38 protein-coding genes (2 of these 38 only partly in view) are annotated in these 57,671 nt (G+C 75.1%); 16 read left to right on the forward strand and 22 right to left on the reverse strand.

The features are described from left to right. From katG to GA0070564_RS09980, 4 genes are all read right to left on the reverse strand, one after another. On the reverse strand, window positions 1–1,303 hold the 5' portion of the coding sequence (gene katG, locus GA0070564_RS09960; RefSeq protein ID WP_091607097.1) for a catalase/peroxidase HPI. Its footprint begins 974 nt before the window's first position; 1,303 of the gene's 2,277 nt are visible here — the first part of the coding sequence; the start codon lies at window positions 1,301–1,303; the stop codon falls past the left edge of the window. Window positions 1,304–1,326: 23 nt separating this feature from the next. Then, window positions 1,327–1,755: a Fur family transcriptional regulator gene (locus GA0070564_RS09965; RefSeq protein WP_091606205.1), complete on the reverse strand. Its 429-nt coding sequence runs from the start codon at window positions 1,753–1,755 to the stop codon at window positions 1,327–1,329. A 462-nt stretch (window positions 1,756–2,217) separates the two neighbouring features. Then, on the reverse strand, window positions 2,218–2,667 hold the full coding sequence (locus GA0070564_RS09975; RefSeq protein WP_091606208.1) for an iron chaperone: 450 nt from the start codon (window positions 2,665–2,667) through the stop codon (window positions 2,218–2,220). Between the two features lie 122 nt (window positions 2,668–2,789). After that, window positions 2,790–3,845 carry a saccharopine dehydrogenase NADP-binding domain-containing protein gene (locus tag GA0070564_RS09980; RefSeq protein ID WP_091606210.1) on the reverse strand — a complete coding sequence of 352 codons (1,056 nt, stop codon included), beginning with the start codon at window positions 3,843–3,845 and terminating at the stop codon, window positions 2,790–2,792. A gap of 105 nt (window positions 3,846–3,950) precedes the next feature. Here GA0070564_RS09980 and GA0070564_RS09985 point away from each other — a divergent pair, with 105 nt between their 5' ends. Further along, the gene (locus GA0070564_RS09985) at window positions 3,951–4,886 is read left to right on the forward strand and encodes a helix-turn-helix domain-containing protein (RefSeq protein WP_091606213.1); all 936 of its coding nucleotides are present in this window, start codon (window positions 3,951–3,953) and stop codon (window positions 4,884–4,886) included. Between the two features lie 17 nt (window positions 4,887–4,903). Here the strand turns inward: GA0070564_RS09985 and GA0070564_RS09990 are convergent, their stop codons facing one another. Further along, window positions 4,904–5,518, reverse strand: a complete 615-nt coding sequence (locus GA0070564_RS09990; protein WP_091607100.1) for a dihydrofolate reductase family protein — start codon at window positions 5,516–5,518, stop codon at window positions 4,904–4,906. Window positions 5,519–5,629: 111 nt separating this feature from the next. After that, window positions 5,630–7,267, reverse strand: coding sequence for an ABC-F family ATP-binding cassette domain-containing protein (locus GA0070564_RS09995; protein ID WP_091606215.1), 1,638 nt, complete (start codon window positions 7,265–7,267; stop codon window positions 5,630–5,632). Window positions 7,268–7,575: 308 nt separating this feature from the next. Here GA0070564_RS09995 and GA0070564_RS10000 point away from each other — a divergent pair, with 308 nt between their 5' ends. The 4 genes from GA0070564_RS10000 (at window position 7,576) to GA0070564_RS10015 (ending at window position 12,529) form a co-directional block, all read left to right on the forward strand. Continuing rightward, window positions 7,576–8,166 carry a dihydrofolate reductase family protein gene (locus GA0070564_RS10000; RefSeq protein ID WP_091606218.1) on the forward strand — a complete coding sequence of 197 codons (591 nt, stop codon included), beginning with the start codon at window positions 7,576–7,578 and terminating at the stop codon, window positions 8,164–8,166. Window positions 8,167–8,508: 342 nt separating this feature from the next. Continuing rightward, complete coding sequence (locus GA0070564_RS10005) at window positions 8,509–9,900, forward strand: glycoside hydrolase family 10 protein (RefSeq protein ID WP_091606220.1); 1,392 nt, start codon at window positions 8,509–8,511, stop codon at window positions 9,898–9,900. 282 nt (window positions 9,901–10,182) lie between these two features. Continuing rightward, window positions 10,183–11,307 (forward strand): GNAT family protein, encoded by a 1,125-nt coding sequence (locus GA0070564_RS10010; RefSeq protein ID WP_091606223.1) that lies wholly within the window; start codon window positions 10,183–10,185, stop codon window positions 11,305–11,307. Then, window positions 11,300–12,529, forward strand: a complete 1,230-nt coding sequence (locus GA0070564_RS10015) for an ATP-grasp domain-containing protein (RefSeq protein WP_091606225.1) — start codon at window positions 11,300–11,302, stop codon at window positions 12,527–12,529. The genes GA0070564_RS10010 and GA0070564_RS10015 overlap by 8 nt, the downstream gene beginning before the upstream one ends. 2 nt (window positions 12,530–12,531) lie before the next feature. Here the strand turns inward: GA0070564_RS10015 and GA0070564_RS10020 are convergent, their stop codons facing one another. Genes GA0070564_RS10020 through GA0070564_RS10030 form a run of 3 tightly spaced genes read right to left on the reverse strand, consistent with a single transcriptional unit; the run spans window position 12,532 to window position 15,612 of the window. Then, complete coding sequence (locus tag GA0070564_RS10020) at window positions 12,532–13,755, reverse strand: MFS transporter (RefSeq protein ID WP_218104903.1); 1,224 nt, start codon at window positions 13,753–13,755, stop codon at window positions 12,532–12,534. Between the two features lie 10 nt (window positions 13,756–13,765). Then, window positions 13,766–14,473 (reverse strand): HAD family hydrolase, encoded by a 708-nt coding sequence (locus GA0070564_RS10025; RefSeq protein ID WP_176730619.1) that lies wholly within the window; start codon window positions 14,471–14,473, stop codon window positions 13,766–13,768. Window positions 14,474–14,475: 2 nt separating this feature from the next. Continuing rightward, window positions 14,476–15,612, reverse strand: a complete 1,137-nt coding sequence (locus tag GA0070564_RS10030) for a GNAT family N-acetyltransferase (protein ID WP_091606234.1) — start codon at window positions 15,610–15,612, stop codon at window positions 14,476–14,478. Between the two features lie 169 nt (window positions 15,613–15,781). Between GA0070564_RS10030 and GA0070564_RS10035 the strand changes: the two genes are divergently transcribed. Next, complete coding sequence (locus tag GA0070564_RS10035) at window positions 15,782–16,699, forward strand: phosphotransferase family protein (RefSeq protein ID WP_176730620.1); 918 nt, start codon at window positions 15,782–15,784, stop codon at window positions 16,697–16,699. Here the strand turns inward: GA0070564_RS10035 and GA0070564_RS10040 are convergent. The 3 genes from GA0070564_RS10040 to GA0070564_RS10050 form a co-directional block, all read right to left on the reverse strand. Continuing rightward, window positions 16,671–17,618, reverse strand: a complete 948-nt coding sequence (locus GA0070564_RS10040; protein ID WP_091606239.1) for a TerC family protein — start codon at window positions 17,616–17,618, stop codon at window positions 16,671–16,673. The two genes, GA0070564_RS10035 and GA0070564_RS10040, sit on opposite strands and share 29 nt — an antisense overlap. A 210-nt stretch (window positions 17,619–17,828) precedes the next feature. Continuing rightward, window positions 17,829–18,536, reverse strand: a complete 708-nt coding sequence (locus tag GA0070564_RS10045) for a VOC family protein (RefSeq protein WP_176730621.1) — start codon at window positions 18,534–18,536, stop codon at window positions 17,829–17,831. Between the two features lie 25 nt (window positions 18,537–18,561). After that, on the reverse strand, window positions 18,562–20,571 hold the full coding sequence (locus GA0070564_RS10050) for a putative bifunctional diguanylate cyclase/phosphodiesterase (protein ID WP_141714737.1): 2,010 nt from the start codon (window positions 20,569–20,571) through the stop codon (window positions 18,562–18,564). A gap of 179 nt (window positions 20,572–20,750) precedes the next feature. Here GA0070564_RS10050 and GA0070564_RS10055 point away from each other — a divergent pair, with 179 nt between their 5' ends. Then, window positions 20,751–21,434, forward strand: coding sequence for a flavin reductase family protein (locus tag GA0070564_RS10055; RefSeq protein WP_091606249.1), 684 nt, complete (start codon window positions 20,751–20,753; stop codon window positions 21,432–21,434). Here GA0070564_RS10055 and GA0070564_RS10060 read toward each other — a convergent pair. Together GA0070564_RS10060 and GA0070564_RS10065 are read right to left on the reverse strand one after the other, a co-directional pair. Further along, window positions 21,392–21,793 (reverse strand): nuclear transport factor 2 family protein, encoded by a 402-nt coding sequence (locus GA0070564_RS10060; protein ID WP_176730622.1) that lies wholly within the window; start codon window positions 21,791–21,793, stop codon window positions 21,392–21,394. The genes GA0070564_RS10055 and GA0070564_RS10060 overlap by 43 nt on opposite strands. Window positions 21,794–21,836: 43 nt before the next feature. Then, entirely contained in the window at window positions 21,837–23,231 is a 1,395-nt protein-coding gene (locus tag GA0070564_RS10065) for a dihydrolipoyl dehydrogenase family protein (protein ID WP_091606257.1), read from the reverse strand. A 534-nt stretch (window positions 23,232–23,765) separates the two neighbouring features. Between GA0070564_RS10065 and GA0070564_RS10070 the strand changes: the two genes are divergently transcribed. From GA0070564_RS10070 to mhpA, 7 genes are all read left to right on the forward strand, one after another. Beyond that, window positions 23,766–35,696 carry a non-ribosomal peptide synthetase/type I polyketide synthase gene (locus GA0070564_RS10070; RefSeq protein ID WP_141714738.1) on the forward strand — a complete coding sequence of 3,977 codons (11,931 nt, stop codon included), beginning with the start codon at window positions 23,766–23,768 and terminating at the stop codon, window positions 35,694–35,696. After that, entirely contained in the window at window positions 35,693–38,911 is a 3,219-nt protein-coding gene (locus tag GA0070564_RS10075; protein WP_091606263.1) for a non-ribosomal peptide synthetase, read from the forward strand. The genes GA0070564_RS10070 and GA0070564_RS10075 overlap by 4 nt, the downstream gene beginning before the upstream one ends. Then, window positions 38,904–39,962 carry a TauD/TfdA family dioxygenase gene (locus tag GA0070564_RS10080; protein WP_091606267.1) on the forward strand — a complete coding sequence of 353 codons (1,059 nt, stop codon included), beginning with the start codon at window positions 38,904–38,906 and terminating at the stop codon, window positions 39,960–39,962. The genes GA0070564_RS10075 and GA0070564_RS10080 overlap by 8 nt, the downstream gene beginning before the upstream one ends. Then, a complete protein-coding gene (locus tag GA0070564_RS10085; protein ID WP_091606270.1) occupies window positions 39,959–40,975 on the forward strand; it encodes a TauD/TfdA family dioxygenase in 1,017 nt (338 codons plus the stop codon). The genes GA0070564_RS10080 and GA0070564_RS10085 overlap by 4 nt, the downstream gene beginning before the upstream one ends. Continuing rightward, window positions 40,972–46,260 carry a non-ribosomal peptide synthetase gene (locus GA0070564_RS30560; RefSeq protein WP_091606273.1) on the forward strand — a complete coding sequence of 1,763 codons (5,289 nt, stop codon included), beginning with the start codon at window positions 40,972–40,974 and terminating at the stop codon, window positions 46,258–46,260. Before GA0070564_RS10085 ends, GA0070564_RS30560 begins: the two co-directional genes overlap by 4 nt. Continuing rightward, on the forward strand, window positions 46,257–47,435 hold the full coding sequence (locus GA0070564_RS10095) for a trans-sulfuration enzyme family protein (protein ID WP_091606277.1): 1,179 nt from the start codon (window positions 46,257–46,259) through the stop codon (window positions 47,433–47,435). Before GA0070564_RS30560 ends, GA0070564_RS10095 begins: the two co-directional genes overlap by 4 nt. A 117-nt stretch (window positions 47,436–47,552) precedes the next feature. Then, window positions 47,553–49,127 (forward strand): bifunctional 3-(3-hydroxy-phenyl)propionate/3-hydroxycinnamic acid hydroxylase MhpA, encoded by a 1,575-nt coding sequence (gene mhpA, locus GA0070564_RS10100; RefSeq protein ID WP_091607105.1) that lies wholly within the window; start codon window positions 47,553–47,555, stop codon window positions 49,125–49,127. 59 nt (window positions 49,128–49,186) lie between these two features. Here the strand turns inward: mhpA and GA0070564_RS10105 are convergent, their stop codons facing one another. The 3 genes from GA0070564_RS10105 to GA0070564_RS10115 form a co-directional block, all read right to left on the reverse strand. After that, window positions 49,187–50,482: an MFS transporter gene (locus tag GA0070564_RS10105; RefSeq protein ID WP_091606282.1), complete on the reverse strand. Its 1,296-nt coding sequence runs from the start codon at window positions 50,480–50,482 to the stop codon at window positions 49,187–49,189. 133 nt (window positions 50,483–50,615) lie between these two features. Beyond that, window positions 50,616–51,335: an alpha/beta fold hydrolase gene (locus GA0070564_RS10110; RefSeq protein WP_091606285.1), complete on the reverse strand. Its 720-nt coding sequence runs from the start codon at window positions 51,333–51,335 to the stop codon at window positions 50,616–50,618. A gap of 61 nt (window positions 51,336–51,396) precedes the next feature. Then, window positions 51,397–52,227 carry a helix-turn-helix domain-containing protein gene (locus tag GA0070564_RS10115; RefSeq protein WP_245669892.1) on the reverse strand — a complete coding sequence of 277 codons (831 nt, stop codon included), beginning with the start codon at window positions 52,225–52,227 and terminating at the stop codon, window positions 51,397–51,399. A gap of 126 nt (window positions 52,228–52,353) precedes the next feature. Here GA0070564_RS10115 and GA0070564_RS30325 point away from each other — a divergent pair, with 126 nt between their 5' ends. Together GA0070564_RS30325 and GA0070564_RS30330 are read left to right on the forward strand one after the other, a co-directional pair. After that, the gene (locus tag GA0070564_RS30325) at window positions 52,354–52,785 is read left to right on the forward strand and encodes an SDR family NAD(P)-dependent oxidoreductase (RefSeq protein ID WP_342672538.1); all 432 of its coding nucleotides are present in this window, start codon (window positions 52,354–52,356) and stop codon (window positions 52,783–52,785) included. A gap of 44 nt (window positions 52,786–52,829) precedes the next feature. After that, window positions 52,830–53,060 (forward strand): SDR family NAD(P)-dependent oxidoreductase, encoded by a 231-nt coding sequence (locus tag GA0070564_RS30330; RefSeq protein WP_342672539.1) that lies wholly within the window; start codon window positions 52,830–52,832, stop codon window positions 53,058–53,060. A 35-nt stretch (window positions 53,061–53,095) separates the two neighbouring features. On the opposite strand, the gene GA0070564_RS10125 is transcribed toward GA0070564_RS30330, so the two are convergent. The 5 genes from GA0070564_RS10125 to GA0070564_RS10145 form a co-directional block, all read right to left on the reverse strand. Then, a complete protein-coding gene (locus GA0070564_RS10125; protein ID WP_245669893.1) occupies window positions 53,096–53,419 on the reverse strand; it encodes a DUF1330 domain-containing protein in 324 nt (107 codons plus the stop codon). A gap of 84 nt (window positions 53,420–53,503) precedes the next feature. After that, window positions 53,504–55,147 carry a class I adenylate-forming enzyme family protein gene (locus GA0070564_RS10130; RefSeq protein WP_091606295.1) on the reverse strand — a complete coding sequence of 548 codons (1,644 nt, stop codon included), beginning with the start codon at window positions 55,145–55,147 and terminating at the stop codon, window positions 53,504–53,506. An 83-nt stretch (window positions 55,148–55,230) separates the two neighbouring features. Further along, window positions 55,231–55,995 carry an ABC transporter permease gene (locus tag GA0070564_RS10135; RefSeq protein ID WP_091606298.1) on the reverse strand — a complete coding sequence of 255 codons (765 nt, stop codon included), beginning with the start codon at window positions 55,993–55,995 and terminating at the stop codon, window positions 55,231–55,233. A gap of 24 nt (window positions 55,996–56,019) precedes the next feature. After that, window positions 56,020–57,000, reverse strand: a complete 981-nt coding sequence (locus GA0070564_RS10140; protein ID WP_091606301.1) for an ABC transporter ATP-binding protein — start codon at window positions 56,998–57,000, stop codon at window positions 56,020–56,022. A 68-nt stretch (window positions 57,001–57,068) separates the two neighbouring features. After that, window positions 57,069–57,671 carry the 3' portion of a glycosyltransferase gene (locus tag GA0070564_RS10145; RefSeq protein WP_091606304.1) on the reverse strand. 609 nt of this gene lie beyond the right edge of the window, so the window shows 603 of its 1,212 coding nt (coding positions 610–1,212); its start codon lies off the right edge, out of view — the gene reads right to left on this strand; the stop codon is at window positions 57,069–57,071.

Genomic DNA, 57,671 nt, shown 5'->3' on the forward strand with positions numbered 1-57,671 from the left:
TGTACCAGGCCTTGGCGAAGGCCAGGGCGAACTCCTCCGGGTGCTCCAGGAAGCGGCGGGAGATCTTCTCGTACGCCGGGTCGACGCGCAGCGACAGGTCGGTCGTCAGCATCGTCGGGCGGTGCTTCTTCGCGGGGTCGTGGGCGTCCGGGATGATCTCCTCGGCGTCCTTGGCGACCCACTGCTTCGCGCCACCGGGGCTGGTGGTGAGCTCCCACTCGTAGCCGAAGAGGATCTCGAAGTACCGGTTGCTCCACTGCGTCGGCACGTCGGTCCAGGTGACCTCGAGACCGCTGGTGATGGTGTCGGCGCCCTTGCCGGTGCCGTACGTGCTCAGCCAGCCCAGGCCCTGGTTCTCCAGCGGGGCGCCCTCGGGCTCGGGGCCGACGTGGTCGTCGGCGGGGCCGGCGCCGTGGGTCTTGCCGAAGGTGTGGCCACCGGCGATGAGGGCGACGGTCTCCTCGTCGTTCATCGCCATCCGGCGGAAGGTCTCGCGGATGAAGTGCGCCGCCGCGGCCGGGTCGGCGTTGCCGCGCGGTCCCTCCGGGTTGACGTAGATCAGACCCATCTCGGTGGCGCCGACGCCGGCGGCCATCTCCTTCTCGGAGGCGTAGCGCTCGTCGCCGAGCCAGGTGTCCTCGGGGCCCCAGAAGATCTCCTCGGGCTCCCAGACGTCCTCCCGGCCGAAGCCGAAGCCGAAGGTCTTGAAGCCCATCGACTCCAGGGACACGTTTCCGGCGAGGACCAGCAGGTCGGCCCAGGAGATCTTCTGGCCGTACTTCTGCTTGACCGGCCAGAGCAGCCGGCGGGCCTTGTCCAGGTTGGCGTTGTCCGGCCAGCTGTTCAGCGGCGCGAACCGCTGCCCGCCGTCGCCGGCGCCGCCGCGGCCGTCCTCGATCCGGTAGGTGCCGGCGGCGTGCCAGCTCATCCGGATCATCAGGCCGCCGTAGTGGCCGAAGTCGGCGGGCCACCAGTCCTGCGAGGTGGTGAGGACCTCGGTGATGTCCCGCTTGATCGCCTCGACGTCGAGCTTGGCGAACTCCCGGGCGTAGCTGAAGTCCGGCCCCAGCGGGTTGCCCTTGGCCGAGTGGGCGTGCAGCACCGACAGGTCGAGCTGGTTGGGCCACCAGTCCCGGTTGGTACGCGGACGGCCGCCGGTCTTCGGCGTCGGCGAGTCGATCGCCGGGTTCTCGCTCTCGCTGCCGGTCGCGGTCACCGAGTCGTGCGCGACCGGGCAGCCTTCCGCCGCCTTCTTGTCCACGCCCTGCGCGCTGGCGGGACCGTTGCCCTGGGTGTCGCTCATCTGCTTCCCTTCGAACTGGCGGATCACTGGGAAATGCGTGCGGTCGTGCAGTCGGGGCAGGTGCCCCAGTAGACGACCTCCGCCTCGTCGACCACGAACCCGTGGTCGTCGGCGGCGGTGAGACAGGGTGCCTCGCCGACGACGCAGTCGACGTCGGCGATCGCGCCGCAGACGCGGCACACGACGTGGTGGTGGTTGTCCCCCACCCGCGCCTCGTAGCGCGCGGTGGCCCGGGCCGGCTGGATCCGACGCACCAGGCCGGCGTCGGTGAGCGCCCGCAGCACGTCGTACACCGCCTGCTGGGAGACCGTCGGGTGGCCAGCGCGGACCAGCGCGATCACCGTGTCGGTGTCGACGTGCGGATGGTCGCGCAGCGCCGCGAGCACGGCCAACCTGGGTTTGGTGACGCGCAGGGAGACCGCCCGCAGTTGCGCCTCGAAGTCGGACGCCATGCCCCGACCCTAGCCGCTCTTCTGGAACAAATCCAGTTTAAGCCGGATGCGGCGCGCCGGGATCGGGGCGAGCCCGCCCGATCAGGTGAAACACCCGGCTGAGCTGCCGGTAGGGATCCCGCAGGCCCGCCTCGAACCCGACGGCCGCCACGGCCGGCACGCCCGTTTCGGCGGGCGGCAGGTCCAGCCGGTCCGAGAAGAGCCACACCCCCTACCGGGCCTCGGGCGCGAGGCCGCCACGACGCGACAGGTCGGACAGGCCCTCGACGGTGTCACCGGGGTGTCGGCGCCGAGCACCCCCACCTCGCCGACGTCCAGGACCGTCGGCGGCGGCGGGAGGTGCCGCAGCAGCCGCGCGTGCAGGACGCACGTCCGCACCCGACCCTTCACCGAGGCGTAGGCGCCGTCGACGAAGGGCTCCGCCAGCGCGGCCCAGGGATCCTCACCCGGTGGTGGCACCGGTCAGGAGACCGCGGCCCGCACCAGCTCGGCGACCCGGCTCTGCACCGCGGGGGTCCACTTCCGCAGCGCGTACGCCACCGGCCACAGGTCACCGTCGTCGAGGTTGGCCGCGTCCTGGAAGCCCAGGGTCGAGTACCGGTAGTTGAACTTGCCGGAGTCCTGGAAGAAGACGACGATCTTGCCGTCGGCGTTGGCGTAGGCGGGCATCCCGTACCAGGTCTTCGGCGACAGCTGGGGAGCGACGTTCGTGATCGTCACGTGCACGCGCTCGGCCAGCTCCCGGTCGTCCGGTGCCATCTGCGCGATCCGGTCGAGCAGCGCCTGGAGCTCGTCGGCCCGCTTGGCGCCCTTGCGTCCCTCGGCGCGCAACTCGGCGGCGCGCTCCTTCATCGCCGCCCGTTCCTCGGCGCTGAAGCCGTCCGACACGTCGGGGGAGGTCGTCGTGGGCATGATCGGGCTCCTTCTCGCTGGTCGAGGCTCCGTGGTCCGGCTCCTGGAAAGAGGCTAGGACCGCCGGCGCGCGTGGTGCTTCTCGATTCCTGATCGAAGCCGGGAGCTCGGTCCCGGCGGGCTCAGGTGAGCGGCGCCGCCGGCGACTCCGGGTGACGCTCGAGGCTCAGGTGCGCGGAGAGCGCGCGGAGGAGGTCCGGCGCGTCGAAGATCGCTCCGGCCGAGGCGACCCCGGTCGTCCGCGTCCGGCCGTCGAGGACCCGCGCGACGGCCTCGACCGCCAGCGGTGCGCTGACCGCGTAGATGTCCCGCCCGTGCGCGGTGACGCGTCGCCGCAGGTCGCCTTGGCGTACGACGACGTCCACGGTGAAGGTCTGCGCGGAGCGCCCACGCTCGTCGACCGCCGTCGGCGCGGTCGCGTCCGGGGCGGCCAGGTCGCTCGCCGCCTCCGTGGTCATGTAGGTGCGCACCTCGGCGACGGCCAGATGGCTGGGGACGGTGACGACGTCGGCCATCGTGAACTCACCGAGCACGCTCCGGCGGCCCAGCGGCGCCGGGAACTCCCACTCCAGGCGCGGCAGGCCACCCTCGTCCGGGGCGTACTCCAGTCGACCGCCGGTAAAGCGGACCCGCCGGCCGTCCCGCCGGTCGCGGGACACGGCCCCGGAGGCCAGGGTCCCGGCCGTGGGGTGCCAGCTGCTCAGCCCGTACGCGACGTGCACCTCGTCGGCCGCGACCCACTCCGCCATCGCCGTGGTGACCAGCAGGTCGCCGAGCCCGCCGAAGAAGGCCATCGCCGGCACCACCGCCAGGCCCGCGGCCTCGGCGGGCGCGCCGAAGTGCGCGAAGGTGTCCCGGTTGGCCTCGATCTCGGCCGCCACGTCGACGTACGGGATCCCGGCGCGCAGGGCGGCCTCGATCACCGGGGCGGCGGTGGTGGCGAACGGGCCGGCGCAGTTGACCACCGCGGCCGCGCCGGTCAACGCCCGGTCGAGCGAGGCCGCCTCCACGATCGTGGCCACCCGGTGCCCGACGCCCGGATGCGCCGCCGCCACCGCCGCGAGCCGGCCCGCGTCCCGACCGAGCAGCAGCGGGACGAACCCGCGCTCGCGCAGCTCCGTCACCATGAACCGCCCGGTGTGTCCGTACGCGCCGTACACCGCCACCGTCTGTCCCATCCTGGGTTCCTCCCGCGCTCGCTCGAAGATCGCTCAGGAAGATCCTCCGGCCGGCGGCCGACCCGGAACAGTGTCTGGAACGCCGCGCCCCGTACAGTTTCGGACATGGCTGTCGTCGCGCTCGCCGTCACCGACGGGATGTTGCACTTCGAGCTGGCGATGGCCTTCGAGGTCTTCGCCCGCGACCCCTCGGGCCTGGCCGACCCCTGGTACGACCTGGTGGTCTGCGGCTCCGGCCCGATCCGGGTCGGCAGGTTCCGGATGGATCCGGACGACGGCCTCGACGCACTCGCCCGCGCCGACACCGTGGTCGTCCCCGCCGTGGCGGACGTCGACGCCGAGGTGCCCGCCGACCTGGTCGCCGCCATCCGCGCGGCCCACGACGCGGGCGCCCGGATCGTCTCGCTCTGCACCGGCGCGTTCGCGCTGGCCGCCGCCGGGGTGCTGGACGGCCTGCGCGCCACGACGCACTGGGCGCACACCGAGGCGCTGGCCGCCCGCCACCCCCGGGTCCGGGTCGAGCCGGACGTGCTCTACGTCGACAACGGCTCCGTGCTCACCTCGGCCGGCAAGGCCGCCGCCGTGGACCTGTGCCTGCACCTGATCCGCCGGGACCACGGCTCCACGGTCGCCAATGCCGTCGCCCGCCGGCTGGTCGTGCCGCCGCACCGCGCCGGCGGCCAGGCCCAGTTCGTCACCACCCCGGTGCCGGCCCGCGAGGACCATCCCCTCGCCGACCTGCTCCCGTGGGTGCTGGAACGGCTGGACCGTCCGCTGACCGTGCAGGACCTGGCCCGCCGCGCCAACATGAGCTCGCGCAACCTGGCCCGACACTTCCAGGCGGTGACCGGCACCACCCCGCTGCAGTGGCTGTCGACCCAGCGCATCCGCCGGGCCCAGGAGCTGCTGGAGAACACCGGGGACAGCATCGACGTGGTCGCCCGGGCGACCGGCATGGGGACCGCCACCACGCTGCGCCGGCACTTCCACCGCACCGTCGGCGTGCCCCCGGACACCTACCGCCGCACGTTCCGCCGGTAGGTGTCCGCGGAGCTCCCCTACCTCTCGCCGGGTCCCTGCTCCTTGACCTCGTCGTAGCCGACGGCGGCCGGCGCCGCGGCCGGCGAGTAGATCACCCGGAGCACGCCGGTGGGGAACGCCTCCGTCGCCGTCACCCGCAGGTGGTACGGCGTGTCGCCGTCGTCGAACAGCCGGCGGCCCTTGCGGGCTGCGACCGGGTGCACCAGCAGCCGCAGCTCGTCGACCAGCCCGGCGGCGAGCAGCTGCTGCACCACGGAGATCGACCCGGGGATGAGCACCCCCTTGCTGGCGGGATCGGCCCGCAGCGCGGTGACCGCCTCGACCAGGTCACCGTCGATCAGCTCCGAGTTGCGCCAGGAGAACTCCAGCGGCTGGCGGGAGACGACCACCTTGCGCACGTCGCCGAGCTGCTTGGCGAAGGGCGCGTCCTCCCCGCCGGCGGCCTCCCGGTCGGGCCAGGCGCCGGCGAAGCTGTCATAGGTCTCACGACCGATGAGCAGCACGTCGGCGCTGTCGTAGTCCTCGCCGACGGCGCGCCCCATGTTCTCGTCGAAGTAGGGAAAGTGCCAGTCGGGGTCGATCTCGGCCACGCCGTCGGCGGAGACGAACAGCGTGGAGATGACCTTCGCCATCGTGGTGATCCCTTCGGTCGGTCGCACTCGTGTCGACACGGAGACCGGCCCAGCATTCCAAACTCATCGGCGCGACGGGGTCCGGCCCGACGGCGGGTCGGGCCGCCCGGCTCAGCCCGCCTCCGGCGCGGCGGTCTCGGTGAGCCGCCCGTCGGCCAACCGCAACCACCGGTCCACCCCGATCGCCGCCAGGAACCGCTCGTCGTGGCTGACCACCAGCAGCGCACCCCGGTACGCCCCCAGCGCCCCCTCCAGCTGCCCGATGCTGTCCAGGTCGAGGTTGTTGGTCGGCTCGTCGAGCAGCAGCAGTTGCGGCGCGGGGTCGGTGAAGAGCACGCAGGCGAGGGTGGCCCGCAGCAGCTCGCCCCCGGACAGGGCGGCGACCGGCAGGTGCGCCCGGCTGCCCCGGAACAGGAACCGGGCCAGCAGGTTCATCCGCTCCGCGTCGGCGAGCCCGGGAGCGGAGACGGCCAGGTTCTCCGCGACCGTACGCCCCGGGTCGAGCAGGTCGAGCCGCTGCGACAGGTACGCCACCCGACCGTCGGCCCGGGTCGCGCTCCCGGACGCCGGTTCCTGCCCCCCGCCGACCAGCCGCAGCAGGGTCGACTTGCCGGCGCCGTTGGGCCCGGTGAGGGCGATCCGCTCCGGGCCCCGGATGATCAGGTCGACGCCGGCTCCGGCGAAGACCGGCCGCCCGTGGTACTCGGCCTGGAGATGCTCGCCGGAGAAGATGGTCCGGCCGGCCGGAACGGTGGTGTCGGGCAACTCGACGACGATCCGGTCGTCCTGGCGGGCGGCCCGGCCGGCCTGGTCGAGGCGGGCCCGGGCGTCGTCGACCCGGGCGGTGTGGGTCTCGTTGGCCCGGCCGGCCGAGACCTGGGCGTCGCGTTTCAGGCCCCCGGCGACGATCCGCGCCAGGCCGGCGTCGGGCAGGTTCCGGGCGGCGGTGGAGGCCCGCCGGGCGGCGCGCTCCCGGGCCTGTTGCAGCTCGCGCTTCTGCCGCCTCAGGTCCTGCTCGGCGGTGCGGACCTGCCGCTCGGCGACCTCCCGCTCGGCGTTCACGGCCTGCTCGTAGTCGGTGTAGGTGCCGCCGTACCAGCGGATGCCGTCGGCGTCGAGCGCGGCGATGCGGTCCATCTCGTCCAGCAGCGCCCGGTCGTGGCTGACCACCAGCAGGCAGCCCGTCCAGCCGCGCAGCACCTCGGTCAGCCGCTGCCGCGCGTCGCGGTCCAGGTTGTTGGTCGGCTCGTCCAGCAACAGCACGTCGGGGCGCCTGAGCAGCTGCGCCGCCAGGCCGAGGGAGACGACCTGGCCACCGCTGAGGGTGCCCAACCGCCGGTCCAGGGTCACCTCGCCCAGGCCCAGCCGGTCCAGCTCGGCGCGGCTGCGTTCCTCGACGTCCCAGTCGTCGCCGACGGCGGTGAAGTGTTCCTCACCGGCGTCACCGGACTCGATGGCGTGCAGCGCGGCGACGGCCCGGTCGACGCCGAGGACCTGCGCCACGGTCTGGTCGACGGCGAACGGCAGGTGCTGCGGCAGGTAGCCGACCACCCCGTGCACCGTCACGCTGCCGGCGGTCGGGCGCAGCTCCCCGGCGATCAGCCGCAGCAGGGTCGACTTGCCGCGGCCGTTGGGCGCCACCAGGCCGGTGCGGCCGGCCGGGACGGAGAAGGACAGGTCGTGGAAGACCGGAGTCTCGTCCGGCCAGGAGAAGGAGAGAGCGGAGCTGACGATGCGGACATCGGACATGATCGACCTCGGAGAAGGAGGACCGGGCGCGCACCTGGGCGCCCGGGCGCAGGCAGGGGAACGACGAAGGAGGCCGCGACGCCGGCGCGGTCATCCGCGCGGCTGCGGCCGGTCCGGGCTCTCACCCGGAGATGTCGTCGTCACCTGCCACGATCACTCCGATCCTCGGATACCCGGCCACGATAGCGCAGACCACAACCGATATCCGCCCCATGTCGAGGACGGCCACCCGGCTCCGTCCCCGGTGCTGACAGTGCTGATCCGCCCCGCGAGCACGCGGCGGCGGGCGACGAACGGCAGGAGGCGGGATGCGGAAGGTCATCGCGAACGAGTGGATGACGCTGGACGGGGTGGTGCAGTCACCCAGCTACCCGGACGAGGACGCGAGCGGTGGCTTCGCGCACGGCGGCTGGCACGCCCGGTACTTCGACGAGCTGTCGATGCGGTGGGTGGTCGAGAACGTGCGCGGCGCGGGGGGCTACCTGCTGGGGCGGGGGACGTACGAGATCTTCGCGGCGCACTGGCCGACCGCACCGCAGGAGCAGCAGGTGCTCGCCGAACCGCTGAACGCGTTGCCGAAGTACGTCGCCTCGATGACCCTCGCCGCGCCACTGCTCTGGCAGAACTCGACGCTGCTCGGCGGCGACGTCGCTTCGGCCGTACGCGCCCTCAAGGCCGAGCAGGGCGGGGACCTGCACGTGATCGGCAGCCCCGGCCTCGTCCAGAGCCTGCTGGCGTTCGACCTGCTGGACGAGGTGCGGGTGATGATCGATCCGGTGCTGGTGGGCGGCGGGAAGCGCCTGTTCGGCCGGGACGGCGCGCACCGGACCCTGCGGCTGCTCGACAGCCAGGTGACCAGCACCGGCGCGATCATCGCCCGGTACGCCACGGGCGGTTGACCGGTTGGCCCGGGCGGGCGGTGGGTGGCCCGGGCTTCGACCGCACCGCTGGGCATGTTATCGATAACATGCTATCTTCGGCGCGCAGGAGCCGAAGCTTGCCTCCCCTGTGGTCACCGTCCGCTCGAAGGGCACCGGTCCCGTACCGGTTCGACGCGCGGTGACGGGTGAGGACCCGGCCGGCCGAGTCCGTCGACGCCACGCGATCGACCGCCGCCACACCTGCCGACCCGCCCACCGCCGCGGACCGCGGTCCCGCCGCACCCGTCCGCCCGGTGGCAGTCGGCTGCCGTTGCGCCGCCCGGGCCGGCGCATCCCCACCACGACAGAGAAGGCAGCGCCATGGACCACTCCCCCGACCACCGCCCACCCTCGGCCCGGTCCCGACGCCGGCTGCTGACGCCGGTCGCGGTGACCGCCGCCGCCGTCGCCGCCACCATCGCCGCGGCCAGCACCGCGCACGCCGGCACCACCCTCGGCGGGGCCGCCGCCGAGACGGGCCGCTACTACGGCGCGGCCATCGCCGCGTACAAGCTCTCCGACAGCCAGTACGTCGGCATCCTGGACCGCGAGTTCAACGCGGTCACCCCGGAGAACGAGATGAAGTGGGACGCCACCGAGCCCACCCAGGGGCAGTTCCGCTACACCGGCGCCGACCAGATCGTCTCCCACGCCCAGGCGCACGGCATGCGGGTGCGCGGGCACACCCTGCTCTGGCACGCCCAACAGCCCGGCTGGGCCCAGAACCTCTCCGGCACGGCCCTGCGCAGCGCCGCCATCAACCACGTCACCCAGGTCGCCACCCACTTCAAGGGCAAGATCTACGCCTGGGACGTGGTCAACGAGGCGTTCGCCGACGGCAGCAGCGGCGCCCGCCGCGACTCCAACCTGCAACGCACCGGCAACGACTGGATCGAGGCGGCGTTCCGCGCCGCCCGGGCCGCCGACCCGGGCGCGAAGCTCTGCTACAACGACTACAACACCGACGGGGTCAACGCGAAGTCGACAGGCGTCTACAACATGGTCCGCGACTTCAAGGCCCGGGGCGTACCGATCGACTGCGTCGGCTTCCAGTCCCACCTGGGCACCGGCATGCCCGGCGACTACCAGGCCAACCTGCAACGCTTCGCCGACCTCGGCGTGGACGTCCAGATCACCGAGCTGGACATCGAGCAGGGCAGCAACCAGGCCACGCTCTACGGCAACGTCACCAGGGCCTGCCTGGCCGTGTCCCGCTGCACCGGCATCACGGTGTGGGGCATCCGGGACAGCGACTCCTGGCGTACCGGGCAGAACCCGCTGCTCTTCGACGGCGGCGGCAACAGGAAGCCGGCGTACACCGCCGTGCTGAACGCGCTCAACGCCGGCGGCACCACCACCCCGCCCACCACCCCGCCGCCGACGACCACGCCGCCGCCGAGCAGCCCGCCGCCGCCCTCGGGCAGCGGCTGCACCGCCAGCCTGTCGCTCCAGTCGTGGACCGGCGGGTTCGTCGCCAACGTGCACGTCACCGCCGGCTCCTCGGCGATCAGCCGGTGGACCGTCCGGATCGCCCTGCCGTCGGGGACCGTGGTGACCAACACCTGGAGCGCCCAGTCCAGCGCCAGCACCGGAACCGTCGACTTCCGCAACGTCGACTACAACGGCCAGGTCGGCGCCGGAGGCAGCACCGACTTCGGCTTCCAGGGCACCGGCTTCGGCCCGTCCGGCACCCCCACCTGCACCGCCGGCTGACCGCCGCGACCGGCCCGGTCCCTGCCCCCGTCCGGGGCGGGACCGGGCCGGTCCCGGTCGCGCCCCGGTCCGATCCAGATCGGGTCCGTGCCCCGGGGCGGGACCGCCGACGCGACGGCACGGGAAACGATGATCGCCTATGCTTGCTGCGCCGCGACCCGCCCGCCCGGGAGGTGCCCCCGTCGTGCCCAGCTCCGCAGACCGGCCCGCCGCGCCCGTCCGGGCCGCCCCCACCGAGGGCCGTCCCCGGCGCGACCGGCCCCGGTCGGCGAGTCGGCGCGGATGACCCCGCAACAGGCCACCACGGACCGGTGGCGCCACCTCGCGGCCCGCGCCGCCCTGCCGCTGCGGGAACCGTGGATGGCCGCCGAGCAGGGGCGGGTCGGGCGGGCATCGGCGGTCGTCACCGCGGGTGGGCTGGCCGCCCGGGCGCTCCTGGTGGACGCCGACGAGCCGCGTACCGGCTACACGCTGGCCGACCTGCTCGACCAACGGCACTCCCCACCCGACTGGCTGCCGGGCGGACCCACCGTCTTCGTCGGCGCCCTGGGCGCCCGGCTCCCCGCCGTCGTGGGTGACCCCGCCGCAGCGGCCGGCGGCCACCGGGCGCTGCTGGACCGGATCGAGGAGTGGGCCCGCGACCGGGGCGCCCGCGCCGTGGCCGTCGGCCCGGTCCCGCGCACGGCAGAGTGGACGGAGTTGGAGGAGGGGCTCACCGCCGCCGGGTACCGGCCGGTCACGCAACTGCCGGAGGCGGTGCTGGACGTCGACGGGACGGGGCTGGCCGGGGTGCTGGAGCGGCTGCCGCGCGGCCAGCGCAAGACCGTCCGACGCCAGCTGCGGGTCTTCGCCGCCGGCGGCGGACGGGTCGAGGTGCTGCCGGCCGAGCGGGCCGACGACCCTCGGGCCGCGGCCCTGCTCCACGACCACTACCGCAAGTTCGGTCACCGCAGCACGCTGGCGGACGCCGCCGACCGGCTCCACCGGGCGCGCGCCCTCCCCGGCGCCTTCGTCCTGTCCGCCACCGGCGACACCGGCCTGCGCGGGGTGTCGGTGCTCGCCGTCGACCCGGTACGCCGGGAGCTCTTCTCCCGGCTGAGCGCGTGCCGCCGCGACGACGACTTCACCTGGTTCAACCTCACCTTCTACGCGCGCATCGACGCCGCCGCCGCCCGGGGCGCCACCACCCTGTACTACGGCGACACCACGTACACCCCCAAGGTGCAGCGGGGCTGCACGCTGCGCGGCCTGACGACGTACGTCCGCCTGCTCGACGCCGAACCGCCCGACCTGGCCCGCCGGTGCGCGGCCGTGTCCCGGTCGGTCCTCGACGCCGTGCGCGCCGAGCTGCCGCGCGGCCACGACCACCTTCTCGACCCACTCGAAGCCGGAGGAAACCGTGGCTGAGCAGTCCCGTCGCCGGCGCGTCCTGGCGATCGACCGCACGGGCCTGCACCGCTACCTCGACGGCCCGGGCGGGGTGGTCTTCCCGCGCGACGAGCACGAGGTGCACGTCATCTCCGTCGGCGCCGACCTCCCGCCGCACGCCGCCGAACACGTCGAGTCGAGTCGTACCGTCGAGGGCGAGGAGGCCGTCGCGGCCGCCGCGCGGCGCCTCGTCGACCGGGTGGGCGTCCCGGACGCCGTGGTCACCGTCGCCGAGGAGCACCTGCTGCTCGCCGCGGCGCTCCGCGACGAGCTGGGCGTTGCGGGGTTGAGCGCCGAGCGGACGCTGCGGTTCCGCGACAAGCTGGTGATGAAGGCGCACCTCGCCGACACGGGCGTACGGGTGCCGCGGTGGGCGCCGTTCACCGTCGACGCCGCCTGCCGCCTGCTCGCCGACGTCGGGCGGGTCGTGGTGAAGCCGCGGGGCGGATGCGGCTCCGCCGGGGTGCACGTCGCCCGCACCGCCGACGAGATCCGGCGGCTCGCCCCCCGTGCCGGCGGCCCGGAGACCACCGAGGTCGAGGAGTACGTCCCCGGCGTGCTGCACCACGTGGACAGCGTCGTACGCGACGGGCGGGTGGTGGCCGCCACCGTCAGCCGCTACCTGGACCCGACGACAGCGTTCACCGACTCGTCGACGGTGCTGCGCAGCGTCAACCTGCCGGACGGACCGGAGGCCGACGCCCTGCTCGCCACCAACGCCGCCGTGCTGGCCAGCCATCCGTACCTGTCCGGCGTCACCCACCTCGAGGCGTTCGTCACCCCGACCGGCGAGGTGGTCTTCTGCGAGCTGGCGGCCCGGGTCGGCGGTGGTGGCGTGGCGCCGGCCTTCCACGCCCGGACCGGCGTCGACCTGTACGCCACGCACCTGCGGGCGCAGGCCGGCGTGCGCCCGCCGCACCGGATCCCGGTCTCCGCCGAGCTGACCGGGTCGCTGCTGCTCTACGCCGGCCCGGGCACCATGACCCGACCGCCGCGCCTGCCCGACGTGCCGTGGATCCTCGCCCCGGACGTGTACCTGCCCGCCGACGGAGTGCTCGGCGCTCCCGGCGACGTCAGCCAGGCCGTCGTCACCCTGGCCGTCACCGGGCCGGACCGGCCGACGGTCGAGGCGCGCCTGCGCACGGTCATCGACGAGGTGCGACGCACCATGGTGGTCGAACCGGCGCCGTCCCGGCGGTGAGGTCAGGAACCGGCGATCGTCCGCCCGGCGACGAGCCGGCGCACGAACGGCGGCGCGGCGACCGCCAGCAGCGCGAAGCCCGCCGCGAGGGTCAGCGCGCCGGAGCCGTCCCAGGCGAACAGGATCCAGGTCAGGCCGGCCGGACCGGCGATCTGAACGACCTGCTCCGCGATGCCGAAGAAGCCCTGGTACTCGCCGATGCGTCGGGGCGGGGCCAGGTCGTAGCCGAGGGGCCAGGAGGCCGCGCCCTGCACCATCTCGGCGCCGGTCTGCGCCGCCGCCGCGACCAGCAGGATGCCGACGGCCGCCGCCCGGTCGAACCGGGACGACAGGAACAGCAGCAGGAACATCGCCGACAGCAGGAGCGCCGCGACCCGCAGCCCGGCGATGGCGCGCGGCACCGTGCCGAAGGGACGGCTCACCGGAAGCTGGAAGAGGATGACCAGCACGGTGTTCACGACGACGAGCAGCGCGACGACGGTGCGGGGCGCGTCGGTCCGGTTGACGACCCAGAGCGGCAGGACCACCTCCAGGACGATGGCGTGCACGGTGAGCAGCGCGTTGACCGCCGACACGGCCGCGAAGGTGCGGTCGCGCAGGACGGCGACCGTCGCCCCGGGGGCCCGGCCCGGCGGCGGCGCGACCACCTGGTCGTCGGCCCGGTCCGGCTCCAGCCGCACCCGGGACAGCAGGATCCCCGCCAGCGCGTACGTGCCGGCGTTGACCGCGAACAGGATCCGGTAGTCCGTCGCGCCGCCCAGGGCGAGGACCAGGGCCGCGCCGCCGGTGCCCAGCGCCGCCCCGACGTTGCTCACCGAACGCAGCAGGGCCCGGGCGGCGGTCCGCTCCGAACCGGTGAAGGCCACCCCGATGAGGGTCTGCCGGGCGATCACCGAACCCCGCTCCAGCAGCGCGTACACCACGGCCACGACGAGGAACGACCACGTCCCGGTCACGACGGCGTAGAGCCCGGAGGCGAGGCCGGCCCCGCCGGCCAGCGCGCCGGCGAGCCGCGCCGGGTCGCCCCGGTCCGCGAGCAGGCCCGCCGGGACGCTGGCCAGCAGGCCGGCGACGGCGGCGACGGTGAAGCCCAGCCCGATGGTGTAGCCGGAGATGTGGCAGATCTGGTTGAGATAGACCACGGCGGTCGCGGCGAACGCCCCGTTGCCGGCGTTGTTGACAAGCGTCGACCAGGCGATGGTGCGCAGCGGACCGGCGGCGGTCAACCCGGCGAGACTACCCACGCCCCGCGCCCGGGTGGAGCAGGGCGCGCAGGTCGGTGACCCGCGGGCCGGCGAAGTCGGGGTACGCGCCGGTGCGGTCGACCAGCACCGCGGCCATCCCGGCCGCCGCCGCGCCGCCGACGTCGGAGTACGGCGAGTCGCCGACGAACAGGACGTCCCCGGTGGGCACCCCGAGCCGGTCGGTGGCGATCCGGAAGATCCGCGGGTCGGGCTTGTAGCAGCCGACGTCGTACGAGGTGACGATCGCGCCGAAGCGGCGGCGCAGGTCCAGCCGGTCGAGGATCGGCCAGATGAGCGGGTCGAAGTTCGACACGATGCCGAGCGGCAGGCCCCGCGAGTCGAGGGCGTCGAGCACCTCGGGAACGTCGGCGAAGAGCCGGTACGCCGCCGGGTCGACGACCTGGCCGGCGCACTCGGCCGCGTACGCCGCCGCGGCCGGTGGGGGGTGGCCGCCCTCCAGGAAGGCCAGCCGGTAGAAGTCGGTCCAGGCGGCGCGGCGTTCCCGCCCGGTCGCCGAGTCGGCGGGCCAGAGCCCGCGCCCGCCCACCGTCCGGATCGCCGCGTCCAGCCAGGTCCGGGTCAGCTTGGGGTCACCGGCGCGTTCCCAGCCGTCGAACAACTCGGCCAGCCCACGGTTGTGGAAGAGGGTGTCGGCCGCGTCGAAGAGCACCGCGCCGGCCGGGGTGGGGTGGGCGGGCACGGCTAGCCTTCCCCGGATCGGGCGCGGCCCGCGCCGAGCAGGTCGATGAAGCGGCGCCGGACGCCCTCCGGGACCTCGGCCGGGAGGCCGGCGAGCCGGCGGTGGAGCACGGCGGCCCGTTCGGCGGGGCCCACCACGGTGGGCAGCAGCGTCCACAGCGGATCGAGTCGCGCGCCGTGGTGGAGCTTCGGGGCGAGCGAGCCGGCCCCGTAGTGCACCGCCGGTGGCGGACCGGCCGGGGCGCCGTCGAGCGGGAGGTAGAACATCAGGGTGAAGTAGGCCGCGGAGCCCCTCGTCCGCTCCTCGTCGAAGCCGGACATCCGCATGAAGAGGTCGCCGTCGTGCCGCACGCCGAGCACCGCGCCGGCGAGCAGGCCCGCCCGGTCGCGGGCGGCGAAGACCACCGCGTCGGCGCCGAACGTGTCGGCGATCGCCGCCAGGTGCCGGCGCAGCGCCGACGAGTCGTCGTGCTGCCCGTGCTTGCGGCTCGCCGCCTCGGCCAGCACGGCGAACTCGTCCAGGCAGGCGCCGAGCGGCTCGGCGGCGGCGGTCAGCCCCGACCGGTCGAAGTGGCGCTGGTTGCGCTGCGCGTTCTGGCGTTGCTTGCGCGGCAGCACCGTTAGCAGCTCCGCCACGGTGCTCACTCCCGGCGGGGACCAGGCCTCGACGTCCTCGGGCACCAGGCGGGCGGCCAGCCGCGCGGGCAGGGCCGACGCGACCCGGTGGGTCAGGTACGGCACCACCAGGCGGTCGGCGCCGCCGCTCCACGCCCCGGCCTCGTCCAGCAGGGCCGCCACCTCGTCGCCGCCACCCCCCGGCCGGGTCGGCACCTCGGCCTGGTAGGCGCTCAGGGCGCCGGCGTAGCAGAACTCGCCGGACGGGATCCCGCCGGGCAGGTCCCGGAACAGGGTGGCCGTGGCGTACCGCCGGTTGCGGGTGGGCAGGCCCCGGTGGACCGGCAGCAGGCCCCGGCCGCCGGCCGTCACCCAGCCACCCGGGGGCCGGCCACCGAGCGCGAGCACGTGCAGCCAGCGGGGGCAGGAGTAGAGGTGGTGCACGCCCAACGGCCCGGGGTCCGGCACCGGACTGCCGGCGGGAACCCGGCACGCGGCGCCGGTCACCGCGGGCCGTCCGGTCATGGCCGGGCTTCCGCGGGTGACTGGGCATCGATGTACATGGAACCCACCGTACGTCCGCAGTGGACGAAGATCCAGTCCGGTCCGCGCCGGCCGCCGGATGCTGGTGCGGGCTCACGGCCTGGGATAGGTTCGGCATGATCCAGATCTGCCGATGGGCGAGGACAGAGGCATGGAGATCGCGCAGGACACGGTGGCGAGGCTCGCCGACGGCTGGCGGCTGGACGACGTACGGCTGGTCGGCCGGGGGCTGGAGTTCACCGTCTACCGGGCCCGGGACGTCGAGGGCCGGGCGGTGGTGCTGCGGCTCGCGCCGCGACGGTTCGACTCGAACGCCAACGACCCCGACGTGGACACCCGCGCCCTCCTGGTCCAGGAGTACGAGATCACCCGGCACCTCGCCGGCCTCGGCCTCCCGGTGGCCGAGCCGCTGCACCTGCACCTCGCCGACCGGCCCGACGTTCCGGACGTGCTGGTCGCCCGCTACGTCGACGACGACGGCAGCCCGCTCGACAACGGCGACCTCGGCCGGCTGCTGGCCCGCCTGCACGGCCTGCCGGCGCCCCGCCTCGCGCCGGTCGCCACCGAAGCGCGCGGCTGCGCCGAGGTGATCCAGGCCCGGCTGGAGCGCCGCTGGCGGGAGGTCGGCCGGCTGGTACCCGACTGGCCCGCGCCACCCGACCGGGCCGTGCTCGCCGGCCACCTCGCCGGCCTCACCGGGCGCGGCCTGGTCCACCTGGACGTCCGCAGCGCCAACCTGCGCCGCCGCCGCGGCCGGGTGCAGGCCCTGCTCGACTGGTCGAACGCGCTGGTCGCCGACCCGGTGGTGGAGTTCGCCCGGCTCACCGAGTACGCCCGGTACGCCGAGAACGAGCTGGACGTCGAGGCGCTGCGGGCCGGATACGCCACCGTCCGGGAGGCGCCGCCGCAGGACGCCACCGCGATGCTCGCCTGCCGGCTCGACACGGCGGTCATGCTGGCGCTGGTCTTCCTCTCCGAGGCGCCGGACCCCGAGCGGGGCCCGCCGGCCGCCGCGCACGCCCGCGAGCTCGCCGAACGCCTCACCGGTCGACCGGGGGGGCCGGCGTAGCCGGTCGGCCGCGGGTGGCGGCCAGGCTCCAGCCGATGGAGACGGCGAGGGTGGCGACGATGACGCCGAGGGTGAGCGGAATGGGCAGCTTGCCGATCGGGGTCTCGGAGAGGATCAGCTTGACCCCGGCGAAGGCGAGCAGGAACGCCAGGCCGTAGTGCAGGTGCACGAAGCGGCGCAGCAGGCCGGCCAGGCAGAAGTAGAGGCTGCGCAGGCCGAGCACCGCGAAGGCGTTGGCGGTCCAGACGATGAACGTGCTGGTGGTGATCGCCAGGATCGCCGCGACGGAGTCGATGGCGAAGATCAGGTCGGTCGCCTCGACCGCGATCAGGACCACGAACAGCAGCGTGGCGACCCGCTTGCCGTCGATCCGGGTGAAGAACCGGTCGCCGTGGTAGCGGGAGTCGGTCGGGACGACCCGGCGGACGAGGCGGACGACGAGGTTGCGGTCCGGATCCGGCTGCGCGTCGTGCCGGAAGGCCATCTTCCAGCCGGTCCAGACGAGGAAGACGCCGAACAGGTACGCGGTCCAGAAGAACGTCTCCAGCAGTTCGGCGCCGACGAAGATGAACACCAGCCGGAACAGCAGCGCCCCGATGACACCCCAGAACAGCACCTTGTGCTGGAGGGCGGCGGGGACCGCGAAGTAGGTGAAAACCAGGGCGAAGACGAAGACGTTGTCGATCGACAGCGCCTTCTCGATCAGGTAACCGGCGTAGTAGGAACCGGCGGCCTCCTCGCCCTGCCAGAGCCAGAGCAGGACGCCGAAGGCGAGCCCGGCGGCGATCCAGACGCCGGACCAGATCGCCGCCTCACGAAAGCCGATGACGTGGTTGTCGCGGTGCAGGAACAGGTCGACCGCCAGCATCGCGGCGATCGCCACCATCAGGGCGAGCCAGGCCCACCACGGTACGGACATCCGGGGAGTCCTCCCTTCGACCGGGCCGGCGCAGGGCGCCGGCGAGCGGGTCGAAGGTCTCCCCGAACCGCCGTGGACGGCGGTCCGCGCGGCCGGGACCCGGACGGGTCCGTACTGACGGCCGGCGCGCTGGTGAGCGGGTACTCCCCCTCGAACTACGATCTATTATTCGCTATTCGCAGTTCCTCTGTCAATGGCCGCCGGGCGTCGTCAGCCACCGACCTGCCCGGGCCGGATGACGGTGAAGACGGCGCCCGCCGGATCGGCGAGCGCGCAGACCCGGCCCGTCGCCACGTCGCTCGGCGGCACGAGCACCCGCCCGCCCCGCTGCCGGGCCCGCTCGGCGGTGTCGTCCGGGTCGGCCACCGCGAAGTAGACCATCCAGCCGGCCGGGAGCAGGTCACGCAGCGGCGGCGGCAGCGCCAACCGGCCGGCTACCGGCGGGCCACCGGCGCCGAGCAGGGCGTACGAGTCGTCGGGGGCGCCGGGCGGCACGGTGGTACGCAGGCCCAGCGCGTCGGCGTGGAACCGGTCGGCGGTAGCCGGATCGCCCGTCATGTACTCGTACCAGCTGGGCCGGCCGGGGCCGGCGGCCACCGGAGTGACGCCGGCGCGCAGGCGGAAGCCCGCCCCGAGCGGGTCGCGCACCTCGTCCCCGTCGACGTGGGCCCCGGCCCGCTCGGCCGCCGCCCGCACCGGCCCCGGATCGGCGGCGCCGAAGACGGTCCACCACCTCGCCGGGGCCGGCCCCCGACGCAGCTCGGCGGCGGCGACCCCGCCGGCGTGGGCGGTGACGCCGTCGGCGGTGGCCGTGCCGGTCCAGCCGAGCAGGCCGGCGTAGAAGTCGGCGGCGGCGTCGAGGTCACCGGTGACCAGTTCGACGCCGACGGGCGACGCGGACGTGACGGGTGTGTTCACACGACTCTCCAGGGTGGGCGAGGGGTCAGCGCGGGGACTGCCGGACGACGGTCGGGACGACGACGGTGTCCTGCCAGGCACGGGAGGTACGCCGGGACAGCTCGTCCAGCGGAACCGGGCGGCCCAGATGGTAGCCCTGCCCGGCGTCCACGCCCAGGGCGCGCAGCGCCGGCACCAGCGCGGCACGCTCCACCGACTCGGCCACCGTGGACATGCCGAGGCCGTGGGCGGCGCGGACCACGGCGTCGATGAGCACCGGGTCGGCGCCACCGTGGTCGGCCTGCCGGACGAAGTCACCGGCGATCTTCACCGTGCTGAAGGGCAGGTGCTTGAGGTAGGCGAAGGAGCCGAAGCCGGCGCCGAAGTCGTCGAGGCTCAGCCGGCAGCCGGCGTCGCGCAGCGCGTCGGCGAGGTGGCGTACCGCCGCGACGTTGGTGATCGCCGCGGTCTCGGTGACCTCCAGACCGAGCCGGTCGGCCGCGATGCCGGCGGCGCGCAGCGTGCGTACCACCCAGTCGCCGAAGCCCGGGGACTCCAGGGAACGGGCGGAGATGTTGATGTCGAACCGCAGGCCCGCCCGGGTGGCCCCCGGCTCGGCCAGCGCCGCCGTGGCGGTGGCCACCACCCACCGGTCGAGGTCGCCGATCAGGTCGTCGCGTTCCACCGTCGGCAGGAACTCCGCCGGCGACAGCACCGGCTCCGCCCCGTCGCGCAGCCGGACGAGCAGTTCGTGACTGACCACCTGGCCGGTCGCCAGGTCCACGATGGGCTGGGCGTCGAGTCCCATCCGGTTCTCGTCGAGGGCCCGGCGGACCCGGGTGACCACGCTGACCCGCTGCACGGCGTGCCGGTACTGCTCGGGCAGGTAGACCCGGGCCCGGTTGCGGCCGGCGTCCTTCGCCTCGTACAGGGCGAGATCGGCGTGCGCCAGCATGGTGTCGCGGGTGTCGCCCGGTTCCCGCGAGGCGGCGCCGATGCTCAGGGTCACCCGCAGGCCGGTGCCGGCCACCGGCACCGGCGCCCGGACGACCGCGTTGCACATCGCCTCGGCGATGACCAGCGCGCCCTCGGCGTCCGCGCCGGGCAGGACGACGGCGAACTCGTCGCCGCCGAGCCGGCCGAGCAGCGTGCCGGGCGGCAGCTCACGTTCGAGCAGTCTGGTCAGCGCCCGCAGCACCTCGTCGCCGACCGCGTGCCCGTGCACGTCGTTGATGTCCTTGAAGTTGTCGATGTCGACCAGCAGCAAAGCGCCGGAGGGCTCCGGCCCGCCGGCCAGCAGCTCGTCGATGTGGGCCAGCAGGGCCCGCCGGTTGGGCAGGTCGGTCAGCGGGTCACGCTCGGCGAGCCGGGTCAGCTCGTCCTGGACCCGGCGGACGGCGGTGATGTCGTGGGCGGTGCCGAGCACCCGCACGGGTGCGCCGGTGCTGTCGGTGAAGACCTCGCCGTAGCACTCGAAGACCCGCAGCGTGGCGCCGTCGGCCAGGTACATCCGGTGGGTGTAGGAGAACGCCCCGCCCCGGCGCAGCGCGTCCTCGAGCGTCTGCTCGATCATCCCGATGTCGTCGGGGTGCACCATCCGCCGGTAGGCGGGGTAGTCCAGGCCGGTGCCGGGCGGCAGGCCGAACATCCGCTGGAGCACGTCGCTCCAGATCACCTCACCGGAGGGCAGGTCCCACTCCCAGGTGCCGACCTTGGCGAGCTGCTCGATGTGGGCCAGCCGCCACCGGTAGTTGCGTCCCCGCTCGCGCTCGCGACGCTCGACGCTGACGTCCCACAGCTCGAACAGGCGCAGCGACTCGCCGGCGTGCTGCACGCCGTGACAGCGCACCCGCAGCCAGCGGACACTCCCGTCCGACCGGCGCACCGGCAGCTCGACCGCGTCCCCGCCGGCCGTCAGCCGCCCCAGCGGCAGCTCGGTGAGCGCGACGCCGAGCCGATGACCGGCCGCGTTGCGCCACAGGCAGCGGCCGTCGGGGCCGATCATCACCAGGGCGGTGGACGTGGCGTCCGCGGCAAGGGCCGGCAGCGTGCTCACCAGGCCACCCACTTCCTCGCCGATGACGGACACGGCACGGTGACGTCCGACGGAGAAGCCGTCCGAACGCGACAGTGAGTCTACCCATCGATGCGGTGGCCCGCTCGGCTCGGTGACCGCCCGGACGCGCCGTCCGATACCCGCCAGCACCGGCCCGGGCGGTGCAGCAGGTTGGGATCATGCACATCGTCACGCCGCTCAAGGTGCTCTACTTCGGCACCCCCGTCGTCCTGATCAGCAGCCGCAACCCCGACGGCGGCACCAACATCGCGCCCATGTCGTCGGCGTGGTGGCTGGGCCAGTCCGGTCTGCTCGGGCTGGCCAACGCCAGCCAGACGGCACGGAACCTGGAGCGGGAGCGGGAGGCGGTGCTGAACCTGGCCCCCTCCGGCCTGGTCGACGCGGTCGACCGGTTGGCGCTGACCACCGCCCGGCCCGACGTCCCCGAGCGCAAGCGGGCCCAGGGCTACCGGCACGAGCCCGACAAGTTCGCCGTGGCGGGCCTGGACCGGCAGGCGTCGGACCTGGTGGGGCCGGACCGGGTCGCGCAGTGCCCGATCCAGCTCGAGTGTCGGGTGGTCGCCACCCATCCGTTCGGCCTGCCGCACGTCGACGCCACCGCCTTCGAGGTGGCGGTGCTCCGCGCCCACGTGGAGCAGGAGCTGCTCATCGCCGGGACCGCGTACGTCGACCCGGTCGGCTGGGACCCGCTGATCATGAAGTTCACCGAGTTCTTCGGCGGTGGCGCGAACATCCACCCGTCCCGGCTGGCGGAGGGGTGGCGGATGCCGCACCAGCTACCCACCGACCGGAGCACGCCTCACTCGGCGTACGCCTCGGCCACCTGGAACGAGTCCTCGTAGAGCCGGAACGCGACGATCTGGTCGCCGCGCACCCGGAAGTGCATGGCGACGGCCATCTCGTAGCGGCGGCCGGTGCTGCGGGCGACCCGTCCGAACCGCCCGAGCATCACCGCGTCGTCCCCGTCGTACAGGATGGCCTCGATCTGGTCGACGTTTTCCTCGGGCACGATGTTCGCCCCGAGGACGCGCAGGTAGTCGGCCACCTCGGCCCGGCTGGAGCGCCGCCCGACCCACGGGATCGCCGGCGACCCCGGCAGATCCCAGTCGACGTCCTCGGCGAACAGCAGGGCGATCTCCTCCGGATCGGCACCGCCGCCGACCATGGCGAAGAACCGTTCCACCACGTCACGTGTCGTCATCATTCATCCTCTTCGGCTTCGCTCGTCATGGGCGAACCACCACTCACCGGACGGGCTCCGGTGCCAGTTGTGCGAACAGCAGGTTGAGCCCCTCGGCCATCGTGGGGTGGGTGATCATGGCGTCGCGCAGCGCGGTGCCGGGCATCCCGGCCAGCATCGCCAGTTGCACGGCGGTGACCACCTCGCCGGCCTCGGCGCCGAGCAGGGCGACGCCGAGGATCCGGTCGGTGTCGCGGTGCAGCACCGCCTTCCACATCCCGGTGGTCTGCCGCAGCGTCCGCGCCCGCGGGATGGCGGCGACCGGCAGGCGCACCACCCGGACCGGATGACCGGCCGCCCGGGCCTCGGTCTCGGTGAGCCCCACCCGGGCCAGCTCCGGCGTGGTGAAGACGGTGTACGGCACCAGCCGGCCGGTGGTGCTGCGCGGCGTGCCGACGAACTGGGACCGGATCACCCGGTAGTCGTCCAGCGAGGCGTGAGTGAACTGCGGGCTGCCGGCGACGTCCCCCGCCGCCCAGGTCCGCTCGGCGCTGGTGCGCAGGTACTCGTCCACCTCGACGAAGCCCCGCTCGCCGGTCCGTACGCCCGCCGCCGGGAGATCCAGCTCCCGGGTCACCGGCGCCCGACCCACCGCCACCAGGACGACGTCGCCGTCGACGGCGGCGCCGTCCGCGGTCACCACCCGTACGGTCCCGTCCGGGACCCGGTCGATCCGGTCCACCGCGACGGCCGTCCGCACGTCGATCCCGTCGGCGGCGAACACCTGCGCCACCGCGTCGCTGATCTCGGGGTCCTCCCGGCTGAGCAGTCGGGGCCCGCCCTCGACGATGGTCACGGCGCTGCCGAAGGCCGCGAACATCTGCGCGAACTCGACCCCGACGGTGCCGCCGCCCAGGACGGTCAGCCGGCGCGGCAGCCGGCTCAGCCGGAGCAGGTCGTCGCTGGTGAGCACGCCGGCCTCGGGCAGCCCCGGGATCGGTGGCAGATACGGGCGGGTCCCGGTGTTGATCACCGCGCGGTCGCCACTGATCAGGCGGGTGCCGCCGTCGGGCAGGGCCACCCGTACGGTGCGGGGGGCGACGAACGTGGCCGCTCCGATCACCAGGTGCAGACCCGACTCCAGGAACTGCTGACGGTTCGCGGCCACCATGCCGTCGACCACGTCCTCCTTGTGGGCGCGCAGGAGATCCAGGTCGAGGTGGGAGCCGTGCACCACGGTCCCCAGCGCGTCGGCCCCGCGTACCGCACGGGCGGCCCGGGCGCTGGTCACCAGGGCCTTGGTCGGGATGCAGGCCACGTTGATGCAGCTGCCGCCGATCATGCCGCGCTCGACCATCGCGACGGTCGCACCCGATCGGGCCAGATCCATCGCCAGTGTCTTGCCGGCCTTGCCGCCGCCGACCACCAGGACGTCGAACCGCTCCACCGCACCGACCATCCGAGCCCTCCTTCGCCCGCCGGGCGGGGCGCCGGGGCCGACGACCGTTCCCACCCGACCCGCTGAGAATCACAGGCGGCTCCGCTTCGGGTGCCCGGTTGACGCTACGGCCATCCGTTCGTGCGCCGCGGCGTCCACCGGTTGACGCGCGCCCCCACCCCGCGCGGACCGCCAGGCAATGGACGAACGTGCATCGACGGTCACCGAAAGCGTCGACGACCGACACGATCCGTGGATCCCATCAAAGATCATCAGTGCCATCATGTGACAGGCGACCGCATCGGGAGATCGACACCTGTCGCATCGGCGACTGCTCCGCGGGCGCCGGCGTCGGAAGCTTGCGACCGCGGGCGGCCCACCGGTCGGTGGCGAGGCAGGACGCCCGGCACCGTACCCGTGACCGCCCTCCACCACCGGCGACCCACCGGCCGGCACGGCAGGTCCGGACACCCGATCGCCAGCCGTCACCGGGCCGGTCGCCGCGTCGGCGGCGACCGCCCGGCCGCCGCCGACCCGAAGGAGGAAGCGGATCCGATGACCGACGTGCTGAGGTCCCGGCCGGCGACGCCCGTCGCGCCGCCACCGCCCGACCCCGCCCGCGCCGTCCCGCCCGGAGATCCCGTCCCGGCCAGCCACGAGCAACGCCAGATGTGGTCGCTGAGCCGCCTCGACCCGGACCCGGCCGGCTACCTGGTGCCGCTGGCCTACCGGCTGCGCGGGCCGCTGGACTCACCGGCGCTGGCCGCGGCGCTCGACGCGCTGGTGGCCCGGCACGCCGCCCTGCGGACCACCCTGGTCCCGGCCGACGACGGAGCCGGGCGGCGGGACGCGACGCCGCGCCTGCTCCAGGTGGTCCACGAGCCGCGCCCGGGGCTGCTGCGGGTGCACGACCTGAGCGGGTTGCCGGCCTGGCAACGCGACCAGGAGGTACGGGCCCGGCTGCACGCCGAGACCCGCGTCCCGCTCGACCCGGAACGCGGGCCGGTGCTGCGGGCGAACCTGCTGTGCTGCACGCCGCAGGAGCACGTGCTCCTGTTGACCTTCCACCACGTCGCCGTCGACGAGTGGTCGCTCGGCATCCTGCACGACGAGTGGGAACGGCTCTACACCGCGCACCGCACCGGCCGGCCGGCCGACCTCGACCCGGTCACCGTCGACCACCGCGACCACGCCGCCCGGCAGCACGACTGGCTGCGCGGGGCGGAGGCGGCGGCGCAACGCGACCACTGGCACGCCCGGCTCGCCGACGCGCCCGCCGTGCTGGAGCTGCCCACCGGCGGCCCCCGCCCCGAGCTGCCCTCCGGCGCGGGCGCCACCCTCTCGGTCCCGCTCGACGTGCCCGACGGGCTGCTGGCGCTGTGCCGGCGCGTCGGCGCCTCCCCGTACATGGTCATGCTGGCCACGCTGCACGTGCTGCTGGCCCGCTGGACCGGGCAGCGGGACATCGTGGTGGGCACGCCGGTGGCGAACCGCCGGCGGACCGAGACGCAGCGGCTCGTCGGACTGCTGCTCAACACCGTCGCGATCCGGGCCCGGCTCGACGACGACCCGTCGTTCGAGACACTGCTCGGGCGGGTCCGCACCGCCGCCCTCGACGCCCTGGCCAACGGCGAGCTGCCCTTCCCGGCGCTGCTGGAGTCGCTGCGCCCGGCCCGCCGGCCCGGCTTCACCCCGCTGTTCCAGGTGATGTTCGTCTACGGCCGGGAGGCCACCCCGCCCCGGCTCGACGACCTCGAGGTCACCACCGTCGAGGTGCCCACCAGCACCGCCAAGTTCGACCTCACCGTCTCGGTGCGGGAGAACGCCGACGGCGTACGCACCGAGCTGGAGTACCGCACCGACCTGTTCGACGACGACACCATCGGCCGGCTGGCCGGACACTTCCAGACCCTGCTGCGCTCGCTGGTCGCCGACCCGGCCGCTCCGGTCGGCTCGGCCGCGATGCTCACCGACGAGGAGCACCGGGAGCTCGTGGTGGCGGCCAACCGCACCGCCACCCCCACCGCACCCGACGAGCCGGTGCACCTGCTGATCGAGCGGCAGGCCGGGCGTACCCCCGATCGCGTGGCGGTCACCGACGACAACACGGCGCTGAGCTACCGCGAGCTGCACGCGCGCGCCGACGCGCTGGCCGGGACGCTGCGCGGGCGGGGCGTCGGCATCGGTGACCTGGTGGGCGTGCTGCTGCCCCGTTCGGTGTCGTTCGCGGTGGCGGTGCTCGCCACGCTGCGCACCGGCGCGGCCTACGTACCCATGGACCCGGCCAACCCGCCGGCCCGGCTGCGCCACCTGATCGACGACACCGCCGCGCCGGTGGTGCTCACCTGCCCTGAACTGACCCACCTGGTGCCCGACGGCCGGGCGCTGCTGATGCCGGAGCCGGACGAGCCGACCCCGGCGGCGCGGCCGGGCCCGGACGGCGGCGGCCCGCGGCGGCGGCCCCGCCGGCGGCCGGAACCCACCCCGGACGACCTGGCGTACGTCATCCACACCTCCGGGTCGACCGGCCGACCCAAGGGGGTCATGGTCACCCACCGGGGCGTCGGCAACTACGTGCGCTGGGCGGCCCAGGCCTACCGGTTGCGGCCCGGGGACGTCGTCCCGCTGCACTCGTCGGTCGGCTTCGACCTGACCGTCACCAGCCTGCTGGTCCCGCTGGTCACCGGCGCCACCGTGCGGATGCTCGGCGACCACCTCGGCCCGGAGGCGCTCGGCGAGGCGCTGCGCACCCAACGGCCGGCCTTCGGCCTGGTGAAGATCACCCCGGCCCAGCTCGACCTGGTACGCCACCAGCTCGGACCCGCCGAACTGGCCGACCGGACCCGCTGCTTCGTCATCGGCGGCGAGAACCTGCGCGCCGACCAGGTGGCGCCGTGGCGGACCCACGCCCCGGACACCGCGCTGGTCAACGAGTACGGACCCACCGAGACCGTGGTCGGCTGCGCCGCGTACGAGGTCGACCCGGCCACCCCTGTCGACGGCTCCGTCCCGATCGGCCGGCCGATCGCCAACACCGAGCTGTACGTGCTGGACTCCTGGGGCAACCCGGTCCCCGTCGGCGTGGTCGGTGAGCTGTACGTCGGCGGGGCCGGCGTGGCCCGCGGCTACCTGAACCAGCCGACGCTGACCGCGCAGCGGTTCGTCCCGCACCCCTTCTCGGCCACGCCGGGAGCGCGGCTCTACCGCACCGGCGACCTGGTGCGCCGTCGCCCGGACGGGAACCTCGAATACCTGGGCCGCACCGACAACCAGGTCAAGCTGCGCGGCTACCGGATCGAGTGCGGCGAGATCGAGGCGGCGGTACGCCGGCACCGCCCGGACGGCGACGTGACGGTGCAGCTGCGCCGGGACGACCCGGACGACCCGAGGCTGGTCGCCTACCTGGCCGGCGGGGCGCCGACCGACGCCGCGGCCCTGCGGGCGGCGCTCGCCGTCGAGCTGCCGTCCTACCTGGTCCCGTCCGACGTGGTCCTGCTCGACGCGCTGCCGCTGACCCGAAACGGCAAGCTGGACACCGCCGCGCTGCCCGCCCCCGGCCGGGCGGCGCCTCGGCAGCGCGTCGACGCCGCACCGGAGCGGCCCGCACCCGAACCGCCGTCCGCCGTCGCCGGCCCGACGACCTGGGACGCCACCCGGATCCGGCTGGAGCGGCTGGTCGCCGAGGTCTGGCGGGACGTGCTCGGGGTCGCCGAGGTCGGCGCCCGGGACAACTTCTTCGACCTCGGCGGCCACTCCATGCGGCTGCTGGCCGTGCTGCGCCGGCTGCGCGAGCAGGTCGGCGACGCCGTCACGGTCACCGACCTGTTCCGCAACCCCACCGTCGAGTCGCTGGCGGCGTTCCTGACCACCGCCACCACCGGGACCACCGCCCCGGCCACCCCCGCCCCCGCGCCGGCCGACATCCCGCGGCCCCGGGCGGGCGACGACACCGGCCGGCCCGACGGACTGATCGCCGTGGTCGGCATGGCCGGCCGCTTCCCCGGCGCCCGGGACGTCGACGAGTACTGGCACAACATCCGCGCCGGGGTCGAGTCGGTACGGGAGTTCACCGTCGAGGAGATGCTGGCCGACGGGGCGGACCCGGAGCGGATCGACGACCCGGCGTACGTCCGCTCCGGCACCTGGCTGCCCGGGATCGACGAGTTCGACGCCGCCTTCTTCGGCATCACGCCCCGGGAGGCGCAGACCCTCGACCCGCAGCACCGGATGCTGCTGGAGTGCGCCTGGCACGCGCTGGAGCACGCCGGGTACGACCCGGCCCGCCACCCGGGTCGGATCGGCCTGTTCGCCGGCTCGGGGCGCAGCGCGTACCTGCTCGACCACCTGAGCACCCACCCGGAGCTGCTGCACACCGTCGGCGAGCACCAGCTGTCCATCAGCAACGACAAGGACTTCCTGCTCAGCCGGGTCGCGTACAAGCTCGACCTGACCGGGCCGGCGGTCACCGTGGCCACCGCCTGCTCGACGTCGCTGGTCGCCGTGCACCTGGGCCGGCAGAGCCTGCTCACCGGCGAGTCGGACCTGGTCCTGGCCGGTGGGGTCAGCGTCTTCCCCGCGCAGCGGCGCGGCTACCTGCACCACGACGGCGGGGTCTACTCCCCCGACGGGCACTGCCGCCCGTTCAGCGCGGACGCCCGGGGCAGCATCGCCTCCAGCGGCGTCGGCGTCGTCGCGCTGAAACGGCTGGAGGACGCGGTCGCCGACGGCGACACCGTCTACGCGGTGATCCGGGGCTCGGCGATCAACAACGACGGCGCCCGCCGCACCGGCTACACCGCGCCGGGCGTCGACGGTCAGGTCGCGGTGATCACCGCGGCCCACGCGGCGGCCGGCGTCGACCCCGGCTCGGTGAGCTACGTGGAGGCGCACGGCACCGGCACCAGCCTCGGTGACCCGATCGAGGTCGCCGCCCTCACCGAGGCGTTCCGCCGGGGCACCGACGGGCGCGGCTTCTGCGCCCTCGGCTCGGTCAAGGCCAACATCGGGCACACCGACGCCGCCGCCGGGATCGCCGGCCTGCTCAAGACCGTGCTGGCGCTGCACCACCGGACGCTGCCGCCGACGATCAACGTACGCCGACCCCATCCGGCGATCGACTTCGCGAGCAGCCCGTTCCATCTCCCCGACACCGCCCGGCCGTGGCCCGGCGACGGTCCCCGCCGCGCCGGGGTCAGCTCGTTCGGCATGGGCGGCACCAACGCCCACGTCGTGCTGGAGGAGCCACCGGCCGCCCCGCCCGCCCGGCCGCCCGCCCCGGCCACCGGGCCGCAGCTGCTGGCCCTGTCGGCCCGTACGCCCGGGTCGCTGGAACGGCAGACCGGTCAGGTCCGCGACTGGCTCGACGCGCACCCCGGGGCGGAGCTCGCCGACGTGGCGGCCGCCCTGGGCCGGCGGCAGCCGATGGCGCAGCGGCGGTTCCTCGTCGCGGCGGACCGCGCCGACGCGCTGACCGCCCTCGACTCGGCGCAGCGGCAGTTCGGCGGCGCCCACCCCGGCGGCCGGCGGGCGCTGGTGTTCGCGTTCCCCGGGCACGGCGCGCAGCACGTGGCGATGGGCGCCGGACTGTACCGGGGCGAGCCCACCTACCGGGCCGTGGTCGACGAGTGCGCCGACCTGCTCCGCGACGAGCTGGGCCTGGACCTGCGTACGCTGCTGAGCCCGGAACCCGACGGCCACCCGGCGGCGGAGCGGCTGCTGGCCCGGCCGGCGCTGATCCAGCCGGCGCTCTTCGTCACCGAGTACGCCCTGGCCCGGGCCCTGCTGGCCCGCGGGGTGGAGCCGGACCTGATGGTGGGGCACAGCCTCGGCGAGTACGTCGCCGCCTGCCTGGCCGGCGTCTTCTCGCCGACCGACGCGCTGCGGCTGGTGGCCGCCCGGGGCGCGCTGGCCGAGCGCACCCCCGTCGGGGCGATGCTCGCGGTGGGCCTGCCCGAGGCGGCGGCGACCGAACTGCTCGGCGACGACCTGTCGCTGGCCGCGGTAAACGCGCCCGAGCTCTGCGTCCTCTCCGGCACCCCGGAGGCGATCGAGGCGGTACGCGCCCGGCTGACCGGCGACGGGGTGCAGTGCCGGCCGCTGCGGGTCACCCGGGGCTACCACTCGGCGCTGCTCGACCCGGTGCTCGACGAGTTCGCCGCGCACGCCCGCCGGGTCACCTACCACGAGCCGCAGCGGCCCTACCTGACCAACCTGACCGGCGGACCGGTCGAGCCGGGGCAGGTCACCGACCCGGCGTACTGGGTGGAGCACCTGCGCCGGCCGGTGCGGTTCGCCGAGTCGGCGGCGCTCCTGGCCGAGCAGGACGCGGTCCTCGCCGAGCTGGGCCCCGGGCACGCCCTGGGCGGCCTGGCCCGGCTGGCCGGCCTGCGACCCGGCCAGGTGGTGGCGGCGATGCGGCACCCGCGCGCCGACGCCGACGACCTCACCACGCTGCTCGACGCGGTGGGCCGGCTCTGGCTGGCCGGCGTCGAGGTCGACTGGGGACGGTTCCACGGGCCGCGCCGCCGGCTGGCCCTGCCCGGCTACCCGTTCGAGCGGCGCCGCTACTGGATCGACCCGGCGCCGAGGACCGGCCCGACCGGCCCCGCGCCCGCCCTGCCGGCGGCGGAGCCGACCACCCCGGAGGCGCCGGAGACCGCCGGGAACCGGCCGGCGCTCAGCACCGCCTACGTCGCGCCGAGCACGCCCGCGCAGGAGTGCGTGGCGCAGCTCTGGTCGGACCTGCTCGGCATCCGGCCGGTCGGGGCCCTGGACGACTTCTTCGAGCTGGGCGGCCACTCGTTGCTGGCCACCCAGTTCGTGGTGCGGCTGCGGGCCCGCCTGGGCGTGGCGCTGCCGCTGGAGGCGGTCTTCGCCACCCCGACCGTCGCCGGACTAGCGGCCGCCCTGCCGGCGACCGGCGCCGTGGCCACCGCCGAGCCGGTGCGGCCGGCCGCCGCACCGGTCCTCCCCCGCGCCGGCGCCGACGCCGGACCGGCGCCGCTCTCCTCCGGCCAGCACCGGCTCTGGTTCCTCGACCAGGCGTACGAGCAGGACGCCTACACCGTCAGCACGGCCCTGCTGCTCGACGGCGACCTCGACGTCGACGCGCTGCGGGGCGCCCTCGGCGAACTGGTCCGCCGGCACGAGTCGCTGCGGACGGTCTTCCCGCTCGGCGACGACGGTGACCCGGTCCAGCGGGTGCTCCCGCCCGGCCCCGTCGACCTGCCGGTCGTCACAGCACCGGCGGATGCCGACGACACCGCCCCGGCCCCGGGCGGCATCGTGGAGGCGGCGGTCGCCGACGCGCTGCCGCCGTGGGCGCACGCGGCGCTCGCCGCCGACGTCCGACGCCCGTTCGACCTGGCCCGCGGGCCGCTGTTCCGGGCCGTGCTGCTGCGCGTCGCCGACGACCGGCACGTGCTGTCGCTGACCATGCACCACACCGTCTCCGACGGCTGGTCGCTGGGCATCGTCGCCGACGAGGTGGTCACCGGCTACGACGCCGCCGTGCACGACCGTCCCTCGCCCCTGCCCGACCTGGCGATCCAGTACGGCGACTACGCGCGCTGGCAGCGCGGCCGGCTGGCCGACCCGGACAGCGCGGACGTGCGGTACTGGCGCGAACAGCTCGCCGGGGTGGCCGCCGTCCTGGAGGTGCCCGCCGACCGGCCCCGGCCGCCGGTGCAGAGCTTCCACGGCGCGGCCCACGCCCGGGTGCTGCCGTCGGCGACCGCCGACGAGCTGCGCCGGTTCAGCCAGGCCCGGGGCGTCACCCTGGCCATGACGGTGCTCGCCGCCTGGAAGACGCTGCTGTGGCGCTGGACCGGCCAGCGCGACATCTGCGTCGGCACGCCGGTCGCCGGCCGGGTACGCGCCGAACTCGAACCGATGGTCGGCTTCTTCGTCAACATGCTGCCGCTGCGCACCACGATCGACGCCGAGCGGACCTTCGACGAGCTGCTCGGGCAGGTCCGGCGCACCGCGCTCGGCGCGTACGACCACCAGGAGGTGCCGTTCGAGCGGCTGGTGGACCTGGTCGACGCGCCCCGGGACCTGAGCCGCAACCCGCTGTTCCAGGTCATGTTCAACATGCTGAACGTCCCCGAGCGGGAGCTGCGGGCCGAGGGGCTGCGGGTGACGCAGTTCGCCGTCGAGCCGGGCATCGCCCAGCAGGACCTCGCCCTGTACGCGTACGAGGTGCCCGAGGGGCTGCGGTTCCGGCTGGAGTACAACACCGACCTCTTCGACGCGGCCACCGCCGAGCGGATGACCGGCCACCTGGAGCGGCTGCTCGCCGCCGCCGTCGCCGACCCGGGCACCCGGCTGGGCGACCTGGCCGTGCTCACCCCCGCCGAGCTGGACCGCGTCGCCGGGTGGAACGACACCGCCACCGCGTACGACTGGCCCGGGACGGCGCCGGGCCGGACGCCGACCCTGGTCGAGCTGGTCGCACACCAGGTCGCCATGAACCCGCACCGGCCGGCGGTGACCTTCGGGGCGACCACCCTCAGCTACGCCGAGCTCGACGCCCGGGCCAACCGGCTCGCGCACCGGCTGCGTCGCGCTGGCGTCGGCCCCGACCGCACCGTCGCCGTCTGCCTGCACCGCTGCGAGGAACTGCCGGTAACCCTGCTCGGCGTGCTCAAGGCCGGCGGCGGTTACGTGCCGGTCGACCCCGACTACCCGGTCGAGCGGCAGCGGTACGTGCTCACCCACAGCGGCGCCACCGTCCTGGTCACCGAGGCGGGCCTCACCGACCGGTTCACCGGCTACGCCGGCGAGGTGCTGCTCGCCGGCGCGGCGGCCGACACCGGGCCGGACCCCGATCCCGGGCCGCCGGCCGGGCCGGAGCACCTGGCGTACGTGATCTACACCTCCGGGTCGACGGGCCGCCCCAAGGGAGTCCGGGTGACCCACGGCGCGGTGGTCAACACGCTGGCCGCGATGCGCGAGCGGCCCGGCCTGACCGCCGACGGCACCATGCTGGCGATGGCCAGCTTCGCCTTCGACATGTCCGTGCCGGAGCTCTTCCTGCCGCTGGTCGTCGGCGCCCGGATGCTGCTGGTGGGCCGGGACGTCGGCTACGACGCGCCACGGCTGGCCGCGCTGCTCGCCGCGGAACGGGTCACCCTGGCCCAGGGCACCCCGGCGACCTGGCGGCTGCTGATCGAGACCGGCTGGGCCGGGCAGCCCGGCCTGACGGCGGTATGCGGCGGCGAGGCGGTCTCCGCGCCGCTGGCCCGGCAGCTCGCCGAACGCGTCGACGCGCTGTGGAACCTGTACGGCCCGACCGAGGCGGCCGTCTGGTCCACCATGGAGCTTCTGACGCCCGACGTCACCCGGGTCACCGTGGGTCGGCCGATCGGCAACGTCCGGGCGTACGTGCTGGACGGGCGGCTCTCGCCGGTCCCGGTGGGGGTGCTGGGCGAGCTGTACCTCGGCGGCGCCGGGCTGGCCCGGGACTACCTCGGCGACCCGGAGCTCACCGCGCAACGGTTCGTGCCCGACCCGTTCGGTGGCGGCCGGCTGTACCGCACCGGCGACCTCGCCCGCTGGCTGCCCGACGGCCGGATCGAGTTCGCCGGCCGCACCGACTCGCAGGTGAAGGTGCGCGGCTTCCGCATCGAGCTGGGCGAGATCGAGGCGGTGCTGCGCGGCCACCCGTCGGTCCGGGACACCGCGGTGCTGGTCCGCGAGGACGACGGGGAGAAGAGCATCGTCGCGTACCTGACCCTGGCCGGCGACGAGGCCGCCGAGCCCGACCCGGACGCGGCGCCGGTGCCGGACTTCGACGTCGACCCGGCGCCGTGGCGGGCCTTCGCCCGTGACTTCCTGCCCGACCACATGGTCCCGTCGGCGTTCGTGGTGCTCGACCGGATGCCGCTGAGCGCCAACCGCAAGGTCGACCGGGCCGCCCTGCCGGCGCCGGTGCGCGGTCGTACCGCCGTCGGCGCGAGCCCGCCGGACACCCCGCTGCGCGCGACCCTGGCGCAACGCTGGGCGCAGGTGCTCGGGTACGACAGCGTCGGCATCGACGACGACTTCTTCGACCTCGGCGGCGACTCCTTCAAGGCGATCAAGGCCCTCTCCGGCACCGACCCGGCGATCAGCGTGCTGGACCTGTTCCGCCACCCGACGATCCGGGCGCTCACCGAGCACCTGGCCGAGACCGGCGGCTCCGCCGGGCGACTGCTGCACGAGCTGACCCCGGCCCGACCGGCCACGCCGACCCGGCTGACCCTGGTCTGCGTACCGTTCGCCGCCGGCAGCGCGATCACCTTCCAGCCGCTGGCCGACGCGCTCCCACCCGGCGTCCGGTTGTACGCCCTGGAACGGCCCGGGCACGACCTGAACCGCCCCGACGAGCCCCTGCTTGGACTGGACGAGCTGGTGGACGGCTGCGTCGCCGAGGTGGTCGAGGAGATCAGCGGCCCGGTGGCGGTGTACGGGCACTGCATGGGCGGCGCCGAGGCCGTCGAGCTGGGCCGCCGGCTGGAGGCGGCCGGGGTGGAGCTGACCGGATTGGTGATCGGCGCCCACTTCCCCGCCCCGCGCCTGCCGGGACGGGTGTTCGGCTGGCTGCGCCGCTGGTTCCCGACGCAGCGCTGGACGTCGAAGCGGCGGACGTTGGAGGCGCTGCGCGCGATGGGGTTCTTCACCGAGGTCTTCGACGAGCGGGAGAAGGACTTCGTGATGCGGGTGGTGCTGGCCGACTCCGCGATGGGCGAGGACTACTACACCGACGTCTACGCGACCGGGCTGTCCCCGAAGCTGACGGCGCCGATCGTCTGCGTGGTGGGCGGCGGTGACCGGGCCACGGAGTTGTACCAGGAGCGGTACCTGGAGTGGGAGTTCTTCTCCGACCGGGTGTCGCTGGAGGTGATCGAGGGCGCCGGCCACTACTTCGCCAAGCACCAGCCCGACGAGGTGGCCCGGATCATCCTGGCCGGCTGCGACCCGACGGCCCCGGAGAGGTCCGCGCCGGCGGCGGCAGCGGTCGCCGACGTACCCCCGCCGACGCCCGCGGTCGCAGCCGCGCCGGCGGTCCCCGCGCCGGCCGGCGCGGCCCGGCCCGTGAAGGCGGTCACCGAGCCGGCCGCCCGGCGGGCGGCGCCCAGCCTCACGGTGTTCTACCTGGTCGCCATCGGCCAGCTGGTGTCGCTGGTCGGCAGTGGACTGACCGGGTTCGGCATGGGGCTCTGGGTCTACCAGCAGACCCGGTCGGTGTCGCTGTTCGCCACCGCCACCGTCCTGGCGCTGCTGCCCGCCGTGGTGCTCTCCCCGGTCGCCGGCGCGCTGGCCGACCGGTGGGACCGACGGCGGATCATGATCGTGGCGGACTGCCTGGCCGCGGCCGGCACGGTGAGCCTGGCGCTGCTGCTCTGGCTCGGCCAGCTGCACCTCTGGCACGTCTTCACCGCCGTCACCGTCACCGCGGTGGCGACCGCCTTCCAGCAACCCGCGTACCTGGCGGCCGTCACCCAACTGGTGCCCAAGCGGTACTACGGTCGGGCCAACGGGATCGTCTCGCTGGGCACGGCGACGAGCACGGTGCTGGCGCCGCTGCTCGGCGGGGCGCTGGTGATCGCGGTGGGGCTGCGCGGGATCGTCGTGATCGACCTGCTCACCTTCGTCGTCGCGGTGACCGTGACCCTGTCGGTCCGCTTCCCCGACAGCCTCTTCGTCAGGCGCGAGGAGTCGTTCCGGCGGGCGGTGCTCGGCGGCTGGCGGTTCATCGTCCGCAGGCACGGGCTGGTGGCGCTGGTGGTGCTGACCGCGTCGCTGAACTACTTCTTCGCCATGGTCGAGGTCCTGGTCACCCCGCTGACCCTCTCCTTCGGCGACCCGGCGGTGCTGGGCCGGGTGCTCGCCGCCAGCGGCGTCGGCATGCTGGTCGGCTCGGTGCTGATGGGGGTGTGGGGCGGCACGGCCCGGCGTACCACCGGCATCCTGGGCAGCGTCGTGCTGCTCGGCGCGTCGCTGCTCACCGTGGGCCTGCGCCCCGACCCGCTCTTCCCGGCGCTCGGCCTGTTCGGCATGGGCCTGGCCACCGCGCTGGTGAACACCCACTGGCTGGCCATCGTGCAGGCGAAGGTGGGGTTGGAGCTCCAGGGCCGGGTGCTCTCCATGGGCCAGATGCTGTCCTGGCTGATGGTGCCGGCCGGTTTCCTCTCCGCCGGCCCGCTGGCCGAGCACGTCTTCGCCCCGCTCGTGTCACCCGGTGGGGCGCTGGCCGCCGTGGTCGGCACCGGGCCCGGTCGGGGCATGGCCCTCGCGGCGGTCGTGGCCGGCCTCTGCGCCCTCGCCCTCGCCGCGGTGGGCATCGCCTACCGGCCGATCCGCGACATCGAGGACGAGCTGCCCGACAACGATCCCGGCACCGTCGTCCTGGCCGACAAGGACCGCCTCCAGGCCGAGGCGGACCGCCGGCTCGCCGAGCACCGCCGCCGCTCGGCGCCGGTCCGGGCGGGTGGTGGCCGATGAGCGCCCCGGCCCGACCCGCCGGCCCGACCCGCCGCACCGGCGGCCGACGCCCCGCCGCCGGCCCGTCCACCATGGACTGTCTGCACCGGATGGTGGCCGCGCAGGCCGCCCGGACCCCGCTGGCGGAGGCGGTCCGGCACGCCGGGGGCACACTGTCGTACCGCGAGCTCGACGAGGCGGCGAACCGGCTGGCCCGGGTGCTGCTCGCCCGGGGGGTGAGCCGACAGGACCGGATCGGGGTGTGCCTGCCGCGTACCCCGGAGCTGGTGGTCGCGCTGCTCGCCGTGCTCAAGGCCGGCGCCTGCTACGTGCCGCTGGACCCGGCGTACCCGCCGGCCCGGGTGGCCTTCATGACCGCCGACTCCGGGGCCCGGCTGGTGCTGACCCGCGCCGACCTCGCCGACCGGTTCCCGGGACTGGCCGTCCCGCTCGACCGGCTCGACCTGCCGCCCGACGGCGGTGACCCGGCGGCGCCGGCGAACCCCACCGACCTGGCGTACGTCATCTACACCTCCGGCTCCACCGGACGCCCCAAGGGGGTGGCCATCGAGCACCGCTCGGCGGCGGTGCTGATGCACTGGACCCGGCAGACCTTCGACGACGTCGAACTGGGCGGGATGCTCGCCGCCACCTCCGTCTGCTTCGACCTGTCGGTCTTCGAGATCTTCGGCCCGCTCTGCTGGGGCGGCCGGGTGCTGCTCGTCGACGACGTGCTGGCCCTCGCCGCCCCCGGCGCGGACCGGCTGCCGGTCACCCTGGTCAACACCGTCCCCTCCGCGATCGGGGAACTGCTCACCGCCGACGCCCTGCCGGCGGGCGTGCGGACGGTTTGCCTGGCCGGTGAGCCGCTGACCGGCGCGCTGGCCGCCCGGGTCCGGGCCCGTCCGCAGGTACGCCGGCTGTGCAACCTCTACGGCCCGTCCGAGGACACCACGTACTCCACCTGGGCGGAGGTGCCGGCGGACGGCGGGGACCCGCCGATCGGCCGGCCGCTGCCGGGGACCCGGGCGTACGTCCTCGACCCCGACGGGCGACCGGTGGCGCCCGGCGAGCCGGGTGAGCTGCACCTGGCCGGGACGGGCCTGGCCCGCGGCTACCTGGACCGGCCCGAGGAGACCCGGGCCCGGTTCCTGGCCGACCCGTTCCGCCCCGGCGAGCGGATGTACCGCACCGGCGACCGGGTCCGGCTGCGCCCCGACGGTCAGCTGGCCTACCTGGGCCGCCTCGACGACCAGGTGAAGCTGCGCGGCTACCGGATCGAGCTGGGCGAGGTGGCCGCCCGGCTGGCCGCCCTGCCCGGCGTACGCGACGCCACCGCCGCCGTCCGCACCGGACCGAGCGGCGACCCGCTGCTGGTCGGCTACCTGGTCGGCGAGCGGCGCGACGACGTCCGGGCCCGGCTGGCCGGGGTGCTGCCCGCGCCCCTGGTCCCGACGACCGTGCTCTGGCTGGACCGGCTGCCCACCCTGCCCAACGGCAAGGTGGACCGGTCGGCGCTGCCCTCCCCCACCTTCGGCGCCGGATCGGACGGCGGAGCGCTCGCCGGTACGGCCGGCACGGTGGCGGCGGTCTGGCGGGAGGTGCTCGGCGTGCCGGTCGCCGCCGACGGCGACTTCCTCGACCTGGGCGGCGACTCGCTGCTGGCGGTCCGCTGCGCCACCCGGCTGGCCGTGGCCACCGGCCGGCCGGTCCGGCCCGGTGACCTCTTCGCCCACCCGACCGTCGCCGCGCTCGCCGCCCACCTCGACCGGCTGGCCGCCGAGCCGTCGCCAGGTGGTCACGTCCCGGCCGTGACCCCCGAGCCGGCACCGGGTGACCCGGCCCCGGCCGAGCAGCTGGCCGACCCGGGCCCGGACGAGGCCGCGCCGCTGTCGGCCGCGCAGGCCCGGCTGTGGTTCCTGTACCGGCTCGACCCGGCGGACACCTCCTACCTGCTGGCCTTCGCGGTGCGCTTCGACGCGCCGCTGGACCCCGACCGGCTGGCCCGGGCGCTGCGCCTGGTGGTGCATCGGCATCCGGCCCTGCGCACCGTCTTCCCGGCCGGCCCGGACGGGCCGGTGCAGCGGGTCCGGGCCACCGCCGGTCCACCACCGGCGGTCGCGCCGGCCGAACCGGGTACGCCCCTGGACCAACGGCTCGAACGGCTCACCGCCGAGGCCACCCGCACCCCGATGGACCTGGCCACCGGGCCGCTGCTCCGCGCCCACCTGCTGCCCGACGACACCGGCCGGGCGGTGGCGCTGCTGCTGGTGGTGCACCACATCGTCTGCGACGACTGGTCGTTCGGGCTGATCGTGCGGGACCTGGCCCGGGCGTACGACGATCCCGACGAGCTGCGGTCCCCGGCGGCCGGGCCGGCCACGTTCGCCGTGGCCCAGCGCGACTGGCTGGCCGGGCCGGCGGGACGGCGGGCGCTGACCGACGTGCTCGACGAGCTGCGCGGCGCACCCGACCTGCTGGACCTGCCCGCCACGCCACCGGACCGGTTCGCGGGCCCGACCTGGCCGGAGCTGCCGCCGCCCACGCGGTCCGAAACGCCCGGCGGGGCCGCGCTGCGGACCACCCTCGACCCGGCCACCGCCGACGCGGTACGCCGGCTGGCCCGCGCCGAGCGGGTCAGCCTGCACATGGTCGGGCTGGCCGCGTTCGCCACCCTGCTCGGCGCGGCCACCGGCCGGAACGACCTGCTGGTCGGCGTCGCGTTCGCCGGCCGGACCAGCGTCGCCGCCGAGGCGAGCGTCGGCTGTCACGTCAACACCGTGCCACTGCGGCTGCGCCCGGCGCCCGAGCGCCGCTTCGCCGACCTGCTCGCCGAGGCCCGTCGGGTCACCCTGCTCGCCGCCGCCCACCAGGACGTCCCCTTCGACCTGCTGGTGGAGCGGCTGCGGCCCACCCGCCGGCCGGGCCGCACCCCGCTGGTGCAGGTGGCGTTCGGGGTGCAGAACGCCCCGCCGGCCCGGCACCGCACCGCCGACGGAATCCGGTTCACCGGCGTGGAGCTGACCCCGGACACCGCCCGGCTCGACCTGACCCTCTGGCTCGACGAGCGGCGCGACGGGCTGGCGGCACTGTGGACGTACCGCACCGATCTGTTCGACCGCGACGGGGTGGTCGCCTGGCACCGCCGGTTCACGGCGCTGCTGCGCACCGTCGCCGCCGACCCCCGGCGCAGTCTCGCCGACTGCGTCGACACCCTGGGAGCGAGAGATGACTGAACAGACCCGGGTCGCGCGGACCATCCCCCGACGCGGCCGTGAACGCGACCTGGTGGAGGTACGCCCCGACTGGCCCGGCGGCCCGCTGCCGGCCCTGGTCCGGGCGAACCTGCCCGACGTGGACCTCGCCGGCTGGCTGGCCGGGCACCGCGACCGGGTCGACGAGCTGGCCCGCCGGCACGGCGCCGTGCTGTTCCGCGGGTTCGCCGTGGCCGGTGCGGCCGACTTCCGCACCGTGATGGCCGCGCTCTCCGACGACGTGCTCTCCTACGGCGAGCGCTCCTCGCCGCGCAGCCAGGTCACCGAGGGCGTCTACACCTCCACCGAACACCCGGCCGACCAGCCGATCGTGCTGCACAACGAGCAGTCGTACACGGTGAACTGGCCGCTGCGGGTCGTCTTCCACTGCGAGGTGGAGCCGGCCGCCGGCGGTCGTACGCCGCTCGCCGACAGCCGGCGGGTGCTGGCCCGGCTGCGCCCGGAGACCGTCGCCGAGTTCGAGCGGCGCGGGGTGCTCTACCGGCGCAACTACCTGCCCGGGATCAGCCTGAGCTGGCAGACCGCGTTCCAGACCGACCGGCGGGAGGACGTCGAGGCGTACTGCGCGCGGGCCCTGATCGACACCGAGTGGGTCGGCGAGCAGCAGCTGCGGACCCGGCAGGTCCGCCCGGCGGTACGCCGGCACCCGGTCACCGGCGAGCGGACCTGGTTCAACCACGCGCTGTTCTTCCACGTCACATCGCTGCCCGACGAGGTCGGCGCCGGCCTGCGGGCCGCCCTGGCCGAGGAGGACCTGCCCTACCAGACCGCGTACGGCGACGGCACGCCGATCGGCGCCGAGGTGCTGGCCGAGCTGCGGGCCGCGTACGCCGCGGAGACCCGCTCCTTCGCCTGGCAGCGCGGCGACGTGCTGCTGGTGGAGAACATGCTCGCCGCGCACGCCCGGGAGCCGTTCACCCCGCCCCGGCGGATCCTCACCGCGATGTCCGACCCGGTCGCCGCCCCCGAGCTGACCGCCCGACGCGCCGAGGCGACGGGAGAGCCGGCATGAGCGGGCCCACCCCGCGCCGGCGGGGCACCGCCACGATAGGCGCCCCGGTGACCCGCCGGGTGCTCGTCGACGACGAGTTCGTGCTGCTCGTCGAGGCCGCCGTACCCGACCTGGACCTGGCCGGCTGGCTGACCGGCCGCCGCCCGCAGCTGCTGGCCGACCTGGACCGGTACGGGGCGGTGTTCTTCCGCGGCTTCGACGTCCGCATCCCCGACGACTTCAGCCGGGCCGCCCGGGCGGTCGGCCCGGACCTGCTCGGCTACCTGGAACGCGCCGCCCCGCGGCACGAGGTCGCCGACCGGGTGTTCACCTCCACCGAGTTCAACGCCGGGCAGTGGATCCCGCTGCACCACGAGATGTCGTACTCGCACAACTGGCCCAGCTACCTGTACTTCTGGTGCGGGCAGCCGGCCACCGGCAGCGGCGGGGCCACCCCGCTGGCCAGTGAGCGGGTCACCACCCCGCTGATCCCCGGCGACGTCCGGGAACGGTTCCTGCGGCACGGGGTGCGCTACGTGCGCAACTACGGCCCGCACCTGGACCTGCCCTGGCAGGAGGCGTTCCAGACCACCGACCGGGCGGAGGTCGAGGCGTACTGCGCGGCGTCGGCGACCGAGTTCACCTGGCTGGGCGCCGACGGGCTGCGGACGGTCGCCCGGCGGCAGGCGGTCGCCGCCCACCCGCGGACCGGGGAGACGGTGTGGTTCAACCACGCCCACCTGTTCCACGCGACGAACCTGCCGGCGGAGGTCTCCGCCGCGCTGATCCGCGAGTACGGCCCGGAGGGGCTGCCCCGCAACGCCTACTTCGGCGACGGCGAGCCGATCCCCGACGAGGTGGCCACCGGGCTGCGGGAGCTGTATCGGGAACACGCGGTGTCGGTTCCCTGGCAGCGCGGCGACGTGCTGGTGGTGGACAACTTCCTGGCGACCCACGGTCGCGAACCCTTCAGCGGCGACCGGCAGATCCTGGTCGCCATGTCCGACCTCTACGTCAACCGGAGCGCGGTGTGAACGGCTACCGTCTGTCCCCGATCCAGCGACTCGCCTGGTCGCACAAGCACGACCTGGTCCGGGCCCGGGTGCGCCTCGACCGGCCACTGGACCGGGCCCGGTTGCAGGCCGCCGTGGACACGGTGGTGGCCCGGCACGAGGCGCTGCGGCTGACCCTGGTGCACCACCCCGGCCTGCGGGTGCCGATGCAGGACGTCGACGACGACCGCGCCGTCACCGTCGGCGCGCAGGGCGAACTGTCGGTCACCGTCGGCGACGACGCCCTGGAGCTGGCCGCCACCCCGCTGATCGCCGACCCGGCCGGCCTGCGGCTGGTCCTGGCCGACCTGGCCCGGGCGTACGCCGGTGAGGCGCTGCCGGAGGACCCGGAGGCGTTGCAGTTCCTCGACGTCGCCGAGTGGCAGCTGGAGGAGCGCGAGGCGGCCCCGGCCGCCGCGCCGGCCGCGCCGGCCGCCCGGCTGGTCACCCCGCACGGTGACGACCCCACCGCCCTGGTCACCGCCACGGTGGACGCCGCCGACCTGGCCGACGTGGCGCGGACCGCCGGCGTCGAGCCGGGCACCGTGCTGCTGGCCGCCTGGGCGGTGGCGGTGGCCCGCCGCGCGGAGGCGCCGGACGGCGCCGACGAGGCGGAGCTGGTGCTGGCCCGGTGGAACGACGGCCGGCACGCGGCCGGCACCGAGACCGTGGTGGGCCCGCTCGGCGGCTACGGTCCGCTGCGGCTGCCCCTGCCGCTGCCCGCCGCCCCGGCCGACCTGCTGGCCGCCGTGCGCGCCGCCGAGGTCGCCGCCGACGACGCCTTCCACCTGGTCGACCCGGTGGACGACCAGACCGGGGCGGTCGCCGGCTTCGCGGTCGAGTCCGTCGTGGACCCGGCCACGCTGGCCGAACTGGGTGCCGCCGCGGTGGAGGTGGCCACCCCGGCGGCGGCCGCCGGACCGCAGCTCACCGCGCTGCTCGACGGCGACCGGATCACCCTGCGGGTGGTCGGTGGCCAGTGGCTGCTGGACTCGCTGCTCGCGGTCCTGCGCACCCTGCCGGCCGCGCCGCCCGAGGGCACGGCGCCGGTCGGGCTCGGCGACGCGGAGGCCCGCTGGCTGACCGAGGCGGCCGGCGCCCCGGGTGGGGCGTCGACGCGTACCCTCGTGGAGCTGCTCGACGCGGGCCTGGCGGGGATGGCTCCCGACGCCGTGGCGGTGCTCGCCGCGGACGGCGGGTACACCGCCGGTGAGCTGCGGGAGCGGGCCGCGCGGGTGGCCGGCGCGCTGGCCGCGCGCGGGCTGCGCGGCGCCCCGGTCGGGGTGCTGGCCGCCCGGTCCCGGGAGACCGTGGTGGCGTTCCTCGGCGTGCTGCGCGCCGGGGCGGTCTTCGTCCCGCTGGACCCGGACGCCCCGGCGCCACGGCTCGCCGCCCAGCTCGCGGCGGTCGACGCGCGGCTCGTGGTGGGTGCCGGCGGCCCGGCGACCGTGTCCGTCGACGACCTGGTCGCGGCCGGCGAGCGGCCGCCCGCCGCGCTGCCCGCCCCGGCCGACCCGGCGTACGTCATCTTCACGTCCGGCTCGACCGGCACGCCGCGACCGGTGCAGGTGTCGCACGGCGCCGCCGCGCACCTGGCCGACGCCCTCGAAACGGCCGTCTACGCCCGCAGCCGGCCGGGGCTGCGGGTGGCGGTGAACGCCCCGCTCACCTTCGACGCCTCGATCAAGCAGCTGGTGCAGCTCGGCCACGGCCGCGGCCTCTACCTGGTGCCGGAGGAGACCCGCCGCGACGGCGCCGAGCTGGCCGCCACCCTGGCCGCGCACGACGTCGACGTGCTCGACCTGACCCCGTCGCAGCTGCGCATCCTGCTCGCCGGGGCGGGCGGGCGGCGGCTGCCCGGCCTGCTGCTGCTCGGTGGGGAGGCGATCGCCCCGGACCTGTGGGAGACGGTGGCGGCGCTGCCCGGCGTCCGGGCGGTCAACCTGTACGGCCCGACCGAGTGCACGGTGGACACCAGCGCCGCCGAGATCCGCGCCGGGGACGCGCCCGGCATCGGCCGGCCGCTGCCCGGCGTCACGGTGTGGGTGCTCGACGAGCGGCTGCGTCCGGTCCCGCCCGGGGTGGCCGGGGAGCTCTGCGTCGCCGGACCGCAGCTCGCCGACGGCTACCGGAGCGACCCGGAGAGCACCGCCCGCCGGTTCGTCTCCGTGGAGCTGCCGTCCGGGCGCACCGAGCGGGTGTACCGCACCGGCGACCGGGTCCGCTTCGACGCCGACCGACGGCTGCGCTACCTGGGCCGCCTCGACGACCAGGTGAAGATCCACGGCTTCCGGGTGGAGCCGGGCGAGGTGGCCGCGGTGCTGCGTGGGCACCCGGAGGTGGCCGACGCCGCCGTGGTGGCCCGGGACGACGACGGGCACGGCGACCGGCTGGTCGCCTACGTGCGCCCGGGTCGCCCCGCCCGGGCAGTCGACGTGGACGTCGAGCGGATCGCCGGGGTCAACCCGCACGAGACCCGCTACCTGTACGACGAGATCTTCGTCCAGCGGGTCTATCTGCGCGACGGCATCGTGCTGCGGCCCGGGGCGACCGTGCTCGACGTGGGCGCGAACATCGGCATGTTCTCGCTCTTCGTGCACGCCGCCTGCCCGGACGCGACGATCCACGCGTTCGAGCCGGTGCCGTCGGTGGCCGGGCTGCTGCGCCGCAACGTCACCGAGTTCGGCGTACCGGCGACGGTGCACGCCTTCGGGCTGTCGAGGGCGGCCGGGGAGGTCTCCTTCACCTACTACCCGGGCTACTCGATGATGTCCGGCCACGCCGCGTACGCCGACCCGGCCGCCGAGGTGGCGGTGATCAAGCGGTTCCTCGCCAACGAGCGGGACGCCGGGGCCGACCAGCGGGACGTGCTGCTGGGGCGGGTCGACGAGCTGCTCGCCGAGCGTTTCGCCGGCCGGGAGCTGACGGTGCCGGTCCGGCCGCTCTCCGACGTCCTCGACGAGCTGGCGCCCGAGCGGATCGACCTGCTGAAGATCGACGTGCAGCGCGCCGAGGCGGACGTGCTCGCCGGGCTGGCCGACCGGCACTGGCCGCTGGTCGCGCAGGTCGCCATGGAGGTGCACGACGCCCCCGGCACCGACACCGCCGGGCGGCTGGCCGAGCTGGTCGCCCTCTTCGAGGGCCACGGCTTCGACGTGGTCACCCGGCAGGACGACCTGCTGGCCGGCACCGACCGGCACACCCTGCACGCGGTCCGCCCCGAGTACGCGGCCGACCCGCGCCCGGCGGTCACCGTGCCGGACGGTCCGGCCGCCGGGCCGCTCGACGAACGGTTGACCGGGTGGCTCGCCGGCCGGCTCCCGGCCCACCTGGTGCCGGCGGCCGTGGTGCTCCTCGACGCGCTGCCGCTGACCGGCAACGGCAAGCTGGACCGGGCGGCACTGCCCGCGCCCCGCCTCGACCGGCCCCGCGACGCCGCGGCCGTGGCACCCGCCAACCGGGCGGAGGAGATCCTGGTCGAGGCGTGGCGGGAGGTGCTGGGCGTGCCGGGCGTCGGCGTGACCGACCCGTTCTTCGCCCTCGGCGGCGACTCCATCCGCAGCATCCAGGTGCAGGTCGCGGCCAACCGGCGCGGGCTCTCCTTCCGGCTCGGCGACATCTTCACCTACCAGACCATCCGGGAGCTGGTCACCCACGGCGAGATCACCCTGGACGGGGTGGCTCCGCCGGTCGCCGCCGAGCCGGCCGGGCGGTTCGCGCTGGTGACCGCCGCCGACCGGGCGGCGCTGCCCGGCGGGCTCGACGACGCGTACCCGATGACCGCCCTCCAACAGGGCATGGTCTACCACTGCGAGCTGACCGGCGACCCGGCGATCTACCACAACGTCACCGCGCACCGGATCGCCGCGCCGCTGGACGTGGCGGCGCTGCGCCGCGCGGCGGCCGCCCTGGTGGCCGCCCATCCGGTGCTGCGGACCGGGTTCGCGCTGGGCGCGTACTCCGAGCCGTTGCAGCTGGTGCACACCGACGTGCCGGTCGAGGTGCCGGTGACGGACCTGACCGGGGCCGACCCGCGGACCCGCCGGGCCCGCATCGACGACCTGGTGGCCCAGGAACGGGTACGCCCCTTCGACCTGACCCGGCCACCGCTGCTGCGGCTGCACGCCGTCCGGGAGGACGCCGACACGTTCACCCTGATCATCGCCGAGTTCCACGCCGTCCTGGACGGCTGGAGCCTGCACCTGTTCCGCACCGACCTGCTCGCCGCGTACGACCGGGAGCGCGCCGGCACGACGTACCCGGCGCGGCCGGGGCTGCCGGTGCGGGAGTACGTGGCGGCCGAGCGGGCCGCCCTGGCCGAGGAGGACACCCGCCGGTTCTGGCTGGACGGCCCGGGCGCGCTGCCGCCGCTGCTGCTCGGCGGCGCGGCGCCGCGGACCACCACCACCCAGCGGGTGCCGCTGCGCGGCGACGCCACCGAGGTGGTCACCGCGGCGGCCCGCGCGGCCGGGGTGCCGGTCAAGTCCTGGCTGCTCGCGGTCCACCTGCGGATGCTCGGCGAGCTCGCCGGACGCGACGACGTGGTCACCGGCCTGGTGGTCGGCGGCCGGCCCGAGGGGGACGGCAGCGACGCCACCCTCGGGCTGTTCCTCAACACCCTGCCGGTGGGCCTGACGTTGGGCACCCGCTCCCCGGCCGACCTGGCCGCCGAGGTGTGGCGGGCCGAGCGGCGGATGATGGGGCACCACCGCTTCCCGCTGGCCGAGATCGTCCGGGCCGGTGGGGGCGGTCCCCGCTTCGACCACTTCTTCAACTGGACCCACTTCCCGAACGGGCCGGCCGGCGGCGGCAGCCGCATCGTGGACAGTCGCGGGATCACCGTGGACGTGGCGTTCAGCCTCGCCGTGGACGCCGAGCTGGACGCCGACACGGGCCGGCTGGCCCTGACCGTCCAGTACGACCACCGCACCGTTCCCGCCGACCGGGTGGATGCCTTCGCCGACGGCTTCCGCCGGCTGCTGGCGGCCGACCCGACCGCGCCGCTGCCGGCCGTGCCCGCCGGGCCGGCGACCGGGGACGACGCCCGGGTCCGGTGGGCGACCCGGGTGGCGGCGGCCTGGCAGGAGGTGCTCGGGATCGCCCCGGTCGACCCGGCGACCGACTGGTCGGCCGCCGGCGGGGACTCGCTGCGGGCGCTGCGGCTGGTCACCGTGCTGCGGCAGCGCCACGGCAGCGACCTCACCCTGCCCGAGTTCCTGACCCTGGGCAGCTACGGGCGGTTGGTGGACCGGGTGGCGCGCTCGTGACCGGCCTCGGCACGGCCGCCGTGCACGGCGACGACGGCCTGGTCCCCGGCGGGTCGGTGGCGCCGCCGATCGTGCAGAGCGTCACGTTCAGCGCCGAGTCCGACGAGCGGTTCACCGAGATCGCCACCGAGAGCCGGGGCAGCGCCTTCTACACCCGGTACGGCAACCCGAACCACGCGCAGGTGGCGGCCGTGGTCGCCGGGTTGGAGGGCGCGGAGACGGGGCTGGTCACCGCCTCCGGGATGGGTGCGATCAGCACGATCGCGCTGGCGCTGCTGCGCGCCGGCGACCACGTGGTGGTGCAGCGCAGCACGTACGGCGGCACCACCTCGCTCGCCACCGGCCTGCTGCCGCGGTTCGGGGTGGCGTACACCCAGGTCGACCAGACCGACACCGCGGCGTTCGCCCGGGCGTTGCGGCCGCAGACCCGGCTGGTGCTGGTGGAGACGCCGAGCAATCCGCTGCTGGAGCTGACCGACGTGGCGGCCGTGGTGGAGCCGGCGCACGCGGCCGGGGCGCTGGTGGTGGTGGACAACACCTTCGCCACCCCGGTGAACCAGCGTCCGGCGGCCGCCGGGGCGGACCTGGTCTGGCACAGCGGCACCAAGTTCCTCGGTGGCCACTCCGACGTCTCCGCCGGGGTGGTCGTCGGCTCCGCGGAGCTGATCGAGCAGGTGTGGCGGACCGCGATCGTCACCGGCGCCACCCTCGGCCCGGTGGACGCGTGGCTGCTGCTGCGTGGCATCCGGACGCTGCCGCTGCGGGTGGAGCGGCACAACGCCAACGCCCTGGCCCTGGCCCGGGCGTTGGAGGGGCACCCGGCCGTGGCCCGGGTCCGCTATCCGGGGCTGGCGTCGCATCCGCAGCACGCGCTGGCCCGGCGGCAGATGACCGGGTTCGGCGGGGTGCTCGGCGTCGAGCTGCGCGGCGGCCGGGCGGGCGCCGCGGCGCTGCTGCACGGGCTGCGGCTGGCCAAACGCGCGGCCAGTCTCGGCAGCGTCAGCACGCTGGTGGTGCACCCCCGGTCGATGTGGGCGGGCATCGTGGACGCCGGACAGCTGGCCGCCGCCGGCATCTCCGACGGGCTGGTCCGGGTCTCCACCGGCATCGAGGACACCGCCGACCTGGTGGCCGACTTCGTCACGGCGGCCGACGGGGCGGTGGCGGTGGGGTGATCCGGCCGGTCGACGGTCCCGTCGGGCCGGCCGACGTGCCGGACCGTCCGCCGCTCGGCGAGAATCAGGGCCGGCCCGGATCGCGGTGACCGGCGGGCGGCGATGGGTGGTCGGGTCATGAGGACGGTCCAGGTGGTGATCGTCGGCGCGGGCCCCACCGGGCTCACCGCCGCCACCCTGCTCGGCCAGTACGGCGTCGAGTGCCTCGTCCTCGACCGCTTCGGGTCGATCTATCCGCAGCCGAGGGCCGTCGCCCTGGACGACGAGGTGCACCGCATCCTGGCCCGGCTCGGGGTAGCCGACGAGTTCGCCGCCATCGCCCGCCCGCACCGGGGGCTGCGCCTGCTCGACCGGGACATGCGGGTGCTGGCCGAGTTCGCCCGCGACCCGGCGCCGGGCCGGCACGGCTATCCGCAGGGCAGCCTCTTCGACCAGCCGGAGCTGGAGGCGATCCTGCGCCGCAACCTCGACCGGTACGCGTCGGTCACCCTGCGCGGCAACGCCGAGGTCACCGCCCTGACCCAGGACACCGGCGGGGTACGGGTCGACGTCACCGACACCCACACCGGCGGGCGGGAGTCCGTCCGGGCCGGGTACGTGCTGGGCTGCGACGGCGCCAACAGCCTGACCCGGGCGACCATCGGCGCCGCCATGCGGGAGCTGGGCTTCACCCAACGCTGGCTGGTGGTGGACGTGACCACCGAGGCCGATCTCGGCCAGTGGGAGGGCGTGCACCAGCTCTCCGATCCGGCCCGCGCCGGCACGTACATGCGGGTCGGCAGGACCCGCCACCGGTGGGAGTTCCAGCTGCGCCCCGGTGAGTCCGCCGACGACCACCGCGACATCACCCGGCTGCACCCGCTGATCTCGCGCTGGACAGGAGACCTGCCCGTCGACCGGCTGGAGATCGTCCGCGTCGCCGAGTACACCTTCCGCGCCCAGGTCGCCGACCGGTGGCGCGACCGGCGGGTGTTCCTGCTCGGCGACGCCGCCCACCTCACCCCGCCCTTCATCGGCCAGGGCATGTGCGCCGGGCAGCGCGACGCGATGAATCTGGCCTGGAAGCTGGCCGGCGTGCTCGCCGGCACGCTGGACGGGACCGCCCTGGACACGTACCAGGTCGAACGCGCGCGGCACGCCCGCGCCATGATCAGACTGGCGAAGCTCGTCGGTACGGCCATGACGGCCGGCGGCGAGCTGGGCGACGTCGTCCGGCACGCAGTGGCACCGCGCCTGCACCTCGTGCCGGGGCTCACCGGCCTGGCGACGGACAGCCGGACCCCGCCGCTGCGCCGCTCCGCCCTCGTGGTGCGGCCACGGCTGCGCCGCGGGCTCGCCGGTGGGCTGTGCCCGAACGCGGTCGTCGACGGCGACCGACGCTTCGACGACGTGACCGCCGGCCGGTTCGCGATCGTCACCGCCGTCGAACCGTCCGCCGCGGCGCGGGCCGCCATCGCCCGACGGGGAGCGGTGCTGGTCCTCGCCCGGCCGGCCGACGCGCTGCACCGCTGGCTACGGTCGGGTGGGGCCCGGGTGGCGGTGGTCCGGCCCGACGGTGTGGTCCTGCGGGCCGGTCGCCGGCTGCTCCCCGCCATGGTCGACGCCGTCCGACCTGTCGGACCGGCGGGTCCCGGCGGGAAGGACGGGCGGCCGGCGGGTCACGCCGGGTGGGTCCGGCCGAGCCGCCAGTAGCCAGTGAACGCCACCGCTCACCGGTCCAGGGCGCGGGGTGCGCAGGACGCCGCCGGCGGTCAACCGCCCGTGGCACCGGTCCGGACGGGGTCGGGTGGCGTGGCCGGACGCGTCGCCGCCGACTGGTCCGGCGGGGCGCCGGCAGCGGAGCGGCCGGGGGCCACCGTGGTCAACCGGCGCACCTGTGGGCTGGCCAGCATGCCGAGGACCGACAGCAGCACCAGCGCCGCCAGGGTCAGCAGCGTGCCGCGGGTGCCGAGCGCCGCGGCCACCGGTCCGACCGCGACCTGGCCGACCGGGATGGCGACCCAGGATCCCAGCATGTCGTAGGAGTAGACGCGGGCCAACCGGTCGACGGGGACGTGCTGGGCGATCGACGTGTCCCAGGCCACCGCGAACTGCTCGACGGCGATGCCGGCCGCCACCGCGGCCGGGACCAGCACGACGGTCAGCGGCGCCAGGGCCAGCCCGAGCAGCAGGAGCGACGCGGCCAGCATGCAGGCGACCCCGAGCCGCAGGAGCCGACGCACCCGCAGCCGCAGGGCGATCAGGCCGCCGACGAGCATCCCGGCGGTCTCCGCCGCCAGCACCACACCCCAGGCGCCCCGGCCGACCGTGTCGTCCGCGACGGCCGGGCCGAGCACGTTGACGCCGCCGGCGAGGGCTCCGTTGAGGACCAGGCAGCCGAGCACCACCACCCACACCCACGTCCGTGCGGTGAACTCCGTCCAGCCTTCACGGAGGTCGGCGACGATGCCCGCGCCGGCACGCCTCTGCGGCGGGACGGCGACCCGGAGCCCGGCGAAGGCGACCGCCGCGACCGCGAAGGCGATCGCGTCGACGGCCAGGCCCCAACCGGGTCCGACGGCGGCGACCAGGAGGCCACCGAGCGCGGCGCCACCGATCATGCCCCCGTTGACGCCGAGGCGGAGGATCGCGTTGGCCGACTGGATCAGCTCCGGGGGCACGGTCTGCGGCGTCGCGGCGGCCGCCGCGGGCTGGGACAGGGCGCTCACGATGCCGTTGACCGCGGCGAGCGCCAGCAGCGACGGGACCGTCGCCGCGCCGGTGAGCACCAGGGCGGCCACCGCCGCCTGGGTCGACGCACCCAGCAGGTTCGAGCCGACCAGCACCAGCCGACGCGGCACCCGGTCGGCCACCACCCCGCCGACGAGCACGAACAGCACGGTCATCAGCGATCGCACGCCGACCACCAGGCCCAGGTCCCGCACCGAGCCGGTCAGGTCGAGTACGGCGAAGGCCAGCGCGACGGGGGCGACCCCGTTGCCGAGCATGTTGACCAGCCGGCCGGCTGCCAGGTGGCGGAAGGGGCCGTGGCGCAGCGGGGCCAGCATCGATCCTCCATCGGACGGCACGACGTCAGTGGTGAGACCCGCGGACGACGGCGTCCGGGACCTCCGCAATGGTCGACCGTCCGGAGGGCGCGGGGCGAGCCATTCTCTCGACGGCAGAATGCCGACCGGGCAGTCAGGAGCCGCTGCCGGCCACCGCCTCCCGGACCGACTCGGCGACCTCGTCCGGCCTCGACACCGCCATCGCATGCGAGGCGCCCGCGACCTCCCGGACACCGCGGGCGCCGGCCCGCTCGGCCATGAAGCGGTGCGCGGCCACCGGGATGTTGCGGTCCTCGCTCCCGATCACGAACCAGGTGGGCAACGACCGCCACGCCGGGGTGGCCGCCGCCAGACCCTCGCCGAGCGCCTGCTCGGTCACCGGCCGCTGCGTCCGCGCCATCAGGGTCGCCACGTCGTCGGGTACGTCCGCGGCGAACTGCTGGTGGAAGGCGACCTGGTCGATCGCCACCTCGTTGCCGCCGGTCGACACCGGATAGGTCACCAGGGTGTCGGCGAGGGTGCTCCCCGGGAACCGCCCGGACAGGGCCAGCGCGGACTCACCCGTGTCCGGGCAGAACGCGTTGACGTAGACCAGCGCCCGCACCGCCGGGTTGTCCGTCGCCGCCTCCGTGGCGACCATGCCGCCGTACGAGTGCGCCACCAGCACGACCGGGCCACGGACGCTGGTGATCACGTCCCGCAGGTAGGCGGCGTCCCCGGAGACGCTGCGCAGCGGGTTGGCCGCGGCGATCACCCGGTGGCCGGGACCGAGCCGCCCGATCACCGCGTTCCAGCTCGCGGACTCGGCGAAGGCGCCGTGGACGAGGACCAGGGTGGGCTGCTGATCTGACACGACGGTCGGCTCCTCGCAGACGTGGGCGGGGGCGTTCGCGCCCCCACACCGGGGCCGGTGATTACCCGCCGGGCGACGCCGAAACGTTCCCGCCGGGGCGGGTCAGCTCCCGCAGCGCGGCGGCGGACGCACTGCCCGGGTCGGCGTGGTAGATCACCAGGACCTGATCGGTCCCACTGATCACGAGTTTCTCGTACCGCAGGTGCAGCTCGCCGACCCTCGGATGGTGGAACGTCCGGAGCCCGCCGCCGGACCGGACGCCGACGTCGTACCGGGCCCAGAGCCGCCGGAACCGGTCACTGCCGCGGGACAACTCCTCGACCAGGTCGGCCAGGCGCGGATCGTCCGGGTCGGCGGCCACCAGCGCCCGCAGGCTGGCCACGGCGTTCGCCACCACCGCCTCGTCCAGCGGGTACGCGGCCGGCGCGCCCGGGTCGAGGAAGACCGCCCGCAGGACGTTCGTCCCGGCCACGAAGAACGGGGCGAGGGCGGTCGCCCCCGCGTTCGCGAACAGCACGTCGGCGTGCCTGCCGTAGACGAACGCGGGCGTGTCGGTCCACGAGTCGACGAGCCGGCGGATCCCGACGGGTACCCGTTCGGGGCGGCGGGTCGGCCGTACCGGCGTGGGCCGCGCCAGCCGGCGCAGGTGGGCGGTGGCGTCGGTGTCCAGCCGCAGCGCCCGCGCGAGGGCCTCGACGACCTGGTCGGAGGGGTTCCGGTCCCGCCCCTGCTCGAGCCGCAGGTAGTAGTCGGCGCTGATCCCGGCGAGCAGCGCCACCTCCTCCCGGCGCAGCCCGGGCACGCGGCGCCGGCCGTGCGGGGGAAGACCGACCTCCGCCGGGCCGACGAGCTCGCGTCGGGCGCGCAGGTACTCCCCCAACGGGCCGGTCACCCGGCCATCGTAGGTGCCACCGCGGTGCATGGTCCTCGCGCTACCAGGAAAACGGGGGCACCGGCTACCGCCCGCGCAGGGTGGCACGGTGGTGGGGACAACCACGACCGAGCCAGCTGGAGCGACATGACCGAGCGGATCGTCACACCCTTCGGCTTCGCCTCGACCGCCGCCGACGTGGTCGACGGGGTCGACCTCACCGGTCGGCGGGCCGTCGTCACCGGCGGCGGGGCCGGCATCGGCCTGGAGACGGCCCGGGCGCTGGCGGGCGCCGGCGCCGAGGTGGTGCTGGCCGTGCGCCGGCCCGACGCCGGCCGGCAGGCCGCCGCCGACATCACCGCCGACACCGGCAACGACCGGGTCAGCGTCCGGGAGCTGGACCTGGCCGACCAGGCGTCGGTACGTCGCTTCGTGGCCGGCTGGGACCAACCGCTGCACATCCTGGTCAACAACGCCGGGATCATGGCCCTGCCCGAGCTGGAGCGCACCGCGCAGGGCTGGGAGATGCAGTTCGCCACGAACTTCATGGGCCACTTCGCATCCACGCCAACGCGCTGAACCCGGGCGCGATCGCCACCGGCCTGCAGAAGCACACCGGCGGGTTGAAGACGCCGCCCGAGCGGCGGAAGACCCCGCAGCAGGGCGCCGCGACCTCGGTGCTGCTGGCGGCGTCGCCACTGCTCGACGGGGCCGGCGGCCGGTACTTCGACGACTGCGCCGAGGCGCCGGTGGTCACCGAGCGGCCCGCCGATTACCGGGGTGTCGCCGGATACGCCGTCGACCCGGGCAACGCCGAGCGGCTGTGGGACACCGCCCGGCGGCTGCTCGGCTGACGTCGCGGCCGCCGGCGGGCGACGCCAGGGCCCTGTCAGGGCAGGGCCTCGACGATGCGCACGTCGCGCTCCGCGCCGTCGCCGAGCGCCCGCAGGGCCTCCTGGTAGGCGGGACTGTCGTAGGCGGCGACGGCGGCGTCGACGCTGGGGAACTCGATCAGGGTGGTGCGCTCCACGACCCCGGACTCGAAGGCGCGGGCCGGCAGCCCCCGCACCAGGAACCTCCCGCCCGCCGCCTCCATCGCCGGCCCCGCCAGCTCGGCGTACGCGGCGAACCTGCCCTGGTCGGTGATGACCCGGAACGTGTTGATCCAGTACGCCTTGGGCATGCGCTTCTCCTCCTGGGTGCGGTCGGTCACGGCGCCCCGGCGCCGTCGCGTCGTCCCCTCGACGACCGGCCCGACCGGGAGAGCATGACACCCGGGCCCGTGCCGCGTCGGCGATCAGGACGCCCCGGCCTCGGCCAGCAGCCGCTGCCGCATGAGGAACTTGCGCACCTTCCCCGTCGGCCCCGTCACCACGCCGTCGTCGGGGACCGTGAGCACCCGGCGCAGGGTCGCGGCGACCGCCGGGCCGAGCGCGGCGCGGACCCGGTCGGACCGGTCCAGCGCCGGGTCGGCGTCCTCGGCGAGCAGGAGCAGCACCTCGGTCACCGTCGTGCCGTCGGCGTCGCGGGCCGCGATGACGCTGCAGTCGCGTACGTCCGGGCAGTGCTTCAGGATCCGCTCCTCCGACAGCGCGGTGTACAGCCAGGTGCCGTCGCCCAGGTCGACCGCGTCGCTGGCCCGGTCGACGTGGTGGTAGTTGCCGGCGGCGTCGCGGTACATCAGGTCACCGGTCAGGTAGTAGCCGTTGAGCCGGGTGCGGAAGGTGGCGACCGAGTCGTTCCAGTAACCGATGGCCAGGGTCGGTGACTTCAGGCCGACGTGCCCGACCTGGCCGTCGGGGACCTCCGCCCCGGTCGCGACGTCCAGGAGGGCGACCTCGGCGAACGGGTACGGCCTGCCGACGCAGCGGTCGTAGTGGTCGGTGCCGAGCCGGTGGCTGATCCGGAACGCGCCGTGGCCCATCTCGGTGGAGCCCAGCATGTCGACGAACTTGGAACCGGGGGCGTCGACCATGCCGTCGCGGGTCCAGGTGGGGTGGCTGCCCACGGCCACCAGCCGGCGCACGTGCGACTCGTGTGCGCAGTCGCCGGTGTTGAACCAGTTGCGCACGGAGTCGAGGTCGCGGGCGGTCAGGTCGTGGCGGGCCAGCTCGGACCAGGTGACCGCGAAGCCGAACACGCCGGTGGGCCGCCACCGCTCGATGGCGTCGAGGATCGTCTCGGCGCTGCGCTCGAACGGGCCACCCTGCGCCGACAGGTAGAGCAGCTGGTAGCCGTTGCAGAGCGCCTGGTTGAGGGTGATGATGCCGGCGGCGTGCGCGGCCGGGAGCGCGGAGAGCTCGCGTACCTCGCCGTGCGGGCGGGACTCGGTGAGCCGGACCGCGCGGATCGCGGCGAAGAGCCCGTGGTGCGAGTGGACGACCGCCGCCGGCACCCGGGTGGTGCCCGAGGAGTGGGTGATGGCGACCGGGTCCTCCGGATGGTGGCGGTGGTGCGGCGGCGCCGAGTCGGGGTCACCGGTGCCGGTCTCGGCGGCGGAGCCGAGGATCGGCACACCGAGGTCGTGCTCGCGCAACGCGGCGTGGTCGGCGTCGACGACGACACCGACGCCGCGCAGCCGCCGGACGAACTCCGCCGCCAGCTCGACCGGCATGTTGCCGTTCATCAGCGCCGGGATCGCCCCGAGCCAGGTGAGGGCGAGGAAGTTGAGGAACACGTCCGGTGCGGAGGTCACGTAGACGGCGACCGGGTCGCGCGGACCGACGCCGCGCGCGGCGAACCAGGCGGCCCGGGCGGCCACCCGGGTGGTCAGGGTGGCCAGCGACAGCGGCGTCCAGGCGGGGATCCCGTCGACCTCGGCGTCGAACGTCAGCCGGGGCGCCGCCGGGTCGGCCCCGTGCTCGGCCAGCCGCAGCAGCACGTTGCCCGCGCCCAGTTCCATGTCGGCCGCCAGGACCGCCCGGAAGTTGTCGGCACCCACCGCGTCGCCTCCTCGCCTGAGCCCAGGGACCTGCTCAGGCTAGAGCCCGCGCAACGCTGAGACAATGGTCGATGTGGTGGGGCTCAGGACACCTCACGGTTGAACAACCGCGAGGACCAGAACAGGCTGGCGGCGGCGAGCCCGACCATGATCAGCGCCCCCTGCCAGACCACGGTCTGGAGGATCTGCCCGGTGAACAGCGCCCGCATGCCGTCGGTGGCCCAGGCGAACGGGTTCCAGAACGCGACCCGCTGGATCCACACCGGCGCCAGCACCAGCGGGATGAGGACGCCGGCGAGCAGCGACACCGGCTGCCCGACGGTGTTCACCAGCACGCCCAGGCTGTTCTCGTTGCGCACCAGCAGCGCGATGTCGTACGAGATCGAGGTGCTCAGCAGCACCATCACGGCCAGCAGCGCGTACGAGACGAGGAGGTTGCCCAGGTGCACCCGCAGGCCGAAGGGCAGGGCCACCAGGGTGACGACGACCGCCTGCACCACGTTGAGGCAGACGTGCATCAGGGCCCGGCCGAGCAGCAGGCCGGTACGGCTGACCGGGGTCACCCGGCACCTGTCGATGATGCCGGCGCGCAGCGCGCTGAGCAGCCCGTAGCCGGCGAACAGCCCGCCGAACAGGCCCATCGCCACGAACAGGCCGGGCACGTAGATGCGGTACGCGTCGGCGTAGGACGAGGCGCCGCGGTCGACCATCACCACCTTGAGGAACGGCGCGAAGAGGACCAGGTAGGTGATCGGCTGGGCCAGGCTGAACGCGACCATCACCGGGTTGCGCACCATCAGGCCGGCCTCCTGCTGGAAGACCAGCCAGGTGTCGCGGACCAGTTTCACGCCGGGCTCCTCTCGCGCCGCCGGTCACTCCTCGAGCGACCGGCCGGTCTTGGCCAGGAAGACGTCGTCGAGGCTCGGCCGGCGCGCCTCGATCGCGCCGGGTTCCACGCCCCGGTCGAGGAGGGTGCGCATGACCTGCGGGATGGCCGTCGCGGCGCTGTCGACGTAGAGCCGCAGGGCGCCGTCGACCGGCTCGCACGAGTGCACGTAGGGCTGGTCGGCCAGCAGCTTCGTGGCGGTCTGCACGCCGGTGCCGACCGGGTCCTCGGCGGCGCCGGTCGTGCCGAAGCCGATCGTGATCACGTCGCCGGAGATCTCGCGTTTGAGCGCCGACGGCGTGCCCTCGGCGACGATCCGGCCGGCGTCGATGATGGACACCCGGTCGCAGAGGCTGTCCGCCTCGTCGAGGTAGTGGGTGGTGAGGAAGATGGTCATGCCCTCGTCGCGCAGCCGTCGCACCTCCTGCCACATCCGGACCCGGCTGGGCGGGTCGAGCCCGGCCGTGGGCTCGTCCAGGAACATCACCTGCGGCGCGTGGATGACACCGAGCGCGACGTCGAGCCGCCGCCGCTGCCCACCGGAGTACGTCCTGATCTTCCGGTCGGCGAAGTCGTCGAGCTGGAACGCCCGGATGGCCGACCGGGCCAGCTCCTGCGCGACGGCCTTCGTGACGCCGTGCATCCGCGCCTGGAGCACCAGGTCGCGCCGGGCGGTGGAGTCGTCGTACGTGCCGCTGGCCTGGGCCACGAAGCCGATCCGCCGCCGCACCTCGCCGGGCGCCCGCAGCAGGTCGACACCGGCGATGGTGGCCACCCCGCCGGTGGGGCGGATCAGGGTGGCCAGCATGCGCAGCGTGGTGGACTTCCCCGCGCCGTTGGGGCCGAGGAAGCCGACGATCTCGCCACGGCGCACCGCGAAGTCCACGCCGCGTACCGCCTCGACGGTGCTGGCGCCCCGGCCGCGCCCCACGCGGTAGGACTTGCGTAGGCCGGTGGCCTCGATCATCGAGCCTCCTCGTCCGGCGCGCACGCCGGGGCGGGACCGCGCCGTCGACCGCGGTGCGCGCGGGTGCGTCAGGTCAGGCTAGTTCCACCGTGGGCGTTGGACAACGGTCGATGCGTACCCGGTCGGCCCGGCGGGGCGGCGGCCAGCTCGGCGAGGTGCGCGGCGGCGGTGGCGGCGCCGCCGGCCGCGGCGAACGAGTCGCCGACGCGGCGCGCGTTCGCGCGGTAGGTCGGGTCGTCGAGGACGGCGGTCAGCGCCACGGTCAGCTCGGCCGGGGTCGCCGACCGGAAGGAGACCTCGACGCCGGCCCCGGCCCGGGCCACCTGCCGCGCCACGGTGGGATGGTCGTGCCGGATCGGCGCGACCACGACCGGCACGCCGTGGGCCAGCGCCTCGGAGACGGTGCCCAGGCCGCCGTGCGAGACCAGGGCGTCCAGCCGGGGCATCAGCTCCAGCACCGGCACCCGGGGGGCGACCAGCACGTGCGCCGGCGGGTCGGGCACCAGCTGCGGCCCGGCGGTGAGGATCACCTGGAGGCGGTCGGCCAGCGGCGCCGTCGCGGCGATCATCCGTCGGTAGAAGTCGCCGGCCAGGTGCTCGGCCATCGTCCCGACGGTGACCAGCAGGTGCCGGCGCCCCGGGTCCCAGGCGTCCCAGTCGAAGGCGGGCGC

The organism is Micromonospora mirobrigensis (assembly GCF_900091555.1).
Lineage (GTDB): Bacteria > Actinomycetota > Actinomycetes > Mycobacteriales > Micromonosporaceae > Micromonospora > Micromonospora mirobrigensis.

Coding starts and splice junctions, on each gene's coding strand:
- GA0070564_RS09965 (WP_091606205.1), bottom strand. CDS start 1,755: ATGGCGTCCGACTTCGAGGCGCAACTGCGGGCGGTCTCCCTGCGCGTC.
- GA0070564_RS09975 (WP_091606208.1), bottom strand. CDS start 2,667: ATGCCCACGACGACCTCCCCCGACGTGTCGGACGGCTTCAGCGCCGAG.
- GA0070564_RS09980 (WP_091606210.1), bottom strand. CDS start 3,845: ATGGGACAGACGGTGGCGGTGTACGGCGCGTACGGACACACCGGGCGG.
- GA0070564_RS09985 (WP_091606213.1), top strand. CDS start 3,951: ATGGCTGTCGTCGCGCTCGCCGTCACCGACGGGATGTTGCACTTCGAG.
- GA0070564_RS09990 (WP_091607100.1), bottom strand. CDS start 5,518: ATGGCGAAGGTCATCTCCACGCTGTTCGTCTCCGCCGACGGCGTGGCC.
- GA0070564_RS09995 (WP_091606215.1), bottom strand. CDS start 7,267: ATGTCCGATGTCCGCATCGTCAGCTCCGCTCTCTCCTTCTCCTGGCCG.
- GA0070564_RS10000 (WP_091606218.1), top strand. CDS start 7,576: ATGCGGAAGGTCATCGCGAACGAGTGGATGACGCTGGACGGGGTGGTG.
- GA0070564_RS10005 (WP_091606220.1), top strand. CDS start 8,509: ATGGACCACTCCCCCGACCACCGCCCACCCTCGGCCCGGTCCCGACGC.
- GA0070564_RS10010 (WP_091606223.1), top strand. CDS start 10,183: ATGACCCCGCAACAGGCCACCACGGACCGGTGGCGCCACCTCGCGGCC.
- GA0070564_RS10030 (WP_091606234.1), bottom strand. CDS start 15,612: ATGACCGGACGGCCCGCGGTGACCGGCGCCGCGTGCCGGGTTCCCGCC.
- GA0070564_RS10035 (WP_176730620.1), top strand. CDS start 15,782: ATGGAGATCGCGCAGGACACGGTGGCGAGGCTCGCCGACGGCTGGCGG.
- GA0070564_RS10040 (WP_091606239.1), bottom strand. CDS start 17,618: ATGTCCGTACCGTGGTGGGCCTGGCTCGCCCTGATGGTGGCGATCGCC.
- GA0070564_RS10055 (WP_091606249.1), top strand. CDS start 20,751: ATGCACATCGTCACGCCGCTCAAGGTGCTCTACTTCGGCACCCCCGTC.
- GA0070564_RS10060 (WP_176730622.1), bottom strand. CDS start 21,793: ATGACGACACGTGACGTGGTGGAACGGTTCTTCGCCATGGTCGGCGGC.
- GA0070564_RS10065 (WP_091606257.1), bottom strand. CDS start 23,231: ATGGTCGGTGCGGTGGAGCGGTTCGACGTCCTGGTGGTCGGCGGCGGC.
- GA0070564_RS10070 (WP_141714738.1), top strand. CDS start 23,766: ATGACCGACGTGCTGAGGTCCCGGCCGGCGACGCCCGTCGCGCCGCCA.
- GA0070564_RS10075 (WP_091606263.1), top strand. CDS start 35,693: ATGAGCGCCCCGGCCCGACCCGCCGGCCCGACCCGCCGCACCGGCGGC.
- GA0070564_RS10080 (WP_091606267.1), top strand. CDS start 38,904: ATGACTGAACAGACCCGGGTCGCGCGGACCATCCCCCGACGCGGCCGT.
- GA0070564_RS10085 (WP_091606270.1), top strand. CDS start 39,959: ATGAGCGGGCCCACCCCGCGCCGGCGGGGCACCGCCACGATAGGCGCC.
- mhpA (WP_091607105.1), top strand. CDS start 47,553: ATGAGGACGGTCCAGGTGGTGATCGTCGGCGCGGGCCCCACCGGGCTC.
- GA0070564_RS10105 (WP_091606282.1), bottom strand. CDS start 50,482: ATGCTGGCCCCGCTGCGCCACGGCCCCTTCCGCCACCTGGCAGCCGGC.
- GA0070564_RS30325 (WP_342672538.1), top strand. CDS start 52,354: ATGACCGAGCGGATCGTCACACCCTTCGGCTTCGCCTCGACCGCCGCC.
- GA0070564_RS10140 (WP_091606301.1), bottom strand. CDS start 57,000: ATGATCGAGGCCACCGGCCTACGCAAGTCCTACCGCGTGGGGCGCGGC.